Consider the following 55,972-nt stretch of genomic DNA (forward strand, 5'->3'; position numbering starts at 1 on the left):
CCGAAGATGTTCACCGAGGCCAGCAGCACCGCCAGCGCCCCGAGCAGGCTCGAGGCCCCGATCACCGCCGGCCCGGCCGCGATCAGGGCGCCGACCACGATCACCGAGGAGATCGCGTTGGTCACGCTCATCAAGGGCGAGTGCAGCGCCGGCGTCACCCGCCACACCACGTAGTAGCCGACGAAGCAGGCCAAGACGAACACCGTCAGCCCGGTCAGGAAGAAGCCGTGCTCCCCCGCCGGCACCGTCGCCGCCTGGGCCTGCGCCTGCGCCGCCAGCGCCTGGGCCTGGTCGGCCAGGCCCCGCGCCGCCTCGGCCAGCCCCTGCGCCCCCTCTGCGATCCCGTCCGCCGCCATGCTCCCCTCCCTCACGCCGCCTGCTCGGCCGTGCCGCCGAAGCCCGGATGCACCACCCGGCCCCCCGCGGTCAGCCGCGTCGCCGCCACGATCTCGTCCGATCCGTCGACCTTCAGCGCCCGGCTCTCCTGGTCCACGAGCGGCGTCAGGAAGGCCACCAGGTTGCGGGCGTACAGCGCCGAGGCGTCGGTCGCGATCCGCCCCGGCACGTTCTTGTGCCCGACGATGGTCACGCCGCCGTCCTCCACCACCTCGCCCGGCCGGGTCAGGGCGCAGTTGCCGCCCCGCTCGGCCGCGAGATCGACGATCACCGAGCCCGGCTTCATCGACCGCACCATCGCCGCGTCCATCAGCACCGGCGCCTTGCGCCCCGGGATCAGCGCGGTGCAGATCACGATGTCCTGCTTTCTCACCGTCTCGGCGATCAGCGCCGCCTGCTTGGCCCGGTATTCCGCCGACATCTCCTTGGCGTAGCCGCCCGCCGTCTCCGCCGCGCGGAACTCCTCGTCCTCGACCGCGACGAAGCTGGCGCCGAGCGACTGCACCTGCTCCTTGGCCGCCGGCCGCACATCGGTCGCCGACACCACCGCCCCCAGCCGCCGCGCCGTCGCGATCGCCTGCAGCCCCGCCACCCCGGCACCCATCACCAAGACCCGCGCCGGCGGCACCGTGCCCGCCGCCGTCATCATCATCGGAAACGCCCGGCCGAACACCGCCGCCGCCTCCAGCACCGCCCGGTACCCCGCCAGGTTGGCCTGGCTCGACAGCACGTCCATCGCCTGCGCCCGGGTGATCCGCGGCACCAGCTCCAGCGCGAAGGCCTCGACCCCGGCCTCGGCATAGGCCCGGATCCCCGCCGCGTCGTCATAGGGATCGAGCAGCCCGATCACGGCCGCGCCCTGCGGGATCAGCGCCAGCTCGTCGACCTCGCCCTCGCCCGCGCGCAACGGCCGCCGCACCTTCAGCACCACATCGGCGCCGGCCAGCGCCGCCGCCGCATCCGCGACCACCTCCGCCCCCGCCGCCCGGTACGCCTCGTCCGGCACCGCGCTGCCGAGGCCGGCCCCGGCCTCCACCACCACCGTCGCCCCCAACCCCACCAGCTTCTTCACGCTGTCCGCCGTCGCCGCCACCCGGCGCTCCCCCTCCCGCCGCTCCCGCAACACCCCTATCCGCATGGACAACAACTCCCCCACGCGGCCCGCGAGGCGGCGCCGCATCGCGTTAAAGACGCCGCGACGGCCTCAGGCCGCCGCGGTTCGATCCGTCAGGTCGAGATCAGGCGTGAATGACGGCAGGCGCCGGATCCTGCAGTGCCGGCGAGGACTGCTGCAGGAAATGCCGGATCAGATCGCGGGCGCTGATCACACCGACGAGCGTGTGATCCTCCATCACCGGCAGGTGCCGGATGTGGTTCTCGTCCATCAGCCGCAGCACCGTCTCGATGCCGTCGCGCGGCTCGCAGCTGATCACGGTGCGGCCGATGAAGGCGGAGACCGGCATGGTCAGCGCCGCCGCGCCATGGCTGGCCAACGCCCGGGCGACGTCGCGCTCGGAGAACACCCCGACCACGACATTGCCTTCGGTGCGGCACACTTCCTTGACGAGAAGCGCACCGACATTCTCCCGCGTCATCAGCGCGACGGCGGTGGCCACCGTCTCGCCGACGCGGATCATGACGATGCGCGTGTCCTTCTGGCGGAGAATGTCTTCGGCTCTCATGGCTGGGTTCCTCCTCTGGGAAAGCGGCTCTTTCCGGCCGTTCGGAAATGGCGGTCAGGCCGGCACCAGCACCGGCGCGCGTTTCGCTTCGGCGGCGGTCGGGCGGCTGTAGAGACCAGCGATCTCGGCGCGCTGCTGCACCAGGGCCAGGACGGTGTCGACCGTCGGGGTCGGCACCCCGACCATGCGGCCGAGCTCCTGGATCACGGTGACCAGCGGGTCGATCTCCATCGGCCGGCCGCGCTCCAGGTCCTGCAGCATCGAGGTGCGGTGGGCGCCGACGGCGCCGGCGCCGTCCAGACGCCGCTCGATGTCGACCCGGAAATGGACGCCGAGCCGACCGCCGATCGCCTGGGCCTCGGCCATCATTCGCCGGGCGACGTCGCGGGTGGAGGGGTCGCCGGTGATGACGTCGAGCGTCGCATGGGTCAGCGCGCTGATCGGGTTGAGGCAGAGATTGCCCCACAGCTTAAGCCAGATCTCGTCGCGGATGTTGTCGCGGACCGGCGCCTTCAACTCCGCCGCCTCCATCGCCTCGCTCAGGGCGGTGACGCGGGCCGACCGGCTGCCGTCCGGCTCGCCCAACGGGAACTTGTCGCCATAGTGATGCTCGACCACGCCGGGCGCCACCACCTCGGTGGCCGGATAGATGATGCAGCCGATGCCGCGCTCCGGCCCCAGCCGCTTCCACTGCAGCCCGCCGGGATCGACCGTCTCGATGGTACGCCCCTCGAGCTCGCCGCCATGGCGGTGGAAATACCAGTAGGGCAGCCCGTTCACCGCGGTGACCACCGCCGTCTCCCGCCCCAGCAGCGGCTGCATCGCCTCGACCACCCCCGGCACGGAATGAGCCTTGAGGCAGATCACGACATAATCCTGTGGCCCCAGCTCGGCCGGGTTGTCGGTGCAGCGGATGCGGGCGGTGCGGACCTCGTCGTCGATCCGGAGCGTGAGCCCGTTCTGACGCATCGCCTCGAGATGCAGGCCGCGGGCGACGAGGCTGACATCGACCCCCGCCCGGTGAAGCTGAACGCCGAGATAGCCGCCGATGGCCCCGGCGCCGTAGATGCAGAGTTTCATGGCCGCGCCTTCCTCCCTTGAATTGGAGTCAAGGCCGCTAAGCAGCCGACGCGATCATGGTGGTATACAAAATACCTTATGTCAATTGATCCAAGGAAGGAAAGCTGCGCTGGACTCTCGTCCACGGTATACTTGTGACCGGCAGCGCCCGAGGCTATAGCCGAGGGGAACGCCGGCCGCAGGCGACAGATAGGGCCTTCGATGAGCTATCCGCAGATCGACGTGAAACCGCTCGACACCGAAACGAGCTTCCGGATCAAGGCCTACAAGGCGCTGAAGCAGGCGATCACCGAGATGGACATCTACGGCCATCCCGGCGAGATCAAGCTGGAGGAGCGGCAGCTGAGCGAGATGCTGGGCGTCAGCCGCACCCCGATCCGCGAGGCGATGACGCTGCTGGAGCAGGAGGGCTTCGTCCGCTCCGTCCCCCGCCGCGGCATCTTCGTGATCCGCAAGAGCAAGGCCGAGGTCCTGGAGATGATCACGGTCTGGGCGGCGCTGGAGAGCATGGCGGCACGCCTCGCCACCCAGGTCGCGACCGATGCCCAGATCCGCAAGCTGCACGACTATGTCGACGTGTTCCGCGACCGCGACCCGGAGGAGCATGTCAGCGAGTACTCCGAGGCCAACATCGCCTTCCACAAGCAGATCATCCGGATCAGCGGCTCCCAGCTGATCGTCGACATCACCGATAACCTGTTCATCCACATGCGCGGCATCCGCCGGGTGACGATCGGCCAGGACCACCGGGCCCAGCGTTCGGTGGTCGACCACCAGAAGATCGTCGCCGCGCTGGAGGCCCGCGACGCCGATCTGGCGGAGAAGCTGGTGCGCGAGCACACGCTGGGCCTGGCCGAGCATGTGCGCAAGCACGGGGATTTTTTGGACTAGCTCGCTCCCCTGCCCCGAAATATAGACCCGTCATGGCGAGGCGCGCAGCGCCGTGGCCATCCAGGGGGGCCGTCCACATATGGATGGCCACGGCGCTGCGCGCCTCGCCATGACGAAAAAGGCCAGGGCGTCGCCGCTGGTATTACTCCCCTGCCCCGAAGTCGCCGAAATAGGTGCCCTCCATCGGCACCGCGAGGAACTGCCGGTTGATCTCGGCCAGCGTCGCCTCGGGATCGAGGTCGCCGAACAGCTCCGGATGGATCCACTTTGCCATCGCCTCCACCGCGACGACATGCGTGGGCGAATGGAAGAAGTTGAGCCACAGCGCATGGGCGCGCCCGGCCGTGATGGCCGGCAGGCTGTCGATGCCGGGCTCGCCGCGGATCGCGGCCAGCTGCTCCCGCACTGCCACCCGCGGCACGCCCGGCCCGATCGAAAAATTCCCCGGGCCGGGAAGCTGCGGGCCGCCGGCGGCGATGTAGACCTCCGGATTCTGCGACAGCACGTATTCGAGCCCGAGCTGCCCGGTCGGGCCGGGTACGACCGGTTTGGCGATGTTCTCGCCGCCCGCGAAGTCGATCAGCGTGCCCGGGCCACTCGCGCCGGACGACCAGCAGCAGTCCCAGCCACCGGCGCGGGCGTGCAGCAGCACCTTCGGCCGGGCGGCGGGATGCGCGACCAGCGTTCCGGCGATCCGGCCCATATGCGCCTGGTAGAAGCGGATGAAGGCCTCGGCCCGCTCCTCCCGTCCGACCGCGCGGCCCAGAGCCCGCAGGCTCGGCACCGTGTTGCGCAGCGGATCGTCGAAGAAATCGATATGGAGCACCGGCACCCCGGCCGCGCCGAGCTGCCGCTCGAGCTCCTCCGCGGGGCCGAACCAGAGCGGCAGGACGACCAGATCCGGGCTCAGGCCGAGGACCCGTTCGATGGAGAAGCTGTCTGCGGTGGTGCCGCCCACCAGAGGCAGCGTGTCGATCTCGGGAAAGCGCGCCCGGTAGGCGGCGGCGGTGCCCGGGTCGAACCGCACCAGGTTCTCGGCCCAGCCCACGACCAGCGACGCCGGCTCCGGGTCCAGCAGGGCCAGCACGGCGATCAGCCCGCCATCGCCCAGGACGACACGCCGGGCCGGTTGCGGCAGCTCGATCTCGTGCCCGGCGACGTCGGTCACGGTGATCGGATCGGCCGCCGCCGGCACCGCGAGCAGCCCGAGGAGGGCGAGCCGGCACGCCGCCATGAAGCGGCGCACGATCACCACCGGAGCTTCAGCCCGGCTGTGATCGTGCGCCGGGTACCGTAGAAGCAGGAATGGTCGGCCCAGCAGGAGGCGACGTATTCGCGGTCGAACAGGTTGGCGACATTGAGCGAGACCTGCGTCCCCTCCAGCTCCGGCCGCAGCATGCCGAGATCGTAGCGAAGGCCGAGGTCGAACAGGGTGACGTCCGGCACCTTCAGCGTGTTCTCGGCATTGCCGTAGGACGAGCCGATGTAGCGCACGCCGGCCCCGAGCGCCAGGCCGTCCAGAACCCCTTCGGTGAAGCTGTAATCGGCCCAGAGCGAGGCCAGCCGGTCGGGCACGCCGAAGGGCCGCTTGTCCTTGAAATCCGTGCTCTCAGTGTTGACGATGTCGAGGATGGTGGCGGAGCCGAGCAGGCTCAGGTTGTCGGTCACCTTGGCATGGGCCTCGAGCTCGACGCCGCGCGACCGGATCTCGCCGGTCTGGATGCTGGCGAAGGGGTGCGTCGGGTCGGGGTCGGCGGTCTTGACGTTGGTCTGGGTGATGTCGAACAGGGCGACGGTGAAGAAGCCGGTGAACCAGTCCGGCTGGACCTTGACGCCGACCTCGTATTGCTCGGCCGTGCTCGCCTTGAAGGGCTGGCCGAAGAAGTCGGTGCCGCTCACCGGCTCGAAGGAGGTCGAATAGCTGACATAGGGGGCGATCCCGTTGTCGAACTCGTAGACCAGGCCCGCCCGCCAGGTGACGGCGCTGTCCGCCTGATGGCTCGAGGTCGACGCCCCGGTCGAGATCGTGCGGCTGTCGGTCTCGGTTTCGGCCCAGTCCCCCCGCACGCCCAAAAGCAGCGATAGGCCGCCCCACTTCATCTGCTCCTGCGCGTAGAAGCCGATCTGGTCGAGCGTCTGCCGCGTGTCGCTGTCGAGGTCGGGCATCACGATGTCCTGGCGGTGGTCCGGGTGCAGGACGTCCAGCGACGGCGCGCTGCCATAGCCGAGCAGGGCGCTCGCGTCGTTGCGGCGGTAGTCGATGCCGAACAGCGCCGTGTGCTCGACATCGCCGGTCGAGAACCGCAGCAGCGCCTGGTTGTCGAGCGCGATGCCGTCGAAGGATTCCTCGGAAGCGACCGTGCCCCGCGCCAGCGAGGTCGGGCCGTCATAGCCGTTCTCGAACACGGACCGGTAGTCGTAGTCCGCATGCATGGTGCGGAAGTTCTGGCGCAGCGTCAGCACGTCGCCGGCCTTGTGCTCCAGCTCGTAGCCGACCGAGTACTGCGTCCGCTCCGACCGGTCGAAGCCGGTGTCGCCCTCGAAGAAGCTGGTCGGGAACCGGCCCCAGGAGGCGCGCTTCACCGTGCCTTCATAGGGCAGGTAATTGAAGGCGCCGGCGGCCGGGTCGTACTGGTAGCTGCCGAGGACCGTCAGGCTGGTGTCCTCGTTCGGCGTCCAGGTGATCGCCGGCGCCACCGAGATCCGCTGGTCCTGGGTGTCGGCGACCGGGGTGCCGGAATCGCGGCCGAGCGCGGTGAGGCGGTAGAGCAGCGAGCCGTCCTCGGCCAGCGGGCCGCCGAAATCGAGCCCGGCCTGGAGGCGATCGTAGCTGCCATATTCCAGATCGATCTCGTGCAGCGGCTCCTCGGTCGGCCGCTTGCTCCAGAGATTGACGACGCCGCCCGGGTTCACGCTGCCGTAGAGGATGGAGGACGGGCCGCGCAGGATCTCGACGCGCTCCAGCATGTAGGGATCGATCGAGGGCGCGATGTAGTAGACGCCGCGCGGCAGCCTGAGGCCGTCCATCAGCCCGACGAAGTTGGCATCGGCGCCGCCGGGCGAGCCGAAGCCGCGGATGTTCGGATAGTCGTAGCGGCCCGGGCGGGTTTCCGGCGCCACGCCGGCGGAGTAGCGCAGCGCCTGCGAGACGGACTGGACCTTCTGGTCGTCCATCTGCTGGCGCGTGACGACCGAGACGGATTGCGGCGTCTCGATCAGCGGCGTGCCGGTCTTGGTCGCGGTGCGGGACTCCTCCGCAACATAGCCGTCGGTCGGGCCGAAGAAGCCGCCGCCCTGCACGATGATCGGGTCCAGCACCAGGCCGCCGCCAGCCGCTGCGTCGGCCGCGGGCGCCGGCGCGGGACGCTGGATCGAGACGGTGTTGGCGGCGGTCAGGCGCCAGGTGGCGCCGGTCCCGGCCAGCAGCCGGGACAGCGCCTCGGTGGCCGGCATGCCGCCGCGCACGCCCGGTGAGGTCAGGCCTTGCAGATCCGCCGAGGCGTAGGCGAGCTGCATCCCCGACTGATCGGCGAACTGCCGCAGCGCCGCCGCCAGCGGCTGGCGGGGGATGTCAAAGCTCCGCGCCGCGGCGGACGGGATGGCCTGCGCCCAGGCCGGCTGCGCCGCGGTCAGGACCGGCAGCAAGCCCCCGGCCAGCGCCGTCGCGGCCAGCAGGGACCGCAGCACCCGATGCGACCGACTGCGCGACAGCATCCGTCGTCCCTGGAATTCAGACATTCTCCCCCGCCCCACCTGCAATTCAGAACCATATGCATCCAGCGCTGACTGAGAGCCCCGGATAGGCCTATCTCGGCCTGTCACTGGAGAGACGCGCGAGGCGGTCTCTTGCCTATAGGGAATGGTCGGATTTTTTAGCCGATGACAATCACCACGCCGGGCACGCGCCGCAGCGGCAGCCCCTGGGTCTCGGCCAGGGCCGACAGCGCGGCATGGGCCTCGCGGATGGAGAACACGCCGCCGACGGGCTCCCCGGAGCGGCTGCGGTCGGCCAGGACGATCCGCTCCGGCACATAGCGGCCGAGTTCGGCCACCGCCTCGGCGAAGGGCTTGCGGTCGAAAGCGATCCGGCCCGTCCGCCAGGCCAGGGCTGTCGCGGGATCGGCCGGGACCGGGCGCCCCGGCGCCTCCCCTTCGCGATACCGGACCTGCTGCCTGGTGCCGAGATCGACGGCCCGGGCGGGGAGCAGCGGCAACGGCCCGTCGGGGGCGGACGGCCCGAAGACCCTGGCCCGGCCTTGATCCACCGTGACGGTGACGTCGCCCGCCAGGGCTCGCACGGCGAGGACGGCCTGGCCCGTCTGCGTATTGCCCCCAAGCGCCGCCACGCGGAACGGTGCCGATGCATCCGGCCGCACCTCGAACAAGGCCTCGCCTTGCAGCAGGGTGACAAGGCGCAGCCCCGGACGGAAGCCGAGCGCAATGGCGCTGTCGGTGTTCAGCAGGGCGGAGGACCCGTCTGGCAGCGCGACCCTGGCCTGCTCGCCGATGCCGGTCCGGTGGTCGGCCTGCCAGAACAGGACCAGGCGCGGCGCGACGGCGATCCCCACCGCGCCGGCGGCCACCGCCGCGCCGCCGGCGAGGACGGCCCGGCGGCCGATGGTCCGGCGCCGCCCGGGTCGGGATACCGCCATTGGTGACGTCTCGGGGGCCAGCGCATCCAGCCCCTGCCAGAAGGCACGCTCGCGCGCGAAGGCACGGTCATGCTCCGGCGACGCCGCCCGCCACGCCCTGAACGCGGCCAGATCCTGCTCGGTCGCCGTGCCGGAGGCGAGCCGGACCACCCAGTCGCGCGCCTCCTTGGCGATGCGGCCGTCGGTCTCCTTGGCGTTGTCGTCGGCTTCCATCGGCTCGGCGCGGCTGCGGAACGGGGCTCCCTGCCCCTTCTACTCTCTAGACGTCCCGAGGAGCGATTTGTCTAACCGCGCGCCGCATCAATCCCCGTCGGCCAAGCTGTCGCGCAGGTCCGACAACCGTTCGAGCACGCGGCGGATATGATAATAGACCGTCGTCTCCGACACACCCAGTTCGCGCGCGATCTCGCGATGCGTCTTGCCCTCGAAGCGGTTCATCAGGAAGACCCGCCGGCTCTGCTCCGGCATCTCCGCCAGGGCCCGCTCCAGGGCCGCCACCGCCTCCCGGCCCATAGCGATCCGCTCCGGCGACAGCGCGTCGGCACTGTCCCACAGCAGGTCGTGGACCTCCTGGTCGATCGCGGCCCGCCGCCGCTCCTTGCGCAGATGGTCGGTCGCGGCGTTGCGGACCGTGCGGCGGACATAGGCCTGCGGGTTCTCGACCGCCCCGTCGGCGCCGAGCTCGGCCAGCTTGACCCAGACGTCCTGCAAGATGTCGGCCGTGCGCGCCCGGCAGCGGACCTGCCCTCGCAGGCCGGCCTCCATCCGGGGCGCCTCGGCCCCGAAGACCTCCAGGATCCGAGTGAAAGACAGCTTCGTCACGACACCCCGCAGCGGCACGCATCGATGCCCGCACCGACCCCTGCTGCCATAGCGAAATTGGGCCCATGGCGACACGGCGAAGCGGCAAAGACGGCACGGCCAGCACGCTTTATTCGCGAATGTGTCGAGAATGCAACACATTCTCATTTACGTCTTCTCAGTCCTTGCGGCCGACGGCACCGCACCCGCTGGCTCAGCCTCCTACCCCGGGGAATGCTTTACCGGCAGGTAAAATTTTTATCACCCAGATGTCGATTTCCGATCGGCCCGTTCGTCTTCAGCATGAGAGCCGGCGTTCCGGAGCGGGATAGGCCCCTCCGCGAAGGCGAGCCGGCACAGTGGTGAAGAGGCCTCTGATGTCGCAGCCACGGACGGACAGTGCCTATAAATGGGTGATCATCGGTGTCGGCGCGCTCATGACCTGCGTCGGCATCGGCGCGATGTTCTCGCTGGCGATCTTCCTGCAGCCGATCTCGGCCGATACGGGCTGGAGCCGCGCCGGCATCTCCAGCGCCATGACCCTCAACTTCCTGGTCATGGGTGCGGCCGGCTTCGGCTGGGGCGCGCTCAGCGACCGTCTCGGCGCCCGGATCGTCGTGCTGTGCGGCGCAGCACTGCTGGGCCTGGCCCTGGTCCTGGCGAGCCAGACGACCACCCTCGCGTCGTTCCAGCTGATCTACGGCACGCTCGTCGGGCTGGCGGCCGGGGCCTTCTTCGCGCCGATGGTGGCCGCTGCGACCGCCTGGTTCGACACCAATCGCGGCCTGGCGGTCTCGCTGGTGTCGGCCGGCATCGGCGTGGCGCCGATGACCGTCTCTCCCTTCGCCGCCTGGCTGGTGGCGGCCTATGACTGGCGGACGGCGATGGCGGTCATCGGCGTCGCCGCCTGGGTCCTGCTGCTTCCGGCCGGGCTGCTGGTGCGCCGGCCGCCGGCCATGGCCGGGGATGGGGTCGCCGCGGCGCCGTCCGGCGAGATCGGCGACATGTCGGCGGGCAGGGCCTTCCGCACGCCGCAATTCGCGGTCCTGGCGGCGACCTTCTTCCTATGTTGCGCCGCCCATTCCGGGCCGATCTTCCACATGGTCAGCTATGCCATCACCTGCGGCATCGCCCCGCTGGCTGCCGTCACCATCTACAGCGTCGAAGGGCTGGCCGGGCTGGGCGGGCGCCTGCTGCTGGGCGTGCTCGCCGACCGCCTCGGCGTCAAGCGCGTGCTGGTGGCGGGGCTGCTGGTCCAGGCGGTCGTCATCGGTGCCTATCTCTTCGTCGCCAATCTCGGCGAGTTCTACCTGCTGGCCGTGATCTTCGGCACCGCCTATGGCGGGGTGATGCCGCTCTACGCCGTGCTGGCGCGCGAGTATTTCGGCCAGGCCGCGATGGGCGCGGTGTTCGGCGCTGCGACCATGGCCTCCAGCATCGGCATGGCACTGGGCCCATGGGCCGGCGGCTGGGTGTTCGACACCTTCAGCGTCTACAACTGGATGTTCATCGGATCGTTCGGCATCGGACTGGCGGCGGTCGCCATCGCCCTCGCCTTCCCGCCCCTGCCGTCGCGGCGCCCGCAGCTGCAGCCGGCCTAGTCCGTCACCCCGGCCCGCGCCAGCACCCGGCGGGCGCGGGCCACGACCGGGGCGTCGATCATGCGGCCGTCGACCTTGGCCGTCCCCTGCCCCGGCTGCAGCGCGGCGACCACGCGGCGGGCGTGCTCGACCGCCGCGGCGTCCGGGGTGAAGGCCTGGTTCAGCACCGGTACCTGGGCCGGATGGATGCAGCTGGCGCCCTCGAAGCCCTGGTGCGCTGCCTCCTCCGCCGCGCGGCGCAGGGCGTCTAGGTCGTCGATCCCGGCGAGCGAGCCCATCAGGCCGAAGGCCGCAAGCCCGGCGGCCCGCGCGGCCATCAGGATCTGCAGCTTGGCCAGGCGCATCACCTCGGAGGCAGGATCTGCCCCGATCTCGGCCGACAGGTCCTCGCCGCCGCAGACCAGCGCCAAGTTGCGCGGCGTGGCAGCGGCGATCTCGGCGCGGCGGTCGAGACCGCGCAGGCTCTCGATCATCGGCACCAGCCGGGTCCAGCCTTCCGGCCGCCCGGCTTCCCGCTCGACCTCCCCGGCCCGCTCGGCGATCAGCCGCGGCCATTGCGGGTCCTCGGTCTTCGGCACGAACAGGGCGTCGGCCCCCGCCCACACCGCGGCCTCGACATCGGCGGCGGCGTGGGCCAGACGGCTGTTGATGCGGACGAAGACGCGCGCCCCGGCGGCGCCGACCTGCGGCACGGCAGCGGCCAGGGCCGCGCGGGCGGCGAACTTGGCGGATTCGGCGACGCCGTCCTCGAGGTCGAGGATCACGGCATCGGCGCCGCGCCCGGCCGCGCCGGCGACGAAGCGCTCGCGATCGGCCGGGACGTAGAGCAGCGAGTGCAGACGGCGGAAGCGGTCGTCCATCATACCAGTGCCCCCGCGGCGCGCAGGCTTTCGATCTCCTCGGCCGAGAAGCCGGCGCGGCGCAGCACGTCCTCGCCATCCGCGCCCGGCTCCGGCGCCAGGCGGCGGATCGCGCCCGGCGTGGCCGAGAGGCGCGGCAGCACATTGTGCACCGGCAGGCTGCCGAGATCCGGGTCGGGGACCGACACCACGACCTCGCGCTCGATCACGTGCTCGTCCGCCATGAAATCGGCGATGTCGTGCACCGGGCCGACGGTGATGCCCTCGGCCCGGAAGATCGACAGCGCCGTATCGCGGTCGCGGGCGCCGATCCATTCGCCGATGATGGCGTCCAGCACCGCCCGGTTGCGCACCCGGTCGGCATTGGTGGCGAAGCGCGGGTCCTGCGCCAGGGCGTCGCCGCCGACCAGTTGCAGGATGCGCTTCGCCATGCGGTCGGTGGAGCCGGACATCGCGATCCAGCGGCCGTCGCGGGTCTTGTAGACGTTGCGCGGCGCGCTGTTGCCCGAGGCGCTGCCGGTCCGCTCCTTGACCTGGCCGGTGACGGCGTAGCTGCCGGCCTCCGGCCCCAGCACAGAATACATCGCCTCCAGCAGCGACAGGTCGATCACCTGGCCGCGGGCCATGCCGCGGTCGCGCGCCCTGAGGGCCGCCAGCACCGCCTTGGCGCCGTGCAGCCCGGCGATCATATCGGCCAGCGCCAGCGGCGGCAGCACCGGCTCGCGGTCGGCGAAGCCGTTGCGCGAGGCGAAGCCCGACATCGCCTCGACCAGCGTGCCGAAGCCGGGCAGCCGGCTGGCCGGCCCGGTCTGGCCAAAGCCGGAGATGCGCACCAGGATCAGGTCCGGCGCCATGGCCAGGAGGCGGTCGGGCGCCAGCCCCATCTCCTCCAGCACCCCCGGCCGGAAGTTCTCGATCATCACATCGGCAGTTGGGATCAGCCGCTGCAGCGCCGCCATGCCCTCCGGCTTGCGCAGGTCGAGCACGACCGACAGCTTGTTGCGCGACAGCTCCTTCCAGTAGAGGCTGTGGCCCTTCACCTGCCAGTCGCGCAGCGGGTCGCCGCCCGGCGGCTCGACCTTGATCACCTCGGCGCCGAAATCCGCCAGCTCCAGCCCCAGCGCGTTGCCGGCGACGACGCGCGACAGGTCGAGCACGCGGATGCCGGAGAGCGGGCCTTCGCGCTCCGGCTCGATCTTGGCCGGACGCGCCTCAGCCATTCTCCACCTCGCGGATCTCGATCACGCCGGCCTGCATGCGCCCGGCCGAGGGCATGCGCAGCCCGACCATCCCATACCGGAACGTATGGTCGCGGGCCTCGAGCAGCACCTGGCCGTCGACCGACAGGGTCAGGCGGTCGCCCACGGCTTCCAGCGCCAGGCTGTAGGTCCGGCCGAGCTCACGCTTGAACGGGGCGCGGGCCAGCACGGTCTCGCCGAAGTCGCGACGGATGATCGCCACCTCCTCAGCCGAGATGAATCCCCCGCCGTAGCAGCGCTCATTGCCCTGACCGCGGGCGCAGACCAGATGCCCGTCGCCGGCCAACGGCGTCACCTCCGCCGTCACGGTCAGGTCGCGGGCGTAGAGATGCCCGGTCCACAGGTCAGCGTCGGTCGCAGTCAGGGCGTGGATGCGGCCATCCTCGACCCGCCAGACGCCGCGGTTCCAGGTGCAGCGGGTGATGCCGCCCCACTCATTGGCCTCGATCCGCGGATCCAGCCGGGCGGTGCCGGGGCCGGAGACCGTGAACTCGTCGATGAAGATCCGGCCGAGGAACTTCAGCCGGCCGAAATACTCGACCTTGATGCCGATCTCGTCGATCGCCTCGCCGCCCGTCTCCGGCACGGTGAAGCGCAGATCCCGCCATTCGCCGGCCGGCGGCTGCGTCCAGGCGCCGACCTCGTCGATCGTGCCGCTCATCGCCCGGCGGACATAGGGCACGAGGCGGAGATGGCCGTCACCGTCCCAGGGGTCAAGCCAGAGGCGCAGCGACGCCTCCTGCCCGGTCGCCACCAGGGGCGAGAACATCGGCCGGTAGCGCTCGTCGTCGAAATCGCTCCGGCGGTAGAAGGGCTTCCAGAAGATCCGGCCGCCGTCGCCCCGCTCCAGCCGGTCGAGCAGGGCGCAGAGCGCGCCGCGGCCCGTGGCCTTCCGCTCGTCCGACCAGGACAGGGCGATGCGGTTGTCGCCCTCGGTGCGGAAGCCGTGGGTCGATCCCGGCAGGTCGAAGTCGAAGCGCAGGCCACGCCGCTCCATGTCCGCGATCCACTCCGCCGGCGGCTTCTCGCCCGCCAGGCGGTGGGCCAGCACCGCCAGCTCGCGGCAGAAGCTGGGGATGTCGACGATGTTGAGCGACCCGACGATGCCGGAGGCGACGATGTTGTCGTTGATCGGTGTGCGGTAATGCGCGGCGACCCCGGCGATGCCGGCCAGCGTGCCGACGATCGCCCCGGCATTGCCGGCGTTGCAGTCGGTGTCCCAGCCGCCCATGGTCGCGATCTCGACCGTGCGCGACAGGTCGCCCTGGCCGTACAGCAGCGCCAGGATCAAGAGGCCGGCATTCGGGATGATGTGGCAGACGCCGGGATAGCGGTCATAGCCGAACTCGCTCTCCAGCATTTTCCGGCAGGCGCGCCAGTCCTTCGGCTTCACCCGGTGCATAGCCTGCACCGCATGGGCGATGCGGGCGTATTCGCTGCCGGCCGGGATGGTGGCGAGGCCCGCCTCCACCACCTCCTCGATCGTCTCCGCCACGAAGGCCTTGGCGATGCAGGCGGCGACGAAGCGGGCGCCGTAGAGGCCGTTGCCGTCATGCGAGACGCTGGCGGCGCGGGCGGCCAGGTCAGCGGCGCGGGCCGGGTCGCCCGGGCACACCCAGCCCCAGGAATCGACGAAGATCTGGCCGCCGATCTGCTCCGCGATCACCGCGCCGTTGCGGGCGATCGAGCCGGACTCCGGCGCCGGGATGCCGGACTGGAGATTGGCGAAGGCGGTGTGCTCGGTCGAGATGCCGTAGCCGCCCCACCAGAACATGCCATGCTGCTCCGCCGCATAGTTCAGCCAGGTGCGGCCGACATCCTGGGGCGACGGGTCCAGCCCGAAATCACGCAGCGCCCGGATGAAGTAGACCGGCCCGTTGGTGTCGTCGTCGGCGGCGAAGTTCTTGAAGTCGCGCAGATAGCCGGTGATCTCGCCATAGGTCTTCTCGATCCGGTCCCAGGTCCAGATCGTCGGCTCGACCGGGGCGCCGAGGCGCACGCCAATGGCCTTGCCGAGGAAGCCGGCATAGATGCGGTCGAGGGTGTCGGTGGGCAGGGGCATTCCGGGGCCTTGGTCTTCGGGCGGGTCAGTGGACGGCCGCGGCACGGGCCGGTTCGGCGGAATCGGAAATCAGCGCCCGGCGCCGGGCGTCGCGGAGGCGGGCGAGGCCGAGATCCCCGGCCAGGATGCCGGCCACGGCCTCGTGGAAACGGTCGGCCTCGGCCGTCAGGTCGAAGCGGTTGGCACGGTCCAGCAGGTCGCGCTCGGCCGGGTCGATCACGGCCTCGCCGTGCATCGCACCCAGGATGGCGCCGGCCATGCAGCCGATGGAGTCGGTGTCGCGGCCGGAATTGATGCCGTCCAGCACCGAGGCCCGGAAATCGCCGTCGTTGATCAGGCAGAAGCCCAGCGCCAGCGGCAGTTCTTCGATCGATCGCAGCCGCGACGGGGTGTAGTCGTGCGTTGGCAGCCCGGACCTCTCGGGATGGCGGTGCACGTCGTCGCCCATGCTGGAGTAGCGGCCGATGATCTCCTGGAACTCCGCCGTCACCCGGGCGTGGTCGGCGCGGTGGGGCCTCAGGCGCCGCGCCGCCTCGGCGATGTCGGCGATCGCCGCGCGGGTGCCGTCCTTGGCGAGCGATACGGCGGTGTCGACCACCGCCTCGATCGTGGTGCCGGGCACCATGGCGGCGGCGACGCAGGCGGCCATCACCCCGGCCGCCTCCAGCCCGTAGCTGTGCTGGTGCCCGGCGGCGAAATCGATCGCCTCGTCATAGGCCGCCTTGGGGTCGCAGGCGTTCACCGCCCCGACCGGGGCGATGTACATGGCGGCGCCGCAATTGACCATGTTGCCGATGCCACCCTCGCGCGGATCGCAGCTGGTCAGCTGATGGCGCTGGAAGATCCACTTCTCCGGGTAGAACAGCCGCTCGATCAGCATGGTCTCGCGCTGCATCTCCGGGATCCAGCGCGGCGTCCAGGCGATCTGGCGGACCATGGCGCCGGCCATGTCCCAGGCGTCGAGATGGCGGCCGGATTCGCGGTAGACCGCCATCAGGCACAGCGTCATCAGCGTGTCGTCGGTGACGATGCCGTGGCCGCGGATCCGGCCGCCGCGCGCCTCCTCCGGCCCCGCCATGCGGTGCCAGTCGACGTCCAGCGAGGTGACCCGGCCGTAGCGCTGCCGGATCTCGGCGGCGGACAGCTTCTCGATCGTGGCGCCGATGGCGTCGCCGAACGCGACGCCATGCAGCATTCCCCGGATCCGGCCCCTGAGCGAGAGACCCGCGTCAGTTGGTTCCATTCAGCTTGGTCCTCGCATATTCGGTGATCTCGGCGCCGCCCTTGGCGTTCCACTCGGCGACGTAGTCGTCCCATTTGTCGATCGGCAGCTCGCCGGAGATGAACTTCCAGACATAGCTGCGGTACACGTTTTCCGCCGCGTCCAGCCGGGCCGTGTATTCGCTGGGGAAAACGAAGGCGTCGTCCGGCGAATAGTATTTCTGCGCGATCGCGATCGACTTCTCGGCCTGCTCCGACAGCAGCGGCACCGGCGGCTTCCACGCCTCGGGATTGGCGATGATGAAGCGCGGATACCAGGTCGCCATCTTCTCGGTGATCTTGATGGTGCCGCCGTCCTTGACCCATTGCTCGCCCTCGAAGCCCATGCGGTCGATGCTCTGGCCCTCGGGGCTGGCCATGAAGTCCATCAGGGCGACCACGTCCTCCTTGTGCTCGGACAGGGTGGACATGGCGAAGCCGCGGCTCTCGCGGCTGACGTCGACGGCGCGCAGCCCCTGCCCGCCCGGGCCCTTCGGCGGCTCCAGCGGCACCAGGGTCGCGCCCGGATGCACCTGGCGCATCTTGCCCTGGTAGATGTCCATGTTGACGCCGACCACGCCGAGGATCACCCCGACACGGCCGGAGTAGAACTTGTCCTCACGCGTGTCCCATTTGGTGGTGATGAAGTCGGGGTCCAGCAGCCCCTCCGCGAACAGCTTGCGGTAGAAGGCGACCTTGTCGCGCTCCTGCGGCGAGACGCGGGAGTGGATCCACTGCCCGGAGGCATCCTTCAGCCATGTGGCGCTGACGCCGAAGGCCTGGTTGAAGATCTCGTCGAGCTCGTCGGTGGCGCCGGCCGGCGGGATGGTGGCCACCGTGATGCCCCAGCTGTCCTTCTTGCCGTTGCCGTCGAGATCGGAGTCCTTGATCTTGCGGAACAGGGTCTCCCAGTCCTCCAGCGTCTGCGGCGCCGGCAGGCCGGTCTTCTCCAGCCAGTCCTGGCGCATCACGCCGGTCTTGGCGCGCACCGGGAACGGGTAGATCAGATAGGGATAGTTCTCGAGCCGCGGCTTGTTGTGCGCCCACAGCGCCTGCTTCAGATGCGGCGCCTTGTCCAGCCAGGGCCGCCAGTCCTCCAAGAGGCCCTGCTCGACGATCTTCTGGTCGCCGCCTTGGAAATAGATCAGGTCGGGGATGTCGCCCGACAGCAGCATCAGCGACAGCTTGTCGGCATAGCCGCCGGGCGGCACGTCGACCAGGTCGATCTTCACCGGATGGCCCTTGGCGGCCATGCCGGCCTCGATCGCCGCCACCAGCTTGACGTCGTCCGGGTTCGACTTGGTGAAGTCCTTGCTGACGATGCGGATCGTCACCGGGTCGGCGGCCTGCGCCGAAGGCCCGGCGGTCAGCGCCGCCGCGAACACCAGGGCCAGCGCGGGTCCCAGAAGCATCTTGCCCATTGCGTCTCCTCCTCGACTTTCTGGTTGGGGGTCACGGCGGCGGCTCATCCTTTCACGGCTCCGCTCATGGTCCCCTTGGTGAAGAACTTCAGGATCAGCGGATAGATCGCCAGCACCGGGATCAGGGTCAGGATGATCATCCCGGCCTTCAGCGCGCGCAGGTCGATCTGGCTGCCGCCGGTGTACTGGTTCATGGCGTCGAGCCCGACCATCAGCGACTTGTCGCCTTCGACCACGAACTGGCGCAGCACCACCTGCAGCGGCCACATCGCCGGGTCGTTCAGGTAGATCATCGCCCGGAAGTATTCGTTCCAGTGCAGCACCGTGTAGAACAGGGTGATGGTGGCGATCGCCGGCAGCGCCAGCGGCGCCACCACGTACCAGAGGGTCTGCAGCGGCGAGGCGCCTTCCATCTCGGCCGCTTCCAGCAGCTCCTTCGGGATCTCCTCGAAGAAGCGGATCAGCACGATCAGGTACCAGGCGAAGACGCCGCGGTAGAGGATCACCGACCAGTAGGAGTTGAGCAGGCCGAGCTGCTTCATCACTAGATAGTCCGGCACCACACCGGGCTCGAACACCACGGTGACCAGGATGAACACCAGGATCGCCCGGCGCCCGGGCAGGCCTTCGCGCGACAGGGCCCAGGCCATCAGCGTGGTGGCGACGACGTTGATGACCGTGCCGGCGACGGTGATCAGCAGGCTGTTGCCCAGCCCCTTCAGCACCTGCGGATGGGTCAGCAGCACCTGCCAGACGTCGAGCGAGAAGCCGTGCGGCAGCACGGCCAGGCCGCTCATCCCCGGCACCTCGGCGCTGTCGGACAGCGACACGGCCAAGAGGTTCAGGATCGGCTGGACCGTGACCACCACCATCAGCAGCAGGGCCGAGCAGATGATGGCGTATTCGATGCGCTCGAACGGCGTGCGGCGAATGCGGGACGCGGCCATCACCACACCCCCTTGCCGGTCAGGCGCTTGGAGACGAAGTGGGCGGCCAGGATCATGCCCATGCCGATCACCGCCTTGAACACGCCGGCGGCGGTGGCATAGGCGTATTCGCCGCCGACCAGGCCCATGCGGTAGACATAGGTGTCGAGGATATCGATCCGATCGCGGATCGCATCGTTGGAGAAGTTGAACACCTGGTCGAAGCCGGCGCTCATGAAGGCGCCGAGATTGAGGATGAACACCGTCGCCATGGTCGGCACTAAGGCCGGCAGGGTGACGTGCCAGATCTTGCGCCAGCGGCCGGCGCCGTCGATCGTCGCGGCGTCGTAGAGCTGCGGGTCGATCGCCATCACCGCGGCGAGGAACAGCAGTGAATCCCAACCGGCGCTGCGCCACATCTCGGAGAAGACCAGGACCCAGAGGATCGAACCCTCCGAGGTCATGAACGGCACCGGCGCGAAGCCGAACAGGCCGAGGACGTCGTTGACCGTGCCGTCGGTCGGCGACAGCACGGCGATGAACACGCCGGCGATGACGATCCAGGACAGGAAGTGCGGCAGGTAGATCACCGACTGCACGAAGCGGCGGTAGCGCCGGCCCCGCACCTCGTTGACCAGGAGCGCCACGATCACCGGCACCGGGAACAGGAACACCAGCTTCATGGCGCTGATCAGCACCGTGTTCCACAGCACCTGGTAGAACACCGGGCTGTCGAACAGCGCCCGGAAATGCTTCAGCCCGACCCAGACGCTGGGGCCGATGATGCGGTAGTCCTGGAACGCCAGCTTGGCCTGCCAGATCGGCAGGTAGTGGAACACCACGAAGTACAGCAGGCCCGGCAGCAGCATCAGATAATAGCCGCGCCAGCGCCAGACGCGCCGCAGACTGGACTCGCGGGCGGCCTTGGGAACGTTCCCAGAAATGGCCGGCGTGAGGGCCGGAGAGCTCTGATCGAGGCCGGTCATGTCAGGCGCTCTTCTTCCGGACGCTGCGCAAGGTCCGCGGCGGGGCGGCGACCGAGGCGCGCTCGACGATCCGGCACGGCAGCACGGTGTGGATGATGTCGCCGGCGCCCTCGATCTCGGCCTGCAGCAGCCGCATCGCCTCCACGCCCATGTCGTAGCGCGGCTTGTCGACCGTGGTCAGGCCGGGGTCGGTGAAGCCGCCGGCCTCGACCCCGTCCATGCCGATGATCGAGACGTCGCGCGGGCATGACAGGCCGGCGGCGCGGGCCGCCAGGATGGCGCCGACCGCCATCAGGTCGTTGGCGGCGAAGACCGCGGTCATCCGCCGGCCCTCCCGTTCGATCAGCCGGCGCATCGCCGCCTGGCCGGAGTCCGCGGTGTAGTCGCCCTCGTCCATCGGCAGGGAGGCGAGATCGAAGCCGTGGCGCTGCCAGTGCGCCTGCGCCTCGGTGACGAAGCGGGTGCGGGCGACGCGGCGGTCGCGGCCGTTGATCAGGCCGATATGGCGATGCCCGGCGGCGATCAGATAGTCGAGCGCCAGGCGCACGCCCTGGGCCACGTCGCTGCGCACGCTGGAGAATTCGGGGAAGCGCTCGCCGGAGGAGCCGATCACCACCACCGGCGCCTCGGTCTGGCGCAAGAGGCCGCGGTCGTCGGTCGCCGGGTTGAGAATGAGGCCGTCGACCCGGGCCTGGCGCAGCGCCTGGAGATGCCGGCGCTCCCGCTCCGCGTCCCAGTCGGAGCTGAAGATCAGCACCGACCGCCTCGAAGCCTCCGCCTGGTCCTGGGCGCCGCGGGCGAGGTCGGCCCAGAACGGGTTGGAGATGTCGGGGATGACGAGGCCCAGCATGCGGCTGCGGCCGGTGCGCAGGCCGAAGGCCAGGTGGTTGCGCTCATAGCCCGACTGGCGGACCGCCTCCTCCACCCGCTTGCGGGTTTCGGCATGCACCGCGCCGACGCCGGACAGGACGCGCGCCACGGTCGTCTTCGACACGCCGGACAGGCGGGCGACGTCGATGATCGTGGGCTGGCGCTTGCCGTTCAAAGGCATCTCCCCCAGTGCAGCCGCTGCCCTCTCTCGGACAGATTGTGGGAACGTTACCAATTCCCCCCTCCGCCCGTCAAGCAAGCATCTCTGGCGACGATTATGCGTGGTCGTTCCGGTCCTGGAAAGACTCTTTTCCCACCCTCTCCACCTCTCGAAAGGAGTCAGCCGACGGGACGGAACCGAACCGGGCGCCCCCTATTGATGCAGGCGAGGCCGCGACGCGGCGGGTTCCCGCCGCGGCAGCCTTAACGAGATTCCGAACCTCGGCGGGCGCAGCCGCCTCGGCCCGCTCCGCCGAAAACAGGAAGAAATCCTTTGATCCGAGGCAAAGCGATTTCTTTTGCCAGACAATATTCCCGCCGGGTGGTCCAGACCAATTCCAGGATCCGCGCCGAAGGAAAGATCATTTCAATTTACAAGACATTGACATTTGTTGGCGCGAATCACGATGCAAGGGCGAACGAAAGCGGCATAATGGCCCCTAATACTAAAGAATGAGGTGGAGGATGAGCGACGACCGAGAGGAACGGATTCGGCGGCGCGCCCATGAGATCTGGGAGGCGCTGGGCCGGCCCGAGGGCGGGCAGCAGGAGCATTGGGCTCAGGCCGAGGCGGAGATCCTCGCCGACGAAAGCGAGGGCACCGACAGCGTGCCGGAAGGCGCCGAGGAGCTGAACCCAGATGTCGCAGCACCGAAGCGCCGCTAAGCCCCGGCGGCAGCCGCCGGCTCCGGCCGGATACAGGCCCCCGCCGGCCGGCCCGCGCCGCTGGGCCATGGCGGAGTCCGCCCGGGCACGGCATGCCATGCCGTTCGGCGCCGAGCTGCGCCCGGATGGCAGCACGCGGTTCCGCCTGTGGGCCCCCGACGTCGAGGCCGTGACCCTGCTGCTCGGGCAGCACGGCGCCCCCGTGCCGCTGGCTCCCTTGCCCTTGGAACGCCTGGATGACGGCTGGTTCGGCCGCACGGTGGCGGGGGTGCCGGCGGGCACGCCCTACCGCTACCGGCTGCCCGACGGCGCCGAGGTGCCGGACCCGGCCTCGCGCGCCCAGCAGGGCGGCCCCTTCGGCCCGTCCCTGGTCTGCGATCCGCACGCCTATGACTGGCAGGCGCAGGGCTGGCGCGGAAGGCCCTGGCACGAGGCGGTGATCTATGAGCTGCATTGCGGCGCGATCGGCCGGCCCGGCGGCTTCGCGGCGGTGGAGCAGCGGCTCGACCATCTCGCCGGCCTCGGCGTCACCGCGGTCGAGCTGATGCCGGTCGCCGATTTCGCCGGGTCGCGCGGCTGGGGCTATGACGGTGTGCTGCCCTTCGCCCCGGCCTCGATCTACGGCACACCGGACGAGCTGAAGCGCCTGGTCGACGCGGCGCATCGGCGTGGGCTGATGGTGTTCCTTGACGTCGTCTACAACCATTTCGGGCCGGCCGGGAACTTCCTGCCGCTCTACGCCAGATCCTTCTTCGACCCGGCGCGGCCCACGCCCTGGGGCCCGGCGATCGATTTCCGCCGGCCGGAGGTGCGCGCCTTCTTCCGCCACAACGCCCTCTACTGGCTCGAGGAGTTCCGCTTCGATGGGCTGCGCCTCGATGCCGTGCATGCCATCGCCGACGGCAGCCGCCCCGACATCCTGACCGAGATCGCCGGGGCGGTGCACGCCGCCTTCCCCGACCGGCACATCCATCTGGTGCTGGAGAACGACCGTAACGAGGCGCGACGGCTGGCCGGCACGCCCTGCGCCTCGGCCTGCTACGACGCGCAGTGGAACGACGACCTCCACCACGCCGCCCATGCCGCGCTGACCGGCGAGGCCGACGGCTACTACGCCGACTATGCCGATGCCCCGGTGGCGCGGCTGGGCCGGGCGCTGGCCGAGGGCTTCGCCTATCAGGGCGACTGGTCGGGACGGCGCCGGGCGCCGCGTGGCGAGCCGAGCGCGCATCTGCCGCCCACTGCCTTCGTCGCCTTCCTGCAGAACCACGACCAGATCGGCAACCGCCCCCTCGGCGACCGGCTGACCACCCTGGCCGAGCCGGCGGCAATCGAGGCGATGACCGCGGTGCTGCTGCTGGCGCCGCAGATCCCGCTGCTGTTCATGGGAGAGGAATGGGGCAGCCATCAGCCCTTTCCCTTCTTCTGCGACTTCGAGGGTGAGCTGGCGGATGCGGTGCGCCACGGCCGGCGCGAGGAGTTCGAGCAGTTCGCCGGCTTCGCCGACGCGGCCGAGACCCTGCCCGACGCGCTCGACCCCGCCACCTTCGAGGCCGCGGTGCTGCAGCCGGAGGAGAGCGATCCGCTGGCGGCGCGCCGGCTCGATCTGGTGCGCCGGCTGCTCGATATCCGGCAGCGGTCGGTGATGCCGCTGCTGGCGGCGCGCGGGATCGGCCCGGGCATCGATCGCAGCCGCGACCGGATGCTGGATGTCGCCTGGATGCTGAACAGCGGCGGCTGGCTGCGCATCATCGCCCATCTCGCTCCTGGCAAGGCGCCAGCCTGGGAGGCGCCGTCCGGCGAGATCCTGTTCGAGAGCGCGCCCGGCCTTGCCGCCGCCCTGGCCCGAGGGGCCGAGGGCTGGGGCGTGGTCGTGGCGCTGGAGCCGGCGGCATGACGGCGGTGGCCGACCCACCACGCGCCACCGCGCGACTGCAGATCCATTCCGGCTTCACGCTGGACGACGCCCGTGCCGCCCTGCCCTATCTCGCCCGGCTCGGCATCAGCCATGTCTACGCCTCGCCGCTGCTGGCCGCCCGCCCCGGCTCGCCGCATGGCTACGACGTGATCGACCCGACCCGGATCGACCCGGAGCGCGGCGGCGAGGCCGGCTTCGAGCGCTTCACCGAAGCGCTGCGGGCGCACGGCCTGGGGCTGATCCTCGACATCGTCCCGAACCACATGGCGGCCACCCCGGACAATCCCTGGTGGCGCGACGTGCTGGAGCACGGCCGGGCCAGCCCGCACGCCGTCGCCTTCGACATCGACTGGGACGCGCCGGCCCATCCCGGCCGGGTGCTGCTGCCGATCCTCGGGCGCCCCTATCGCGAGGCGCTGTACGCCGGCGACATCGGCCTGCGTTTCGACGAGGAGACCGGCCGTTTCTTCGTGGTGGTGCCCGGGCACACCCTGCCCATGGCCCCCGGCACCGTGGCGATCGGCGCCGCGATCGAGCACAGCGTGCCGGAAGAGATGCACAATATGCTGGAGCAGCAGCATTACCGCCTGGCCCATTGGCGCGTGGCGGCGGCCGAGATCAACTATCGCCGCTTCTTCGATATCGACGATCTGGTGGCGTTGCGGGTCGAGGACCCGGCGGTGTTCGACGCCACCCACGGCCGCATCCTCGGCGCCGTCGCCGCTGGCCAGGTCCGGGGCCTGCGGATCGACCATGTCGACGGGCTGGCCGACCCGGCCGGCTACCTGGCCCGGCTGCGCCGGGCAGTCGACACCGTCCGCCCCGCCGGCACCCCGTTTTATATCGTGGTCGAGAAGATCCTGGCCGAAGGCGAGGAGCTGCCGGCCGGCTGGCCGGTCGACGGCACCACCGGCTACGAGATCGCCAACATCGTCCATGCGCTGCAGCTCGACCCCGCCGCCGCCGAGCCGATCCGCGCCGCCTATGCCGGCTTCACCGGCGACCGCGGCACCATGGCCGACACCGTCCGGCACTGCCGCCGCGCGGTGATCGAGGGCAGCTTGGCCGCCCCCTTCGCGGCGCTGGTCGATGCTGTCGACCGGCTGGCCCGCTCCGGCTGGGTCGACGGGAGCCAGGCCCGCACCGCGATCCGCCTGACCCCAGCCGCGATCCGCGAGGCGCTGGCCGCGGTGATCGAGCGCCTTCCCGCCTATCGCGGCTATGTCGGCTGCAGTGGCGACGGCACGGCCTTCGGCCTCGACGCCGCGATCGGCGCCGCCCGCGCCGCCCTGCCGGCGACGTGCGGGACGGCGCTGACTCTGGTGGCCGAGCTCATGACCGGCCGCGTCCCGGGCGAGGAGGCCGCCGGGATCCTCTGCCGATTCCAGCAGCTGACCGGCGCGGTCGCGGCCAAGGCGGTGGAGGACACCGCCTTCTACCGCCACGTCCCGCTCGTCTCCCTCAACGAGGTCGGCGGCCGGCCGGAGCGCTTCGGGATCGAACCGGCGGAGTTCCACGCGATCTTCGCCCGCCGCCGGCGCGACTGGCCGGATGCCCTGTCGGCGCTGTCGACCCACGACCACAAGCGCGGCGCCGATGTCCGCGCCCGCCTCGCGGCGCTGAGCGAGCTGCCGGCGGACTGGCAGGCATGCCTCGCCGCCTGGTCCGCCCTGCTGGCGCCGCATCGCGGCGGCAGCGACGACCGGCCGGTGCCGAGCCGCCGGCACGAGTACCTGTTCTACCAGACCGTGATCGGCACCTGGCCGGCCGGCGGCCCGCATGCCGGCTATGCCGACCGGATCGCGGCCTACATGCGGAAGGCGGCGCGCGAGGGCAAGGACGAGACCAGCTGGATCGATCCGAACCAGGCCTATGAGGCCGGGCTGGAGCGTTTCGTCCGCGCGGCGCTGGCCCCCGGCAATCCCTTCACGGCCGCGGTCACGCCCTTCGCCGGGCGCGTTGCCCGCATCGGCGCGGTCAACGGCCTGACCCAGCTGGCGATGCAGATGACCCTGCCCGGCGTGCCCGACCTGTATCAGGGCACCGAGGGATGGGACCTGTCGCTGGTCGACCCGGACAACCGCCGCCCCGTCGACTGGGCCCAGCTGGCGGAGCAGCTCGACCGTGTGGCCGGGGCCGATCCGGAAGAGCTCGCCGCCGCCTGGCCGGACGGGCGGATCAAGCATTGGCTGACGGCGCGGCTGCTGCGCCTGCGGCGCGAGGACCCGGCCCTGTTCGCCCGCGGCGACTATGCCCCGGTCGAGGCATCGGGCCCGGCGGCGGCGCATGTCGTGGCCTGGCGCCGGTCGCTGGACAGGCGGCACCTGGTCGTCGCCGTGCCGCGGCTGGTCGCCGGCCGGCTGAACGGGGCGCTGGGCCTGGCAGGCTTCGACGGCACGGTGCTGGAGCTGCCGGACGGAACGGATGGTGGGGGTGAAGAGCGGAGGGGTGTGGGCAGCCGGGTCGATCTCGGCCCCGTCTTCGGCCGGCTGCCGGTCTTGCTGCAACGTGTTGGAGGTCGCGATGGTCAATAGAGTCCTGCGCCTGATCTCGAACCCCAGCGCCGCGCGTCGCGGGCCCGGCCTGCCCCTGTCTCGCACCCCGGGCCCCGACGAGCCGCAGCGGGAGGATTTCGAGAGGCTGGGCTTGTCGGTCTCCGCGACCGGTGCCGACCGGGTCGAGCTGACCGGCTGCTTCGCCGAGCGGGTCGACATCCGCGCCGTCGCCCGCCCGCCCGGGGATGAGGAGGAGCCGGCCCCGGTGGTCTGGGACGTGCTGGGCCATTGGCGCAAGCGGCGGCGCCTGTGCCTGTGCCCGACCGATGTCGACGAATGGCTCGGCCTGCGCAGCATCGACGCCTTCGCCCTGTTGCGCGGCCTGCGGAACGATGCGCTGGCCGAAGCGTTGGGACCGTCGGCGGCCACCGACGTGTTCGAATGGCGCGGCCATAGGGTGCTGAACCCGTTCCGCGACCGCTTCGGCAACGAGACCAGCCCGGCGAGCGAATACGGGGCGGACTACCGGCTGTGGCGGGCACGCTGGCGGGACGCGCTTTGATACCGGGAAGGCCATGAAAATTCATCGCCATCCCGTGCGCGCTGCGGTGCGGAGTACCGCGGCGCAGACACGGGATCTCGGTGTCGGCATCGAGGCGATCCCGGTCTGCGGCGCACCACGGAGCGCAGCAAGGCGCCCGGGATGACGGGGTAGAAGCAAGGGCGCAGAGATATGAGAACGGTCGGGGCCCCCGCGGGCGGACCGGGGCCAGAGGGGAAGCGGATGGTCAGACGGGCGCAGCCCGCGGTGCGGGTGCTGGAAGGGCAGCCCTTCCCGCTCGGCGCCACCTGGGATGGGCTGGGCGCGAACTTCGCCCTGTTCTCGGCCAATGCGACCAAGGTCGAGCTGTGCCTGTTCGACGAGGAGGGCAAGCGCGAGACCGCTCGGGTCGAGCTGCCGGAATACACCGACGAGGTCTGGCACGGCTACCTGCCCGATGCCCGCCCCGGCACCATCTACGGCTACCGCGTGCACGGGCCTTACGACCCCGCCGCGGGCCATCGCTTCAACCCGAACAAGCTGCTGCTCGACCCCTACGCCAAGCGACTGGTCGGCCAGCTGGCCTGGGACGACGCGCTGTTCGGCTACACCATCGGCGCGCCGGAGGAGGACCTGTCCTTCGACCCCCGCGACAGCGCCCCCTTCATGCCGAAATGCCGGGTGGTCGACCCCGCCTTCACCTGGGGCCGCTCGCGCCCGCCGGCGGTCGGCTGGGACCGCAGCGTGATCTACGAGCTGCATGTCCGCGGCTACACCATGCGCCACCCGGCGGTGCGGCGGCGGCACCGCGGCACCTTCGCCGGCCTCGGCCACCCCGAGGTGGTCGGCCATCTCAAGAATCTCGGCGTCACCACGGTCGAGCTGATGCCGGTGCACGCCTTCATCCCCGACCGGCACCTGCTGGACCGCGGCCTGAGCAATTTCTGGGGCTACAACACGATCGGCTTCTTCGCGCCGCACCCGCTCTACTCCGCCACCGGCCAAACCGCGGAGTTCAAGGAGATGGTGGCGCGGCTGCATGACGCCGGGCTCGAGGTCGTGCTCGACGTCGTCTACAACCACACGGCCGAGGGCAATGAGCGCGGCCCCACCCTCTCCTTCAAGGGCATCGACAACGCCTCCTATTACCGGCTGATGCCGGGGGACGGCCGCCACTACATCAACGACACCGGCACCGGCAACACGCTGAACCTCAGCCACCAGCGGGTGCTGCAGATGGTGACCGACAGCCTGCGCTACTGGGTCATCGAGATGGGCGTCGACGGCTTCCGCTTCGACCTCGCCACCATTCTCGGCCGCGAGGCGCACGGCTTCGACGAGGGCGGCGGCTTCCTCGACACCTGCCGCCAGGACCCGGTTCTGGCCGGGGTGAAGCTGATCGCCGAGCCCTGGGACCTCGGCCCCGGCGGCTATCAGGTCGGCGGCTTCCCGCCGGGATGGGCGGAGTGGAACGACCGCTTCCGCAACACCGTGCGCGGCTTCTGGAAGGGCGACGAGGGCCGGGTCGCCGACCTCGCCTCGCGCCTCGCCGCCTCCGGCGACCAGTTCAACCGCCGCGGCCGCAAGCCCTGGGCCAGCGTCAACTTCGTGACCGCCCATGACGGCTTCACCCTGCACGACCTCGTCTCCTACAACGACCGGCACAACGGGGCGAATGGCGAGGACAACCGCGACGGCCACGCCGACAACCTGTCCTGGAACCACGGCGTGGAGGGCCCGACCGACGACCCCGCGATCCGTGCCCTGCGCGAGCGGCAGAAGCGCAACCTGATGGCCACCCTCCTCCTGGCCCAGGGCACGCCGATGATCCTGGGCGGCGATGAGTTCGGCCGCACCCAGAAGGGCAACAACAACGCCTATTGCCAGGACAACGAGATCGGCTGGGTGGATTGGGAGGCGATCGGCGAGGACGGCCGCCGCCTGACCCAGTTCGTGCGCCGGCTGATCGCGCTGCGCCAGCGCTACCCGGTGCTGCGCCGCAGCCGCTTCCTGACCGGCGTCTACAACGAGGAGTTGGACGTCAAGGACGTGGCCTGGCTCAAGCCCGACGGGCGGGAGATGGAGAACGGCGACTGGGCCAACCCGCAGAACCGGTGCCTCGGCATGCTGATCGACGGCCGCGCCCAGCCGACCGGCATCCGCCGCCGCGGCTCCGACGCGACGCTGCTGCTGCTATTGAACGCCCACCACGAGCCGGTGCCGTTCCTCTTGCCGGAGGTGCCGGACGGCGCCTTCTGGACCGCCCTCGTCGACACCGCCGAGCCGGAGGCACAGCCCCGCGGGCATCTGCCGGCGGGGGAACCGTTCGCGCTGCAGGGCCGGGCGATGGTGCTGTTGTCGGCGCAGACGGGGGCGTGAGGATAATCGCCTACAGGGCAAGACCATTTTTGCTGTGGAGTGTCTCCGCCCCCTCAACGCCGTGACAGTTGCTCTAGCGCCTAGCGACATGGCAAAATCACAGTTTTCATATGGTGAAATTACGAAGAAATCACTCTTGCGGTTGCCCGCCGAATACAATTATACCGAGCGCCATTGTCCGTGTGATAGGAGCTATCGTGCGAATGCATACATTAGCACGCGGAAGTGGCAGACTTATCTAACTGACAAAAACTGAATATCTCTAAATCGCTTGGGTAAGCAGAGAATTCTTATGCACGCCGACATCCAGAACGTCTTCACACCGGCAGCTGCGATTGAAGATGCGACGCGTTTTGCTGGACGCCAGGAACAACTAGATGGCGTCAGCATGGCACTTCAATCCGAAGGTACTCAAATTGTAATTTACGGCAACAGAGGGGTTGGCAAGTCCTCTCTCGCACGACAGCTTGCCGCTTTGGCTCGCGGCGATATGTCAGTATTCGATCGTTTAACGATGAAACCCCACCAAGTACCAGATTATCTAGTAATTAGCTTAGAGTGTGATGATTCTGTAAACGATATTCGTGCATTAATTTTAAGATTGCTTACGGAGGATACGGCACTTGCTCCCTGGATTCCTTTTCCGAGTGGAGAAGAAGTCCATCGCAGGAGAGGTGGGAGGAGGTTTGAATGTAAAGATATTTAATATAGGCAGCAAAGCTTCCGGGACATCGACTCTCGCCCGGGATGAGCTAGAGCTTGATTTGTTCGCAGCGTTTTCGAATGCCGTCACCCATATCATAGATAGCGGGGTCGCACGAAATGGAGTATTGTTTATTATAGACGAAGTTGACAGGATCAAGAATCGGTCAGAACTGGCATCTTTTATTCGATCGCGTGGAGCAGATACCCGGGTCAAATTTGCCCTAGTCGGTGTTGGGTCCACTCCACAGGAATTAATTTTGAATCATGAATCCATTGTACGGCAGATATCTGATGGGTGTGTCGAGATGCCACCCATGAGCAGAGACGAGTTGCTCGAGATATTTGCCAACGCGCATCGGGTCCTGGAAAAGGACGGTATCAAATTCTCTAATGAAGCACAAGAGTGGGTAATAGGTGTTGCCAGAGGCCATCCATACTATGTCCATTTGCTTGGAAAACATTCCCTAATCAAAGCTGTCACCCAGAAAGCATCAATTGTAAGCATTGAAATGGCCCAGCAAGCTCTTACCGAGATCGCAATCAAGGGAACTGCTAGAATTCAAGAAACCACATACAAAAAGGCAATTGGTCATTCCTATATCAGAGAACTGATTGTAAAAACATTCGCCTCGTTCGAAGACGAAGAGATAAATACGACCGCCGCTTATTCCAAGATATCATCAGCCAGACCAATGGATGTCAGCGCCATATCGGTTTACGTTGGCCAACTCGTCAGTGAGAAATATGGATCTGTGTTTGAGAAGACGAGAGAAAGACATTACAGATTCAAAGATAGCTTGTTTAAGGCTTATGCGTCGGCCAGACCGTTCATTTATAAACCCGCTCAACTGGAGTCCGACGACAATTTATGAAGACACACTAACAAGGCAAATGTGTCGTCCTGTATCGTTCGTCGTTTTCCCACAATGGCGCCGCGCCGGAACGGCGCGGGCCTGGGACTTCGCTGCACCGCCAGGCTGCCTCGGCCGGACTCTCGAATGTAGTCGATCGCTCCGCCCGTGCTAAGTCTCCGAGACTCGTGTCCCTGACGAAGGACCGCCCCGTGCCCTCTCTCCTCCCCGCCGAGCTCGCCTGGTACGTCACCGGTCGCTTCTACCAGGCCGAGCAGGACGGCCCGGTGGCGGATTACGGCTACTTCCTGCACCTGCCCTTCCTCGATGTCCCACTGTTCGACGGCAAGCGCGGCGAGACGACCGCGCATTTCACCTTCGCCGCCCGGCCGTTCCAGGCGCGGGGCGTCGACAACGGCGCGCTGAAGCTGGGGGTCGATCCGGTCGGCGAGTTCTCGCTGTACCTGCAGCGCCGGCCGGCCGGGACCTTCGACGACCCGGCCTCCTTCGCTGAGGGCGAATGCATCGCCACCTTCCGCCGCGCCAGCCTGGTGGTCGGCACCACGGTCACCGCCCCCGACGGCACGGCGTCGGCATCGCTGGTCGGCACCAACGTGTTCTCCACCCGCCTGGTCGAGAGCCGGCCCTTCGACTTCGCTGGCGGCCGCCACGACATCGCGGAGCATCTCGGCCGCGGCGTTACCCAGTTCGGCACCGCCGCGGGCGCGCCGGTCCAGCCGACGCCGCAGGGCTTCACGCTGGTGCTGCCCTTCACCGGCTCCGCCATCGCGCTGGGCCGCTAGGCCCGGCCCACCGCCGCCGCCCTATGAGGGACCCGTCCGCGGGCGGAAGGTCTCCACCGCCTCCTGATCGCCCACCCTGGCCCTGACATAGCAATCGGCCCAGGCGGCGACGTCCGGATAGCCCGACAGCGCCACCGTCGCGGCGCAGGCCGCATCGAGGTCGAGCTCCGTGCGCCGGAGATGCACGCCGCGGTCGAGCAGGGCCCAATGCGCGCCCGGCCGGCCATAGGGCATGCCGATGCTTCCGGGGTTGACCACCAGGCGGCCGTTCACCAAGCGCAGGAACGGCATATGCGTGTGGCCGCACACCACCGTGTCGACATCGGCGTCCAGCCCGTCGAAGACATCGCCCCATCGGGCGAAGCCGGACTCGACCAGGACCATCTCGTCGTCGCGGCGCGGCGTGGCGTGGCAGAAGAGCACGCGGCCGAGGCCGGCGACCGGCAGGGAGAGCGAGAGCGGCAGCCCCGCCAGCCAGTCGAGGTGGCGGTCGCTCAGCTGCCGGGCGGCCCAGGCGTCGATCGATCCGGGGTCCGCCGCCGGCTTGCCGCGCCTGTCTTCGACCAGCTCGCGGTCGGCGTTGCCGCGGATCCAGGCGGCGCGGTCGCCGAGGGCGAGCAGCCGGTCGAGCACCTCGCAGGGATGCGGCCCCGCCGCCGCGTCGCCGAGGATGACGATGCGATCGGCGGCCTTCACCTCGGGCTCGTCCAGAACCGCCTCGAGGGCCGGCAGGACGCCGTGAATATCGGCGAGGACAGCGATCCGTTCTGGCATCTTTCCACCTGGGGACTCGATATCGATCGGCTCGGGCTGGACGGCGCCATGTCACCACCGGAACAAGACACCTGTTCGCGCATCATACAGCGCTTCCGTCCCGGCGCCCGCCTGCGGGTCGCCCGGCCCCTGGCCGGCGGCATCTCGGCGCAGGTGGTGGCGCTGGAGATCGGGCATCCGGACGGGCGGGCCGAGACCGTGGTGCTGCGCCGGCACGGCGCCGCGGATCTGGCGCGGGACCCGAAGGTGGCGGCGCACGAGTTCCGGCTGCTGCAGCTGCTGCAGGCGGCCGGCGTGCCCGCCCCGGCGCCGCTGCACCTGGACGCGAGCGGCACGATCCTGCCCACGCCCTTCCTGCTGCAGGGCTTCGTCGGGGGCGACACGGCGGATGTCCCGGCCGACCTCGACGACCACATGCGCCAGCTCGCCGAAGCCCTGGCCGCGATCCACCGCGTGCGGGCGGCGGAGGTATCGTTCCTGCCTCGGCAGCAAGACCTCGCGGCAGCGCCGATCGCGGAACATCGGCCCGAGCCGGACGAGACCATGGCGGAATCCCGCCTGCGCGCCGCCCTGGCCGCCGCCTGGCCCCCGCCCCGCCGCAACCCGCCCACTCTGCTGCACGGCGATATCTGGCCCGGCAACCTGCTGTGGTATGGCGGGCGGTTGCAGGCGGTGGTCGACTGGGAAGACGCGGCCGTCGGCGACCCGCTGGCCGACCTGGCCAATGCCCGGCTGGAGCTGTTCATCGCCCTCGGCGAGACCGCTATGGCCACTCTCACCCGTCATTATCTCGCTGTTTCCGGCATCGATACGGCTGCCCTCCCGCTCTGGGATCTGTGGGCGGCGCTGCGCCCGATCGCCGACCTGCCTGGCTGGGGCTTGGCGCCGGAGGAAGAGCACCGCCTGCGGGAACGGCACCGCGCCTTCACCGACCGGGCGCTGGCGGCGGTGGGCGGATAGCGGGCACCGGCCATCGGCCCTGAGACGAGCTGTCGGGGCGTCTGCTCCTCGTCCGCGACTGCGCAGATGGCTTAGATCATCCGCGCTATCATCGGCGCATAGTTCAGCACTGCCAGAGCCACGCTAAGGGCCGATGTCGTCACCATGAACACGGAATATCGGCGAACGAATTTTCTCGAGAGCTTGTAGGCGGCCGCCACGTCGTCCGCTTCCATGTACAAGCTGCACGACAGCATCAGCAAGCCGACCGTGCTCAGAAATTCCGCCACCGAACTCGCCGGTTCTTCATAAAGGAAGTAAAGCCAACCCGGGAGAACCGACAATCCCTTCGCTGTCCCCAACACCAAGTGTGATATCGCAAATATCACCGCTGCCGGCAGTGCAACTCTATTAAAAAAAGAGAATTTTCTCATCACGCAGACGCCCTATAAAACCTGACGCAGATCCACTCTCGTCAAACAACTTGCAGAAAACCGAGACAATCACACGGCGCGACGTGGGCTTCCATGATCGCGCGTCAGCCAGGGGCTCTTCGTGGAAACTACCATCTTGGGGACCTTGTAGGCCACTCGGTTGGCGTTCCCTCTGCGAACCACGGGCGGCGATGAGTGTTAGGTACGAAGTCGGATCAATCCAATTGACTCACCCCTTGCCCGGTGATGGGATCCTCGGCAGAACAAGACCGCATTTGCATGAGCGATTTCCCGTGAGCGATTGCCGTGCCGGCGCGCTGAGCCGGCGCCGGCGCGATCGCGAGGAGGCTACGGATGAGAATACCCCTTCGCTTCACGCGATTCTGGTTTGGCGGAATTGTCGCCCTCGTCATGATAACATTTTTCACAAATTATAAAAATTTCAATCTTGATGAATGGCTTCCGTTCACCAAAACAGCATCAGGATCGCTTATCTTCCATCTCGCATCTTTGATTTTTGTCTTCTTATTTTTGTATTTTTTTATGAGGCATGCTCAAGAATTAGGAGAAATACCGAGAAAATCGAAAATTTTATTTAGATCGACATTTTATTTATTAAGCATCATCTTTGCACTGACCTTGTCGCTGCTCCTGATCGTGCTGGTCGCGGGCTGATAGCGGTTCAAGCCGCAACATGACTGGCGAGCCCTCGAAGCCACCGACGCAAGGCCGAATGCAGGAAATCCCGATTCGAAGCTTCGCCGTTTCCGTCGTCGTCATCCGGCACGGCGAAGCCGGCGCCGAGGTGCTGCTGCTCCGCCGCACCCGCTCCCTGGCTGGGGAATGGTGCCAGATCGCGGGCGCGATCGAGCCCGGAGAGACCGCATGGCAGGCGGCGCTGCGCGAGACAAGGGAGGAGACCGGGCTGGCACTGCAGCGGCTGTATTCCGCCGATATCTGCGAGCAGTTCTACGAGGCGGATCGCGATGCCATCAGCCTGCTGCCGGTCTTCGTCGGCTTCGCGCCCCCGGACGCGGCCGTGCGGCTGAACCCGGAGCACAGCGAATTCCGCTGGGTCGGCTTCGACGAGGCGATCGAGATGGTGCCCTTCGCCGGCCAGCGCCATGTTCTTCGGCACGTCCAGAGAGAGTTCATCGACCGCGAGCCGAGCCGCTGGCTGCTGATCCATCCACGGAGCTAGCCGGGAGGCGGGCGGCCGGAACCGGGTTTCAAGGCTCCAGCGTCATGGCGGCCGGCAGTCGCTCCGCGAGGTAATCGCTCACGGCGCGGACCGAGGGGAGATCGCCTCGCTTGTGCGGGCTCAGCAGGGAGAGGGTCGCGCGTCCCGCCGTCCACGCCGGCAGGATGCGGAGCAGCGAGCCGGCCTCGAGCTGGGGTCGGCAGAGGCCGAGCGGCAGGCTGGCGACGCCCAGCCCTGCCAGCGCGGCGCCGAGGACCGTCGACGGCTCGTCGGAGACCATCCGCGGGACCGGCCGCACCTCGGCGACGGCGCCCTTTGGGCCATACAGCACCCACCCGGAATCGCTCGCGCCCCAGCGGCTGTGCAGGGCATGGTGCCCGGACAGATTCTCGGGGCTCTCCGGGGCTCCGTGATGCCGCAGATAGTCGGGCGACGCGACCAGCACGGCGGTCGCCGTGCCCAGGCGCCGCTGGAACAGATCCAAGTCATCGAGCGGGCGGTAATGCGCCCGCACCGCCAGGTCGAAGCCCTCCTGGACGAGGTCGACATACCGGTTGGTTGCGTGCAGCACGACCTGGACGGCCGGATATCGCTCGGCCAGCCCGGGCAGGATCCCGGTCAGGCCCGATTGGCAGGTGGTCGCCGCGGCGGTCAGCTTCACCACGCCCATCGGCGCGGCGCGCCGGCGCTCGACGGCGAAGGCGGCGGCTTCGGCTTCCGCGATCATCGCCCGGGCATGGGCATGAACCTCGCGCCCCAGATCCGTCACGCCGAACCGTCTCGACGTCCGGGCGATCAGCCGGGCCCCCAGCCGCCGCTCCAGCTCCGCCACCCGCTTGCTGACGGTGGATTTCGGCAGGCCGAGGCTGCGGGCCGCCGCCGTGAAGCCGCCCCGGTCGACCACCTCGGCAAAGACGAAGAGCTCGGTCAGGTTTTGCATCGTTCATTCCTGTGAACGATGGGTTAGCATCTCAGGATCTTCACCGGCAACGTTCGCCGTGACATCTCTGGGAGACAGGAGGCGGAGATGTCCGAGGCCGCAACCCATCCCGAAGCCGTGGTCGAGCGCTACCAGGCACGCTGGCAGGCCGGCGACCTGCCCGGCTGGGCGAGCCTGTTCACCGAGGATGCCGATTTCGTCACCTGGCGCGGCCTGTGGTGGAAGGGGCGCCGCGAGATCCTGGCCGGGCATCAGGCGGTCGATGCCTTCGTGCGCGGCCAGTTCGCCGCCTACCGGATCGAGCCGCTCCGGATCCGCAGCCTGGGCCCGGCGGTCGCGGTGGCGCATGCCGGCTGGCGCTGGCCCGGCTTCCGGGAGGATGCGCAGGCGCCGGCCGAGGACCGCGCCGGCCTCGTCACCATGGTGCTCAGCTTCGAAGACGGGTGGCTGATCTCGGCCTCGCACAACACGCGTACGGCCTGATGAGAAGCGGAGCGAAGTCCCAGCAGCGCGCGGACGGCTGAGCACGGCCTCTCCTGTCGTCTTCGCCTTTCAACCCGCATCCGCAGCCTTCCACACTCCCCCTCCCCTTGCGGGAGGGGTCTGCGCGCGTCCGCGCGCACGGCTCGCCGGCATCACACCCGTGCCCAGGCGCAGAACTGGGTCGGGCCCACCACCTGGCAGTGCGCGGCCACCGCGGCCTCGCCGAACAGGGTCGGCCCCAGCAGGCCCGCCCGGTGGAAATGCTCGATCAGCCGGCCGGCGGCGTCGCGATGCGGGGCGACCGAGGCGAAGGCCTTGGTGATCCAGTCCCAGATCTGCGCCAGCAGCGGGTTGGGCGGCCAGGTCGGGCATTCGCCATAGGTCGCGACCTCATGGAAGGCGACGGCCCCGCCCGGCCGGGCATGCGCCGCCGCGGCCCGGATCATCGCCGCCGGATCGGCCTGGTGCATCAGCACGTAGCGGCCGATCACCAGGTCGAAGGGCGCCCGGTGGTCGAAGGCCTCCGCCTCGGCCTGGTGGAAGATGACGTTGCCGTGGCCGCAGGATCGGGCCCGGTTGCGCGCCGCTGCGACGGCCGCGGCGCTGCGGTCGATGCCGACCACGGCGCCGATGGGCCCCACCAGCTCCGCCGCCAGCAGCGAGACGTCGCCAGTGCCGCAGCCGAGGTCGAGCACGCGCATGCCGGGCGCGAGGCCGGCCTCCAGCAGGAGGCGGCGGGTGATCGGCTTCAGGATCGCCGCCTGGAAGCTCAGGCGGCGCAGCTCGGCCTCGGAATGGCCGAGGATATAGGGAACGTCGGGCATCTCTGTCCGCTCTCGCAGGGGTCGCGGCCGGCCCCGGCCCATCGGGCCGATCCGGGCCGCTCTGGTCCTCAGAGTGGCAGGGACGTCCGGAAACGATGGTTACCCGGGTCACATCGAGCGGTCAGGCGACGGCCCGCTGCCGCAGCAGCCCCTTCTTCGGGGCGAACAGGAAGGCCAGGCCGAACAGCAGGGCCTGGACCAGGACGATCGACGGGCCGGTGGCGCCGTCGAGCCAGAAGCTGGCGAGGGTGCCGATGATGCTCGACAGCACCGCGGAGCCGACCGCCGCCGCCATCACCCGGCCGAAGCGGTCGGCCAGCAGCAGGCCGACGCAGCCCGGCGTCACCAGCATCGCCATCACCAGCACCACGCCCACCGCCTGCAGCGCGGCGACGATGGTGGCGGCGACCAGCAGCAGCAGGATCAGCTCCAGCCGCCACGGCGAGATGCCGATCGCCCGGGCCTGGCCGGGATCGAAGCAGAACAGGATCAGATCCTTGCGCAGCAGCAGCACGGCCAGGAGCGTGACCGAGCCGACCGCGAGCGTCTGCACCTTGTCCGCCGGCTCGATGCCCAAGAGGTTGCCGAACAGCACATGCATGAAGTGGATGTCGCTCGGCGTCTCCACCAGCAGCACCAGGCCGAAGGCCAGGAATCCCGTGAAGGCGATGCCGAGCACGGCGTCGCTCTTGACCCGGCAGCGCGCCTCGATCGCCCCGGCCGAGAGCACACAGGCCATGCCGCTGGCGACGGCGCCGAGCGACATCGGCAGCCCGGCGACATAGGCCAGGATGATGCCCGGCAGCACCGCGTGCGAGACCGCGTCGCCGACCAGCGCCCAGCCCTTCAGCACCACGAAGCAGGACAGCGCGGCGCAGACCGTGCCGACGAAGGCGGCGATCAGCATCGCCTCGACCATGAAGCCGTGGCGCAGCGGCTCGGCCGCGGCATCGAGCAGGGACAGCAGCGCGCTCACGGCCCCGCCTCCTCCGCCCCCGCCCGCCGCAGGAGGCCGTGCTTGGGCGCCAGGGCCAGGGCCAGGAGGAACAGGCCGGTCTGGAACAGCACGATCAGCCCGCCGGTCGACCCGTCGAGGAAGAAGCTGACATAGGCGCCGGCCATCGCCGTCACCGTGCCCATCGCGGCGGCGAGGCCGAGCATGCGCGGGAAGCGGTCGGTCAGCAGATAGGCGGTGGCGCCGGGAGTGATTAGCATCGCCACGACCAGCAGCGCGCCCACCGCCTGCAGCGCCGACACCGCGGTCAGCGACAGCAGGCCGAGCAGCAGCAGGTGCAGCCGGCCGGTCGGCAGCCCGACGGCGCGGGCGTGCTGGGCGTCGAAGCAGTACAGCAGCAGGTCCTTCCACTTGACCGCGACCACCAGCAGGCAGCCGGCGCCGACGGCGAAGAGCTGCCACAGATCCGCATCGGCGATGCCCAGCAGGTTGCCGAACAGGATCGTGGTCAGCCTGAGGTTGCTGGGGAACAGCGAGATCAGAAGCAGGCCGAGGGCGAAGAAGGCGGTGAAGACGACACCGATCACGGCATCGCCGCGCAGCCGGGTGGTGCGCTCGATCGCGCCGATCCCGACCACCGCGAGCATGCCGGCGATGACGGCGCCCAGGATGAAGGGCGCGCCCGCCAGATAGGCCAGCGCGACGCCCGGCACCACCGCGTGGGACAGCGCGTCGCCCAGCAGCGACCAGCCCTTCAGCGTGACGAAGCAGGACAGCACGGCGCAGACCGCCCCGACCGCGCCGCCGCCCAGGATCGCCTTGACCATGAACTGATAGGCGAAGGGCTCGGCCAGCAGGTCGAGCAGCCCGCTCATCCCGCCACCCGCAGCTCGCCCCCGGCCAAGCCGGCCAGGCCGAAGGGCAGCTGGTGCAGCGCGCCGCCGAAGGTGCGGGCCAGGGTGTCGGCGGCGAACACCGTCTCGACCGGGCCGAAGGCGACGAGGCTGCGGTTGATCAGAGCCGCCTGGTCGCAGAATTCCGGCACGCTGGCGAGATTGTGGGTCGAGACCAGGATCAGATGGCCGGCGCCGCGCAGCCCGGCCAGGATCTCGGTGATGGCGCGCTCGGTCTTGATGTCGACGCCGGTGAAGGGCTCGTCCAGCAGGATGATCCGCGCCTCCTGCGCCAGCGCCCGGGCCAGGAACACCCGCTTGCGCTGGCCGCCGGACAGCTCGCCGATCTGGCGGCGGGCGAAGTCCTGCATCCCGACCCGCTCCAGGCTGTGGGCCACCGCCTGCCGGTCGGCGGCCGACGGGATGCGCAGGAAACCCATGCGCCCCTGCCGGCCCATCATCACCACGTCATGCACCGAGACCGGGAAGCTCCAGTCCACCTCCTCGGTCTGCGGCACATAGGCGACGATATTGGCTTTCTGCGCCCAGGCGACCGGCCGGCCGCAGATCGCGACCGAGCCCGCGACCGGGGTGACGAAGCCCATGATCGCCTTGAACAGGGTCGACTTGCCGCTGCCGTTCATGCCGATCAGCGCGCAGATGCTGGGCCGGTCGAGGGTCAGCGAGACGTCGCTGAGGGCGACGTTGCCGGCGCGGTAGCGGACGGTGACGCCGGAGACCGCGATGGAGGGAGCTTCATTGGCCGACATTGAAGCCCTCCTGGATCAGCTTGGCGTTGTAGCGGAGCATCGAGAGGTAGGTCGGCGCCGGCCCGTCCTCGGCGGTCAGGCTGTCGACATAGAGCGTGCCGCCGAAGCGGGTGCCGGTCTCCTGCGCCACCTGCTGCATCGCCTTGTCGTTGACCGTGCTCTCGCAGAACACCACCGGCACGTGGTCGCGACGCACCGTGTCGATCACCTTGCGGATCTGCTGCGGCGTGCCCTCCTCGTCGGCGTTGACGGCCCAGAGATAGCCTTCCTTCAGCCCGTAGTCGCGGGCGAGGTAGGAGAAGGCGCCCTCGCAGCTCACCAGCATCCGCTGATCGGCCGGGATCTTCGCCAGCGCCTCGCGGATCGGGGCGTCCAGCGCCTTCAGCTCGGCGGTGTAGGCGGCGGCGTTGCGGTCGTAAGTGGCGGCGTTGGCGGGGTCGAGCGCGACCAGGGCCTTGCGGATGTTCTCGACATAGATCACCGCATTGGCCGGCGACATCCAGCTGTGCGGGTTCGGCTTATCGGTGTAGGGCCCCTCGGTGATCGAGATCGGCTGGATGCCGTCGGTCACCACCACGCTCGGCACGTCCTGCACACCCTTGAAGAACTTCTCGAACCAGCGCTCGAGGCCGAGGCCGTTCCACAGCACCAGGTCGGCGTCCTGCGCCTTGACGATGTCGAGCGGCGTCGGGCCGTAGTCGTGGATCTCCGCCCCCGGCTTGGTGATCGACTCGACGATCGCCGCGTCGCCGGCCACGGCCTGGGCCATGTCCTGCAGGATGGTGAAGGTGGTGACGATCCGCTTCGGCCGTGCCCCTTCCGCCCAGGCGCTCCCGGCCGACAGCACGCCCGCCAGCGCCAGCACCGCCGCCAGCGCGCCCAGAACCTTCGACCTCGCCATGAGCCTCTCCATTCGCATCGGCACCCGATGCGAATCCCTCGCATCGATTCAAATGTAGCTCAAGCTAAATTTTGAGATGCGAGCTTAAGAAAAACTCATGAGCTTCGTCTTGATGCCCTGCCTGGCCTCACCCACCGGCAACCAGTCCAGCCCCCAGCAGCAGCCGCACCAGCGCAGCCTGGCGGTGCGTGCCCGTCTTCTCGAACACGCGCTGCAGATGGATGCGGACGGTGGAGACGGAGACCGACAGCTCCTCGGCGATCGGCCGCAGCCCGGCGCCGCGCAGGCTCAGCAGCGCCACCCGCGCCTCCGCCGTCGTCAGGCCATAGAGGCGCTGCAGCGTCGCGGGCGACGGCTCCGGCCCGGCGTCGGGGTCGAGGATCAGCAGCATCGCCGGTGCCGGGGCGCGGTCCGCCGGCCGCAGGGCGGAGCCGAGCGGCGCCGCCTGCACCGCATAGGGCCGCGCGCCAGAGGGGCGGCTGACGGCGAGGCAGCCCCCTGCTCCGCCGGCGGCCGGCGATATCAGCCGCTGCAGCGCGGCATCCTCGGCCGACAACGCCGCCCGCAACACCCTGCCCGCGCCGATGGCGAGCCCGTCCCGGGCGGCGACGATCTCCGCGGCCGCCCGGTTCAGGAACAGCACCCGCCCGCCGGGCGCCACCAGCGCCATGCCATGGGCCAGCCGGTCCAGCGCCGCCAGGGCGTCGTCCCGTTCCAGGGCCGGTTCGTCGAGCAAAGCCAACATGTCGGTTCCTCCGGATCTCTGCCGCGGTCGCAGCTCACGGGGATCCTGACCGGCACCGGCTTACGGATGGCTTACGCGCCCTGCACAGGGCCGCATTCAAATGCGCCGGATCGGACGACGCTCAAAGGCGCCCGCCGACCTCGTCGATATGCAGCAGCATGTCGGCCGGGTCCTCGAACACCCGGTAGGCGCCGGCGCGCTCCAGCTCGTCCTGGCCGTAGCCGCCGGAGAGGAAGCCGACGCCCAGCGCCCGCGCCCGCTGCGCCGCCAGCATGTCCCAGACGCTGTCGCCGACGACCGTGGCGCGCTCGATCGGCACGCCCAGCTTCTCGGCCGCGGCCAGGAACAGGTCGGGGTCGGGCTTGGCGTATCTCACCATGTCGCGGGTGACGACCGGCACCTTGTTGAAGTCGACGCCCAGATTCTCGATCACCGGCCGGGCCGTCTCCATCCGGCCGCTGGTGGCGATCGCCCAGGGGATGCCGGCCTCGGTCAGCCAGGCCAGCAGCTCGCGCGCCCCGGGCAGCGGCACGCTCTGCTCCGAGTGGCGGTTGTAGGCTTCGGCGTGGCGGCGGCGCAGCCGCTCCACCCGCTCGGCGCTGATGTCGAGGCCGGTCTCGCGCAGCAGCATGTTGGTGAACAGGCCGCCGCTCATGCCGATCTTGCGGTGGATGCGCCAGACCGACAGCTCGATGCCCTCGGCCTCCAGCGCCTCGCGCCAAGCCATGACGTGGTGATAGACGCTGTCGACCAGCGTGCCGTCGAGGTCGAACAGGAAGGAAGTCTGCTGGCGCATTGGCGGTCTCCGCACGTCTGGGGACAGGGCCCGATCACAGATTTAGCCGATCCGGCCCGGAGGGGAACCCCGGCTCAGCGCGCGGGCGCCGGATCGGGATGATGCGGCACGAACAGCCGGCCGCGCTCGGTCCACAGCACGATCAGCAGTGCGCAGAGGCCGAGGCCGAAATAGCCGAGACCGAGCGGCAGCACCGTGCCGTCGAAGGCCTGGCCCACCACGGCGCCGAGGATGGCGCTGGCGATCGTGGTGTAGCAGCCGAACACGGATGAGGCGGTGCCGGCGATGTCGCCCAGCGGCTCCATCGCCATGGCGTTGAAGTTCGGCACGGTCAGGCTGAACAGGAACATGTTGGCGGCCAGCACCGCGCCGTAGAGGAAGAGAGGCGGCTTGCCGTCGAAGGCGAGCGCGATCGCCACCTGCAGCGCGCCGACGGCGACGAAGCCGCAGATCCCGGTGTGCGACAGGCGCCGCATGCCGAGCCGGCGGACCAGCCGGGAGTTGAGGAAGGACGCGAAGCCCATCACCGCCGCGATCAGCCCGAAGGCCACCGGGAACAGCGGACCGAGGCCGTAGACCTCGGTCTCGAAGATCGCCTGGGAGGAGCCGAGATAGCTCATCAGCGCGCCGAACATCAGCCCCATGGCGGTGGCGTAGCCGATCGAGACCCGGGTGGTGACGCAGCGCCGCATCGCGCCGAGGATGTTCGGCAGCGAGAAGCGCTTCCGGTACTCCGGATGCAGCGTCTCCGGCATGCGCAGGTTGAACCAGACGATCTGTACCAGGGCGAGACCCAGCATGCTGACGAAGATCGCGGGCCAGCCGCCCAGCAGCAGGAAGACCTGACCGATCGCCGGGGCGAAGATCGGCACGATGATGAAGACCATCATGGTCAGCGACATCACCCGCGCCATCTCGCGGCCGGAGAAGCGGTCGCGGACGATGGTGACGGTCAGGACACGCGCCGCGGCGGCGCCCATGCCCTGCACCGCCCGCGCGATCAGCAGCCATTCGAAGCCGTGCGCGGCGATGGCGAGGACGCTGCCGAGGGAATAGAGGGAGAGGCCGATCATCAGCGTCGGCCGCCGTCCGATAACGTCCGACACCGGGCCGTAGACCAGCTGCATCACCCCGAAGCCGGCCATGTAGGCGGTCAGGACATATTGCAGCGCATTGGCGTCGGCGATGCCGAGATCGGCCTGGATGGCGCCGAAGGCCGGCAGCAGGTTGTCGATCGACAGCGAGATCAGCGCCATCATGAAGGCGATCAGGCCGACGAACTCCACGAAGCCCGGCGCCGGCGTGGCGCGGCCCGATATCCTGCTGACGAACGACATGGACTCCGCTCTCGTTTGCACGCGGCACGGCCCGGCGCACACCACCGCCTGGACGATGGTGCCGGTCGAGCGCTGCCCGCCCTCGCGGGGATGATGGAAACGATGTCAGCTTCGGCCAGGACCGCAATCCGGGCAAGGGCTTGTCGCGCAACGCTGCTGCGCGCCCGCAGGGCGGGTCTTCACATTTGATCTGAGCTGCGGCTCAAACCTCGCCTGCCAGAGCGAACGCCAGCGACAGCGCCCCGACCAGGACGAGGCTGGCGGCCCAGACCGCGTCGAGGTTGAACCAGCTCCGCGACACGGCCTTCAGGCCCAGGTACCGGTAGACCAGCCAGGCGAAGGCGCCGCCGGCCGCGACCATGGCGGCCGAATGGACGGCGGCGACCAGGACACCCATGCCGAGATCGCCGCCGATCAGCGCCCCCGCCGCCTGATGAGTCCGGTCGAGCTCGTCGGGCCGGCAGAGGCCGAGATAGATCGGCACCAGCATCAGCCCGGCGCCATGCGCCGTCGCCACCGCGAAGGACCAGAGTCCTAGCCGGGTCGGCCGAATCCGCGCCAGCGCCCGCGGGTGGCGCCGGTTCACGAACCGGAAGACGCCGAAGCCGATCACCAGCAGGCTGGCGCCGATCCGGATCGGCTGCTGCCATTCGACCAGCGCCACCAGCAGGGCGAAGGGCAGGATCATCACGGCCATCGCCAGCAGATGACCGACCGTCAGCGGCCCGAGCGCCGCCAGCAGGGCGCGCGGGCTGCGTTCGATCAGCCCGGCCGAGACCGCGAGCGGCCAGCCCATCCCGGGATTGGCCCCGTGATAGAGGCCGCTCGCCACCACCGCCAGCCACAGGCCGGCCACGGACCAGCCCGCCCCCTGCATCCGTCAGGCCGAGGGGTAGCAGAAGGAATCGGTCGAGCAGTCGCCGCCTTCGAGCCGGGTCTGATGCGCCCGGTAGCCGTCCGGGAACTCGACCCAGTAGTCCCGCGCCAGCTCCAGCCCGCCGTCGGGGCCGACCTGGGTCATGACCTGGGCGCCCGGCACGCCGTCGGGATAGAACTGGTCGTCCCAGCTCGAATAGAGCGAGTTGGTCCAGTACACCCGCTTGCCGTCGCGGCTGATCTCGACCATCTGCGGCCCGCCGGCGAAGGCCTTGCCGTTCGGGTGGCGCGTGCGCCGGGCAATGCCGCCGATCCGGACCGAGCCGGATAGTTTCGGCTTGCGCGGGTCGCTGACATCGTATTGCCGCATCTCGCCCGTGCCCCAGCAGGAGACGTAGAGGAAGCGGTCATCCAGCGACAGGTCGATATCAGTCACCAGCGGCGGCACCGCGGCGAAGCCCTGCAGCAGCGGGGGCAGGCTGTCGCCCTCCGCCGGCTCGGGCGGGATCGTCGCCGTCTTCTCGATATGGAAGCGGCCATCCTCGCGCCACCAGGTCCAGATCGAGCCCTCCAGATTGGTGGTGTCGACCACGACGCCGAGGAAGCCGTATTCGCGCACCGGGTCATGCGCCGGCCGCACCTCCAGCGCCATCTGGTGGTTGGCGCCGAGATCGATGGTCTGAACGTTGCGCCGGGCCCGCAGGTCCCAGAAATGGACCCGGTGGCCGTAGTTGTTCGCCAGCAGGTCCTCCGGGACGAGGCCGTTCTCGAATTGCGGCGGCAGCGCCCATTCGCTGGTCACCATGTAGTCGCGCGGCAGGTTCCACCAGAAGTCGTAATGCAGCTCCTGCGGCCCGCGGTCGATCTCCCAGCGGCCGAGGACCTCGAAGGTCTCGCAATCCATGATGAAGATGCCGGGCGGGCCATCGGTGCCGTCGGGGCCACTGCCGCCCAGCGTGCTGACATAGATGCCGTCCGGACCGCAATGGATGGTGTGGGGCCGGGAATAGCCGGTCTTCCGGAACACCTCCTCCGGCTCGATGATCTTGTGGATCTTCGCCTGGGTCGGATCGGGCTTCGTGTCCACGACATAGAGGCGGGAGGAGCGCATCCCGGGAATGATCAGGTAGCGCCGCTCGAGGAAGGCGTGGCCGGTCAGCGGCGACAGGGCCGAGGAGCAGGCGTTCCAGCCGAAATGGTGGAACTCATCGCCTTTGTTCGGCATCGCCACGGTGTGAACCACCCGGCTGTAGGTGGGGGAGTCGGGCTTCACGTCGATGACCGCCAGTGCGTCGGGCTGCGACGCGTCCGGGCTCAGCAGCACGGTATAGGCGAAGCTCTCGGGCGGGGCTTCCATCGCCAGCTTCGGCGAGGCGTGGAAGGTCGGATCGGGCCTCATGGCCATGGGCGGTCTCCCTGTCTCTTGGAGAGGCGCGCGGCGTCCTCTCGTCATGTGGGTTCGACACCCTGTCCGCTCCAGCCGAGACTATCACGGACGTGGCGGCTCGATCCCCGGGATCGCGCCGATCTCCTCGGCCAGGAAATCGACCAGGAGGCGCACCCGGGCGATGCCCGCGCGCTCCGGCACGATCAGCAGGCTCAGGGGCACGGAGGGCGGTTCATAGTCCGGCAAGATAGCCTCGAGCCGGCTATCCGCCAGGAGGTCGTCGACCAGCCAGCGATGCGTGGGCGCGATGCCGCGCCCGGCGATCAGGGCCTCGCGCGCGGCGAGCCCGTGGTCGATGCGAAGCCGGCCTCCGAAGGGTACCACATGGCGCTCGCCGCCCGGTCCCAGCAGGACGAGCGTGTCGCTGCCGGCCACGTTCGACATGCGGACGCCCTCATGTCCGGCCAGTTCCTCCGGGACGGTCGGCCGGCCCCGCGCCGCCAGATAGGCCGGGGCCGCCACCAGCAGCCGCCGGGACCGGCCGAGCGCCCGCAGCTTCATCGAGCTGTCGGTGAGCGGCCCCAGGCGCAGCGCGATGTCCACGCCCTCCCGCACCAGGTCGACGCGCTCGTCGGTCAGGCTGAGGTCGACCCCGATATCGGGATAGCGGTCCTGGAAGGCGAAGATCAGCCGGCTGACATGCAGCACCCCGAAGGCCGCCGTGCAGGAGATCCGGATGGTGCCGGCCGGCGCGCCGCGCGCGCCCCGCGCCTCGTCGCCGGCCTGCTCCACCAGGCGCAGGATCTGGACGCAGTCGGCGTAGTAGCGGCTGCCTTCGTCGGTCATCGTGACCCGCCGGGTGGTCCGGCTGAGCAGCGGCACGCCAACCGCTTCCTCCAGCTCCCGCAGATGCCGCGTGACCGTCGACTGGCCGACCCCGAGCTCGCGCGCCACCGCCGACAGGCCGCCGCGCTCGGCGACGCGGACGAAGGTGCGCATGCGCTCCAGCGTGACGTCCGGCTTATCCATGATTCGGCACAATCATATCCATTATCGACATGTAGTGGATGGCATCGGCAGTGACTACCTGAAGGACGGTTTCCCCGACAATGGATTTGCCGACCATGAAGGTTCTGCTCGTCTTCGCCCATCCCGAGCCGTGCTCGCTCAACGGCGCCCTCCGCGACGTCGCCGTCCGCGAGCTCGAGGCCCAGGGCCATGAGGTGCGGGTCTCGGATCTCTATGCCCAAGGCTGGAAATCCGAGGTCGACCGTGCCGACTTCCCCTCACTGGCGCCGGACGCGCGGTTGATTCCGGTCGCGGCCTCCAAGGCGGCGTTCGAGGCCAAGACGCTGACCGAAGACGTCAAGGCCGAGATCGAGAAGCTCCTATGGGCCGATGTCCTAATCCTCCAATTCCCCCTCTGGTGGTTCGCCATGCCGGCGATCCTCAAGGGCTGGGTCGACCGGGTCTTCGCCTACGGCTTCGCCTATGGCGTCGGCGAGCACAGCGACAAGCGCTGGGGCGACCGCTACGGTGAGGGGACCTTGATGGGCAAGCGCGCGATGCTGATCGTGACCGCCGGCGGTTGGGAGGAGCACTACGCCGTCCGCGGGGTCAATGGGCCGATCGACGACCTGCTGTTCCCGATCAATCACGGCGTCCTCTACTACCCGGGCTACGAGGTGCTGCCGCCCTTCGTGGCCTACAGGGTCGATCGTCTGGACGAGGCCGGGTTCGAGGCGACGGCCGAGCGCCTACGCGAACGGATGCGGACGATCGCGACCACCCCGCCCATCCCCTATCGGCGGCAGAATGGCGGCGACTATCTGATCCCGAGCATGCAGCTCCGCCCCGGCCTGGGCGATCCGGATGCGGCCGGCTTCGCGCTTCACATGAACGGCAAAGTCACAGCCGGCTGAACCCCGCGGCGCGGGTCAGGCCCCATGCGCCTCCCGCGCCGCGTCGCGCACCATGGCCATGAAGATCCGGCCGGCGTCGGTGGGCGGCACCTCGGCCCGCATGGTCAGCCCGACCGGCCCGGTGGAGTCGCTGGATTCGAGCGGCAACTCGGCCAGCACGCCCTCCTCCAGGTCCTGGGCCACGGCGCCGCGCGAGATGATCCAGACCGCATCGGTGCGGCGGACGAAGGAGCGGCCGAAGGTGGCCGAGACGCTCTCGATCCGGTCCGGCAGCGCCTCGATCCCGGCGGCGATCAGCAGGCGGTCGACGGTCGGCCGGATCACCGCCCCCGGCGGCGGCGCGATCACCGGATAACCGCGAATGTCGCGCACCGCCACCACCGGGCGGGAGAGCAGCGGATGACCGGGCCGGACGGCGAAGGCGATGCGCTCGGAATAGAGGTGCTCGAAAGACAGGCCGGTCATCTGCTCCGGCTCCGCCAACCGGCCGAGCACGAGGTCGAGCTCGCCGACCCGCAGCTGCCCGAGCAGCATCTGGTTCGGCCCGTCGACCACTCGCACCACCACGCCGGGGCAGGCGCGGCGGAACCGCTGCAGGGCCTCCGGCATCATCTGCGCCGCGACGGTTGGCAGCACGCCGACCCGCAGCAGTTCCTCCCCCGCCGCACGCGCCCGCACCACGCTCTCGATGCCCTGGCGCAGCGCGGTGACGCTGGTGCCGGCGTGGTGCAGGAAGGTGCGGCCGAAGGGGGTCAGCACCACGCCCTTGCGGCTGCGGTCGAACAGCGGCGCGCCCAGCGCCTCCTCCAGCTCGCGCAAGGTCTTCGACACCGCCGGCTGGCTGATCGCCAGCGCATCGGCCGCGGCCACGACGCTGCGCAGCCGCACCGCTTCGAGGAAGCATTGCAGGTGGCGGAGCTTGATTCGCCGCTCGATCGCCATCGCGCCGTTGTGTTCCACCATAATCGTTCGGTTATGTTTTCTGGCCAATTCGTCATTTTACATAACCTTCCTGGCCGCGCACAGTGCGTCGCGGAAGCGGGACGAACCCGGAAGAGGCGAGCCAGGACAAGGGATGGACGCGGTCAAGGCGAACGGCATCGTGCTGCATGTCAAGGACAGGGGCCCACGCGACGCGCCCGCCCTGGTCCTCATCAATTCCGTCGGCACCGATTTCCGCATCTGGGATGCGGTGGTGCCGCAGTTCCCCGAGTATCGCACCCTGCGCTACGACAAGCGCGGCCACGGCCTGTCCGCCAGCGGGGGCGGCGACAGCATCGAGACCCATGCCGCCGACCTTGCGGCCCTGCTGGACGCCCGTGGCATCGGCCGCGCCACCGTGGTCGGCCTGTCGATCGGCGGCATGATCGCGCTGGGCCTCACCGCCCGGCGGCCGGATCTGGTGGAGCGGCTGGTGCTGTGCGACACCGCCCACCGCATCGGCACGGCCGAGGCCTGGCAGGCGCGGATCGAGGCGGTGACATCGGGCGGCGTGGCGAGCATCGCCGAGGCGACGATGGAGCGCTGGTTCTCCGCCGATTTCCGGGCGCGGGAGCCGGATCTGGTCGCGATCGCCCGCAACATGCTGAGCCGCACGCCGGCTGACGGCTATCTCCGCGCCTGCGCCGCGCTGCGCGACGGCGACCTGACCGCGGTGGCGCGGGCGGTGACAGTGCCGACGCTATGCCTGTGCGGCACCGAGGACCCGGCCACGCCGCCGGCGCTGGTGCAGTCGCTCGCCGCGCTGATCCCGGGCGCGCGCTATCAGGACATCCCGGGCGCCGGGCACATCCCCTGCATTGAGGCGCCGGAGGTGCTGGCCCAGCTGATCCGCGGCTTCATCGAGGAGGGCCGCCATGGCTGACCCGCTGTATGACCAGGGCATGACGGTGCGCCGCAAGGTGCTGGGCGATGCCCATGTCGACCGCGCCCAGGCCCGGACCACCGACTTCGATGCGCCGTTCCAGGAGTTCATCACCCGCGGCGCCTGGGGCGGGGTGTGGAACCGGCCGCAGTTGACCCATCGCGAGCGATCGATGCTGACCATCGCCCTCTTGGCCGCGCTGGGCCATCATGAGGAGCTGGCGATGCATCTGCGCGCCACCGCCAACACCGGCGCCACCGAGGAGGACATCCGCGAGGCGCTGCTGCATGTCGCGGTCTATGCCGGGGTGCCGGCGGCCAATGCCGCCTTTACCATCGCGAAGAAAGTGTTCGCCGAACGGGACGGCGACCGGGAGGAACCGAAATGAGCTTCCAGCCGCGCGACTGGCGGATCCATCCACCCCATCTCTACGAAGGCTACCGTTCGACCGTGCTGCGGGCGCCGTCGCAGCCGCTGGTGCCGCTGTCCGGCGTCCTGTCGGAGCATCAGGGGCCGGCCTTCGCCCCGGTCCCGGCCGGCGAAGCCGACCTGACCCGCAACGGCCGGGTCAACGGCGAGCCGCTGGGCGAGCGCATCATCGTCACCGGCCGGGTGCTGGACGAGGATGCCCGGCCGGTGGCGAACACACTGGTCGAGCTGTGGCAGGCCAACGCCGCCGGCCGCTACATCCACAAGGCCGATCAGCACGACGCGCCGCTGGACCCGAACTTCCTGGGCGCCGGCCGCTGCGTCACCGACGCCGAGGGCCGCTATCGCTTCCTGACCATCAAGCCGGGTGCCTATCCCTGGCGCAACCACCCGAATGCCTGGCGGCCGCAGCACATCCACTTCTCGCTGTTCGGCCCGGCCTTCGCCACAAGGCTGGTGACGCAGATGTATTTCCCCGGCGACCCGCTGCACACGCTGGACCCGATGTTCAACAGCATCCCCGACCCGGCCGCCCGCGAGCGGCTGATCGCGCGTTTCAGCCTGGACATCACCGAGCCGGAACACGCCCTCGGCTACGAATTCGACATTGTGCTGCGCGGGCGGCTGGCGACGCCGGTGGAGGCTTGATCGTGGCGAAACTGCCCCAGACCGGATCGCAGACCGTCGGCCCCTTCTTCGCCTACGGCCTGACGCCGCGGCAATACGGTTACGACTTCCCACAGATCGCCGACGGCACCATCGCCGGCCACGCCGTGCCGGGCGAGCGCATCCGCATCACCGGCCAAGTTCTGGACGGCGCCGGCCAGCCGATCGAGGACGCGCTGGTCGAGATCTGGCAGCCGGATTCCAGGGGCGTGTTCCCGGGGCCGCAGCGCGCCGCCAATGACGGCTTCACCGGCTTCGGCCGCTGCGGCACCGGCACGGATCCGGAGCGGCGCTTCGTCTTCGACACGATCAAGCCCGGCGCGCCGGGCCCGGGCCAGGCGCCGCATCTCAGCGTCATCGTCTTCATGCGCGGCATGCTGGTGCACTGCTACACCCGGATCTACTTCCCGGACGAACCGGCCAACGCCGAGGATCCGGTTCTGAACGCTGTACCGGAGGCGCGCCGCGGCACGCTGCTCGCCCAGGCCGACGGGCCTGGCCGCTACCGCTTCGACATCCGCATGCAGGGCGACGGCGAGACCGTCTTCTTCGAGATCTGACCGATGGCGAAATTCCAGACCCTCGCCGAGGCCGTCGCCGATAACCTGGGCGACGGCGACACCGCGGCCTTCGAGGGCTTCACCCATCTGATCCCGCACGCCGCGGCGCATGAGGCGATCCGCCAGGGCCGGCGCGGCCTGACCCTGATCCGGATGACGCCCGACCTGATCTACGATCAGATGATCGGCATGGGCTGCGCCCGCAGGCTCGTGTTCTCCTATGCCGGCAATCCTGGCGTCGGCCTGCTGCGCCGGCTGCGCGACGCGGTCGAGCAGGGCTGGCCGAACCCGATCGAGATCGAGGAGCATTCCCACGCCGCCATGGCCAACGCCTATGAGGCCGGGGCGGCCGACCTGCCCTGCGCCGTGTTCCGCGGCTATCGCGGCGCCGACCTCGCCAAGGTCAATCCGAACATCAAATCCGTCACCTGCCCCTTCACCGGCGAGGTGCTGGCGGCAGTGCCGGCGATCCGCCCGGACGTAACCTTCATCCACGCCCAGAAGGCGAACCGCCGCGGCGACGTGCTGATCGAGGGCATCGTCGGCGTGCAGAAGGAGGCGGTGCTGGCCGCCAAGCGCTCGGTGGTGACGGTGGAGGAGATCGTCGAGGATTTCGCCGGCGTCCACCCCAACGCCTGCGTGCTGCCGCACTGGACCGTGACCGCGGTCGTCCAGGTCCCGGGCGGTGCCCATCCCTCCTACGCCCATGGCTACTATCCGCGCGACAACGCCTTCTACCTGGCCTGGGACAGGATCGCCGCCGACCGCGAGGCTTTCCTCGCCTGGATGAAGACCCATGTGATCGAAAGCGGCCCCGAGGTCTTCGCCGGCCGGGTCGCGCCGCTGAGCGGGAGGGCCTGACCATGGCCGAGTTCACCCCCGACGAGATGATGACGATTGCGGCCGCCCGGGCGCTGCGCAACGAGGATGTCTGCTTCGTCGGCATCGGCGCGCCGTCCGCCGCCTGCAATGTGGCGCGGCTGACCCACGCGCCGGACATCACCCTGATCTACGAATCCGGCACCATCGGCACCGCGCCGGACGTGCTGCCGCTGTCGATCGGCGACGGCGAGCTGTGCGACACGGCGGTCACCACCGTCTCGGTGCCGGAGATGTTCCGCTACTGGCTGCAGGGCGGCCGGATCACGGTCGGCTTCCTCGGCGCCGCCCAGCTCGACCGTTTCGGCAACATCAACACCACCGTGATCGGCGACTACCACAAGCCCACGGTCCGCCTGCCGGGCGGCGGCGGCGCGCCGGAGATCGCGACCTCCTGCGGCGAGATCTTCATCACCATGAAGCAGAATAAGCGCGGCATGGTCGAGGCCATCGACTTTTTCACCTCGCTCGGCCACGGCACGGGCGGCGACGACCGCGCCAGCTACGGCGTCACCACCAAGGGGCCGACCCTCCTGGTCACCGATCTCGCGGTCTGGCGGCCGGACCCGGTGACCAGGGAGTTCACCGTGGTCTCGCTGCATCCGGGCGTGACCCGCGAGCAGGTGCAGGAGACCTGCGGCTGGACCGTCCGCTTCGCCGACACTCTCGAGGAGACGCCGCCGCCCTCGGCGCTCGAGCTGAAGACGCTGCGCGACCTGAAGGAGCGTACCCGCATCGCCCATGGAGAGGCCGCATGAGCCGCGACGCCTATATCTGCGCCTATCTGCGCACGCCGATCGGCCGCTATGCCGGCGTGCTCTCCGCCGTCCGCGCCGACGACCTGGCCGCGATCCCGCTGAAAGCGCTGGTCGAGCGCCACCCGAAGGTCGACTGGGAGGCGGTCGACGACGTCGTCCTCGGCTGCGCCAACCAGGCCGGTGAGGACAACCGCAATCTCGCCCGCATGGCCCTGCTTCTGGCCGGGCTGCCGGCCTCGGTCCCGGGGTCGACCATCAACCGCCTCTGCGGCTCCGGCCTCGATGCCGTAACCATCGCCGCCCGCGCCATCAAGGCCGGCGAGGCCGAGCTGATGCTGGCCGGCGGCGCCGAGAGCATGTCGCGCGCTCCGTTTGTCATGCCGAAGGCCGAAACGGCCTTCGCTCGCGCGGCCGCGGTCTACGACACCACCATCGGCTGGCGCTTCGTCAACCCGCGGATGGAGGAGCTGTACGGCACCGATTCCATGCCGGAAACCGGCGAGAACGTGGCCGAGCAGTTCCGCGTCAGCCGCGCCGACCAGGACGCCTTCGCCCTGCGCAGCCAGGAGAAGGCGTTGGCGGCCCAGGCCAGTGGCCGGCTGGCACACGAGATCGTGCCGGTCACCATCCCACAGAGGAAGGCCGAGCCGGTGGTGGTCGACCGCGACGAGCATCCGCGCCAGACCTCGCTGGAGAAGCTGGCGGTGCTGCCGACCCCGTTTCGCAAGGGCGGCACCGTGACCGCCGGCAACGCCTCCGGCGTCAATGACGGCGCCGCGGCGCTGATCATTGCATCGGAGGCCGCAGCGACGCGATACGGGCTGACCCCGATCGCCCGTGTGCTGGGTGGCACCGTGGCCGGCGTCCAGCCGCGGATCATGGGCTTCGGTCCCTCCCCCGCCAGCCGCAGGCTGATGGCGCGGCTCGACCTGACGATCGAGGATTTCGACGTGGTCGAGCTGAACGAGGCCTTCGCCAGCCAAGCCCTGGCCGTGACCCGCGACCTCGGCCTGCCGGACGACGCGCCCCAGGTGAACCCGAATGGCGGCGCCATCGCCCTCGGCCACCCCCTCGGCATGTCCGGCGCCCGCATCGCAGGCACCGCGGCGCTGGAGCTGAGCCTGACCGGCGGTAAGCGGGCGCTGGTCACCATGTGCATCGGCGTCGGCCAGGGCATCGCGCTGGCGCTGGAGGCGGTCTAACCTCCTGTCATGACCGTCTCGCCCCTCGACTCCGCCCTCTACGCCCCGCTCCTCTCCGACGCGGAAACCGCCGCCCTGTTCACCGACAAGGCGGCGCTGCGGGTGATGCTGCGGGTCGAGGCGGCGCTGGCCGAGGCCGAGGCGCGCTGCGGCGTGATTCCGCCGGCGGCTGCCAGCGCCATCGCGGCGGCGGCCGGCGCGCTGGTCCCCGACCCGGCGGCCCTGGCCGCGCGCACGGCGGAGGATGGCGTGCCGGTGCCGGCCCTGGTGGCGGCGCTGCGCCAGGCCGTGGCCGCCTCGGCGGGCGACGAAGCGGCCCAGGCGGTGCATTGGGGCGCCACCAGCCAGGACATCCTCGACACCAGCCTGGTGCTGCGGCTGCGCAAGGTGATCGCGATCCTGGAGGGCCGGCTGGCGGCCCTGATCCAGGCCCTCACTGCGCTGGCCGACGCCCATCGCGGTACGGTGATGCCCGGCCGCACCCGGTCGCAGCAGGCGACGCCGATCTCCTTCGGCCTCAAGGCCGCCGGCTGGCTGGCGCCGCTGTTGCGCGACCGCGACCGGCTGCGGGAGCTGAAGCCCCGACTGTTGCTGCTCTCCTTCGGCGGCGCTAGCGGCACGCTGGGCGCGCTGGGCGAGGACGGTCCCAAGGTCGAGGCCGCGTTGGCCGAGATCCTGGACCTCGCCGTGCCGCCGATGCCCTGGCACAGCCAGCGCGACGGCATGGCCGAATTCGCCGGCTGGCTGGCGCTGGTCACCGGCACGCTCGGCAAGATGGGACGCGACCTGGTCCTCCTGACCCAGACCGAGGTGGCGGAGGTGCGGCCGGGCGCCGGCGGCGGCTCCTCCACCATGCCGCAGAAATCAAACCCGGTGGGGCCGGAGACGCTGGTTGCCCTCGCCCGCTTCAATGCCGGCCTCGTCGGGCAGATGCAGCAGGCGATGCTGCAAGACCATGAGCGCGACGGCGCCGCCTGGCCGGTCGAATGGCTGGCCCTGCCGCAGATGGTGGTCGCCGCCGGCGCGGCCCTGAACCACGCCCTGGCCGTCGCCGGCAGCCTGCAGGTCGACGCGGCCCGGATGGCGGCGCAGATGGAGGCGTCGCACGGCCAGCTGCTGGCGGAGGCGGCGAGCTTCGCCCTCGCCGCCCACATGCCGCGGCCCGAGGCACAACGCCTGGTGAAGGAGGCTGCGGCCAATGCCACCGCCACCGGCCGGCATCTGTTCGACCTGCTGGCCGAAGCCTCTACCGCGGCGATCGACTGGCCCGCCCTGCGCGACCCCGCTCGCCACCTGGGCGCGGCCGACGTCTTCATCGACCGGGTGCTGGCGGCGGCGAAGAAGGGCTGAGGACAGCGTTGCGCCCGTCCGGACCGGCCCCGGGCCTCAGCCTTCGTCGACCGGGACCAGGGCGGCGACGTCGTCCCGGCCCTCGCTGCGCAGCCCCTCGGCCACGCCCCGGCGGTCGGCCGCGGGGCGGTTCTGGCTCATCTTCCACTTGCCCTCCAGCCGGGCGATCGGCAGGGCGAAGCCGACGATGCCCTTGAGCTGGGCGCGGATGAACTCCTCCGGCGCATCGTCGACTGCCCAGGGCTGGCTCCGGCCGCCCTCGTGCCGCCTGGTCAGCCGCGTCACCAGGTCAAGCAGCCGGTCGGCGTCGTCGAACAGCTCCAGCGGTCCGCGGGCGTGTATCGCGATATAGTTCCAGGTCGGCACCACCTTGCCGGTCTGGCGCTTGGTCTCGTACCAGGACGGGGTGATGTAGGCTTCTGGCCCCTGGAAGATCGCCAGCGCCTCCACGCCGGGCACGCCGCCGGCGGCATGGGGGTTGGCCTTGGTGAGATGGCCGTACAGCGTGCCGTTCGACCCGGCCTCCGGGTCCAGCAGCATCGGCACGTGGCTGGCGACGAGGCCGTCGGCGCCGAGGCTGACCAGCGTGGCCAGGCTGGCCTGGCGCATGGCGGCGTGCAGGATCTCGATCCGGTCTTCCCGGAAGGCGGGCGGGACATACATGGCATTGGCCTGGACAGCAGGGCGGATGCCGGACAGATGGCCCATGAATCGGACTGGCCGCCAGGGCCAATCCGTCAAGCACCGGCAGTCCAATTCCGAT

General features: G+C 69.6%; 55 protein-coding genes. 23 read left to right on the top strand and 32 right to left on the bottom strand.

Annotated features, from left to right (window positions below):
* The 4 genes from KXR53_RS13025 to KXR53_RS13040 form a co-directional block, all read right to left on the bottom strand.
* The coding region (locus KXR53_RS13025; protein ID WP_437375598.1) for an NAD(P) transhydrogenase subunit alpha at window positions 1-356 on the bottom strand (356 nt) is incomplete at its 3' end.
* 11 nt (window positions 357-367) lie between these two features.
* Complete coding sequence (locus KXR53_RS13030) at window positions 368-1,534, bottom strand: Re/Si-specific NAD(P)(+) transhydrogenase subunit alpha (RefSeq protein ID WP_437375599.1); 1,167 nt, start codon at window positions 1,532-1,534, stop codon at window positions 368-370.
* Window positions 1,535-1,634: 100 nt separating this feature from the next.
* Complete coding sequence (locus KXR53_RS13035; RefSeq protein ID WP_437375600.1) at window positions 1,635-2,078, bottom strand: CBS domain-containing protein; 444 nt, start codon at window positions 2,076-2,078, stop codon at window positions 1,635-1,637.
* A 54-nt stretch (window positions 2,079-2,132) separates the two neighbouring features.
* The gene (locus KXR53_RS13040; RefSeq protein ID WP_437375601.1) at window positions 2,133-3,158 is read right to left on the bottom strand and encodes a 2-dehydropantoate 2-reductase; all 1,026 of its coding nucleotides are present in this window, start codon (window positions 3,156-3,158) and stop codon (window positions 2,133-2,135) included.
* Between the two features lie 201 nt (window positions 3,159-3,359).
* Between KXR53_RS13040 and KXR53_RS13045 the strand changes: the two genes are divergently transcribed.
* Window positions 3,360-4,049, top strand: coding sequence for a GntR family transcriptional regulator (locus tag KXR53_RS13045; protein WP_437375602.1), 690 nt, complete (start codon window positions 3,360-3,362; stop codon window positions 4,047-4,049).
* Between the two features lie 142 nt (window positions 4,050-4,191).
* Here the strand turns inward: KXR53_RS13045 and KXR53_RS13050 are convergent, their stop codons facing one another.
* From KXR53_RS13050 to KXR53_RS13065, 4 genes are all read right to left on the bottom strand, one after another.
* A complete protein-coding gene (locus KXR53_RS13050; protein WP_437375603.1) occupies window positions 4,192-5,304 on the bottom strand; it encodes an ABC transporter substrate-binding protein in 1,113 nt (370 codons plus the stop codon).
* Window positions 5,298-7,763 (bottom strand): TonB-dependent siderophore receptor, encoded by a 2,466-nt coding sequence (locus tag KXR53_RS13055; RefSeq protein ID WP_437375604.1) that lies wholly within the window; start codon window positions 7,761-7,763, stop codon window positions 5,298-5,300. The genes KXR53_RS13050 and KXR53_RS13055 overlap by 7 nt, the downstream gene beginning before the upstream one ends.
* Before the next feature lie 158 nt (window positions 7,764-7,921).
* Window positions 7,922-8,914, bottom strand: a complete 993-nt coding sequence (locus tag KXR53_RS13060; protein ID WP_437375605.1) for a FecR family protein — start codon at window positions 8,912-8,914, stop codon at window positions 7,922-7,924.
* Between the two features lie 87 nt (window positions 8,915-9,001).
* Complete coding sequence (locus tag KXR53_RS13065; RefSeq protein WP_437375606.1) at window positions 9,002-9,523, bottom strand: RNA polymerase sigma factor; 522 nt, start codon at window positions 9,521-9,523, stop codon at window positions 9,002-9,004.
* A gap of 356 nt (window positions 9,524-9,879) precedes the next feature.
* On the opposite strand from KXR53_RS13065, the gene KXR53_RS13070 reads away from it, so the two are divergent.
* Window positions 9,880-11,103: an MFS transporter gene (locus KXR53_RS13070; protein ID WP_437375607.1), complete on the top strand. Its 1,224-nt coding sequence runs from the start codon at window positions 9,880-9,882 to the stop codon at window positions 11,101-11,103.
* Here the strand turns inward: KXR53_RS13070 and KXR53_RS13075 are convergent.
* The 8 genes from KXR53_RS13075 to KXR53_RS13110 are packed head-to-tail and all read right to left on the bottom strand — an operon-like array spanning window position 11,100 to window position 20,922.
* Window positions 11,100-11,966: an HpcH/HpaI aldolase/citrate lyase family protein gene (locus tag KXR53_RS13075; RefSeq protein ID WP_437375608.1), complete on the bottom strand. Its 867-nt coding sequence runs from the start codon at window positions 11,964-11,966 to the stop codon at window positions 11,100-11,102. The genes KXR53_RS13070 and KXR53_RS13075 overlap by 4 nt on opposite strands.
* A complete protein-coding gene (locus tag KXR53_RS13080; RefSeq protein WP_437375609.1) occupies window positions 11,963-13,183 on the bottom strand; it encodes a CaiB/BaiF CoA transferase family protein in 1,221 nt (406 codons plus the stop codon). Before KXR53_RS13080 ends, KXR53_RS13075 begins: the two co-directional genes overlap by 4 nt.
* Window positions 13,176-15,284 carry an ADP-ribosylglycohydrolase family protein gene (locus KXR53_RS13085; protein ID WP_437375610.1) on the bottom strand — a complete coding sequence of 703 codons (2,109 nt, stop codon included), beginning with the start codon at window positions 15,282-15,284 and terminating at the stop codon, window positions 13,176-13,178. The genes KXR53_RS13080 and KXR53_RS13085 overlap by 8 nt, the downstream gene beginning before the upstream one ends.
* A gap of 25 nt (window positions 15,285-15,309) precedes the next feature.
* On the bottom strand, window positions 15,310-16,479 hold the full coding sequence (locus KXR53_RS13090) for an ADP-ribosylglycohydrolase family protein (RefSeq protein ID WP_437375611.1): 1,170 nt from the start codon (window positions 16,477-16,479) through the stop codon (window positions 15,310-15,312).
* A gap of 34 nt (window positions 16,480-16,513) precedes the next feature.
* Window positions 16,514-17,965 carry an extracellular solute-binding protein gene (locus KXR53_RS13095; protein ID WP_437375612.1) on the bottom strand — a complete coding sequence of 484 codons (1,452 nt, stop codon included), beginning with the start codon at window positions 17,963-17,965 and terminating at the stop codon, window positions 16,514-16,516.
* Between the two features lie 44 nt (window positions 17,966-18,009).
* Window positions 18,010-18,912, bottom strand: coding sequence for a carbohydrate ABC transporter permease (locus KXR53_RS13100; RefSeq protein ID WP_437375613.1), 903 nt, complete (start codon window positions 18,910-18,912; stop codon window positions 18,010-18,012).
* Window positions 18,912-19,877 (bottom strand): ABC transporter permease, encoded by a 966-nt coding sequence (locus KXR53_RS13105; RefSeq protein WP_437375614.1) that lies wholly within the window; start codon window positions 19,875-19,877, stop codon window positions 18,912-18,914. Before KXR53_RS13105 ends, KXR53_RS13100 begins: the two co-directional genes overlap by 1 nt.
* 1 nt (window position 19,878) lies before the next feature.
* Window positions 19,879-20,922 carry a LacI family DNA-binding transcriptional regulator gene (locus tag KXR53_RS13110; RefSeq protein WP_437375615.1) on the bottom strand — a complete coding sequence of 348 codons (1,044 nt, stop codon included), beginning with the start codon at window positions 20,920-20,922 and terminating at the stop codon, window positions 19,879-19,881.
* A gap of 509 nt (window positions 20,923-21,431) precedes the next feature.
* Here KXR53_RS13110 and KXR53_RS13115 point away from each other — a divergent pair.
* From KXR53_RS13115 to KXR53_RS13150, 8 genes are all read left to right on the top strand, one after another.
* Window positions 21,432-21,632 carry a DUF2934 domain-containing protein gene (locus KXR53_RS13115; RefSeq protein ID WP_437375616.1) on the top strand — a complete coding sequence of 67 codons (201 nt, stop codon included), beginning with the start codon at window positions 21,432-21,434 and terminating at the stop codon, window positions 21,630-21,632.
* A gap of 97 nt (window positions 21,633-21,729) precedes the next feature.
* Window positions 21,730-23,529: a malto-oligosyltrehalose trehalohydrolase gene (gene treZ / locus KXR53_RS13120; RefSeq protein WP_437375617.1), complete on the top strand. Its 1,800-nt coding sequence runs from the start codon at window positions 21,730-21,732 to the stop codon at window positions 23,527-23,529.
* A complete protein-coding gene (gene treY / locus KXR53_RS13125; RefSeq protein WP_437375618.1) occupies window positions 23,526-26,084 on the top strand; it encodes a malto-oligosyltrehalose synthase in 2,559 nt (852 codons plus the stop codon). The genes treZ and treY overlap by 4 nt, the downstream gene beginning before the upstream one ends.
* Window positions 26,074-26,607: a hypothetical protein gene (locus tag KXR53_RS13130; RefSeq protein ID WP_437375619.1), complete on the top strand. Its 534-nt coding sequence runs from the start codon at window positions 26,074-26,076 to the stop codon at window positions 26,605-26,607. Before treY ends, KXR53_RS13130 begins: the two co-directional genes overlap by 11 nt.
* Before the next feature lie 222 nt (window positions 26,608-26,829).
* Window positions 26,830-28,965, top strand: coding sequence for a glycogen debranching protein GlgX (glgX, locus tag KXR53_RS13135; protein WP_437375620.1), 2,136 nt, complete (start codon window positions 26,830-26,832; stop codon window positions 28,963-28,965).
* Between the two features lie 292 nt (window positions 28,966-29,257).
* Window positions 29,258-29,671 (top strand): ATP-binding protein, encoded by a 414-nt coding sequence (locus KXR53_RS13140; RefSeq protein ID WP_437375621.1) that lies wholly within the window; start codon window positions 29,258-29,260, stop codon window positions 29,669-29,671.
* A complete protein-coding gene (locus KXR53_RS13145) occupies window positions 29,613-30,542 on the top strand; it encodes a hypothetical protein (RefSeq protein ID WP_437375622.1) in 930 nt (309 codons plus the stop codon). Before KXR53_RS13140 ends, KXR53_RS13145 begins: the two co-directional genes overlap by 59 nt.
* Before the next feature lie 191 nt (window positions 30,543-30,733).
* The gene (locus tag KXR53_RS13150) at window positions 30,734-31,324 is read left to right on the top strand and encodes a hypothetical protein (RefSeq protein ID WP_437375623.1); all 591 of its coding nucleotides are present in this window, start codon (window positions 30,734-30,736) and stop codon (window positions 31,322-31,324) included.
* A 21-nt stretch (window positions 31,325-31,345) separates the two neighbouring features.
* Here the strand turns inward: KXR53_RS13150 and KXR53_RS13155 are convergent, their stop codons facing one another.
* Entirely contained in the window at window positions 31,346-32,098 is a 753-nt protein-coding gene (locus KXR53_RS13155; protein WP_437375624.1) for a metallophosphoesterase family protein, read from the bottom strand.
* Window positions 32,099-32,146: 48 nt separating this feature from the next.
* On the opposite strand from KXR53_RS13155, the gene KXR53_RS13160 reads away from it, so the two are divergent.
* Window positions 32,147-33,058, top strand: coding sequence for a phosphotransferase family protein (locus tag KXR53_RS13160; RefSeq protein WP_437375625.1), 912 nt, complete (start codon window positions 32,147-32,149; stop codon window positions 33,056-33,058).
* Between the two features lie 71 nt (window positions 33,059-33,129).
* Here the strand turns inward: KXR53_RS13160 and KXR53_RS13165 are convergent, their stop codons facing one another.
* A complete protein-coding gene (locus KXR53_RS13165; RefSeq protein ID WP_437375626.1) occupies window positions 33,130-33,327 on the bottom strand; it encodes a hypothetical protein in 198 nt (65 codons plus the stop codon).
* A gap of 498 nt (window positions 33,328-33,825) precedes the next feature.
* Between KXR53_RS13165 and KXR53_RS13170 the strand changes: the two genes are divergently transcribed.
* The gene (locus tag KXR53_RS13170; RefSeq protein ID WP_437375627.1) at window positions 33,826-34,146 is read left to right on the top strand and encodes a hypothetical protein; all 321 of its coding nucleotides are present in this window, start codon (window positions 33,826-33,828) and stop codon (window positions 34,144-34,146) included.
* 58 nt (window positions 34,147-34,204) lie between these two features.
* The gene (locus KXR53_RS13175; RefSeq protein WP_437375628.1) at window positions 34,205-34,672 is read left to right on the top strand and encodes an NUDIX hydrolase; all 468 of its coding nucleotides are present in this window, start codon (window positions 34,205-34,207) and stop codon (window positions 34,670-34,672) included.
* Between the two features lie 28 nt (window positions 34,673-34,700).
* On the opposite strand, the gene KXR53_RS13180 is transcribed toward KXR53_RS13175, so the two are convergent.
* Window positions 34,701-35,612: a LysR substrate-binding domain-containing protein gene (locus KXR53_RS13180; protein WP_437375629.1), complete on the bottom strand. Its 912-nt coding sequence runs from the start codon at window positions 35,610-35,612 to the stop codon at window positions 34,701-34,703.
* Window positions 35,613-35,699: 87 nt separating this feature from the next.
* Between KXR53_RS13180 and KXR53_RS13185 the strand changes: the two genes are divergently transcribed.
* Window positions 35,700-36,095, top strand: coding sequence for an SgcJ/EcaC family oxidoreductase (locus tag KXR53_RS13185; protein WP_437375630.1), 396 nt, complete (start codon window positions 35,700-35,702; stop codon window positions 36,093-36,095).
* 152 nt (window positions 36,096-36,247) lie between these two features.
* Here the strand turns inward: KXR53_RS13185 and KXR53_RS13190 are convergent, their stop codons facing one another.
* The 11 genes from KXR53_RS13190 to KXR53_RS13240 form a co-directional block, all read right to left on the bottom strand.
* On the bottom strand, window positions 36,248-36,919 hold the full coding sequence (locus tag KXR53_RS13190) for a methyltransferase domain-containing protein (protein WP_437375631.1): 672 nt from the start codon (window positions 36,917-36,919) through the stop codon (window positions 36,248-36,250).
* Between the two features lie 121 nt (window positions 36,920-37,040).
* Window positions 37,041-37,895 (bottom strand): metal ABC transporter permease, encoded by an 855-nt coding sequence (locus KXR53_RS13195; RefSeq protein WP_437375632.1) that lies wholly within the window; start codon window positions 37,893-37,895, stop codon window positions 37,041-37,043.
* Window positions 37,892-38,749, bottom strand: a complete 858-nt coding sequence (locus KXR53_RS13200; RefSeq protein WP_437375633.1) for a metal ABC transporter permease — start codon at window positions 38,747-38,749, stop codon at window positions 37,892-37,894. The genes KXR53_RS13195 and KXR53_RS13200 overlap by 4 nt, the downstream gene beginning before the upstream one ends.
* Complete coding sequence (locus KXR53_RS13205; protein WP_437375634.1) at window positions 38,746-39,537, bottom strand: metal ABC transporter ATP-binding protein; 792 nt, start codon at window positions 39,535-39,537, stop codon at window positions 38,746-38,748. The genes KXR53_RS13200 and KXR53_RS13205 overlap by 4 nt, the downstream gene beginning before the upstream one ends.
* Window positions 39,524-40,438, bottom strand: coding sequence for a metal ABC transporter substrate-binding protein (locus KXR53_RS13210; RefSeq protein ID WP_437375635.1), 915 nt, complete (start codon window positions 40,436-40,438; stop codon window positions 39,524-39,526). The genes KXR53_RS13205 and KXR53_RS13210 overlap by 14 nt, the downstream gene beginning before the upstream one ends.
* 127 nt (window positions 40,439-40,565) lie before the next feature.
* Window positions 40,566-41,183, bottom strand: coding sequence for a helix-turn-helix transcriptional regulator (locus KXR53_RS13215; protein WP_437375636.1), 618 nt, complete (start codon window positions 41,181-41,183; stop codon window positions 40,566-40,568).
* 121 nt (window positions 41,184-41,304) lie between these two features.
* Window positions 41,305-41,979 (bottom strand): HAD family hydrolase, encoded by a 675-nt coding sequence (locus KXR53_RS13220; protein ID WP_437375637.1) that lies wholly within the window; start codon window positions 41,977-41,979, stop codon window positions 41,305-41,307.
* A 74-nt stretch (window positions 41,980-42,053) separates the two neighbouring features.
* Window positions 42,054-43,316 carry a multidrug effflux MFS transporter gene (locus tag KXR53_RS13225; RefSeq protein ID WP_437375638.1) on the bottom strand — a complete coding sequence of 421 codons (1,263 nt, stop codon included), beginning with the start codon at window positions 43,314-43,316 and terminating at the stop codon, window positions 42,054-42,056.
* Between the two features lie 202 nt (window positions 43,317-43,518).
* The gene (locus KXR53_RS13230) at window positions 43,519-44,172 is read right to left on the bottom strand and encodes a hypothetical protein (RefSeq protein WP_437375639.1); all 654 of its coding nucleotides are present in this window, start codon (window positions 44,170-44,172) and stop codon (window positions 43,519-43,521) included.
* 24 nt (window positions 44,173-44,196) lie between these two features.
* Entirely contained in the window at window positions 44,197-45,597 is a 1,401-nt protein-coding gene (locus tag KXR53_RS13235; protein ID WP_437375640.1) for a selenium-binding protein SBP56-related protein, read from the bottom strand.
* An 84-nt stretch (window positions 45,598-45,681) separates the two neighbouring features.
* Window positions 45,682-46,608 (bottom strand): LysR family transcriptional regulator, encoded by a 927-nt coding sequence (locus tag KXR53_RS13240; RefSeq protein ID WP_437375641.1) that lies wholly within the window; start codon window positions 46,606-46,608, stop codon window positions 45,682-45,684.
* A 95-nt stretch (window positions 46,609-46,703) separates the two neighbouring features.
* Here KXR53_RS13240 and KXR53_RS13245 point away from each other — a divergent pair, with 95 nt between their 5' ends.
* A complete protein-coding gene (locus KXR53_RS13245) occupies window positions 46,704-47,501 on the top strand; it encodes an NAD(P)H-dependent oxidoreductase (protein ID WP_437375642.1) in 798 nt (265 codons plus the stop codon).
* A 15-nt stretch (window positions 47,502-47,516) separates the two neighbouring features.
* On the opposite strand, the gene pcaQ is transcribed toward KXR53_RS13245, so the two are convergent.
* The gene (gene pcaQ / locus KXR53_RS13250) at window positions 47,517-48,464 is read right to left on the bottom strand and encodes a pca operon transcription factor PcaQ (protein WP_437375643.1); all 948 of its coding nucleotides are present in this window, start codon (window positions 48,462-48,464) and stop codon (window positions 47,517-47,519) included.
* A gap of 112 nt (window positions 48,465-48,576) precedes the next feature.
* Here pcaQ and pcaD point away from each other — a divergent pair, with 112 nt between their 5' ends.
* From pcaD to KXR53_RS13290, 8 genes are read left to right on the top strand one after another with little or no spacing between them, the layout of a single operon-like run.
* On the top strand, window positions 48,577-49,365 hold the full coding sequence (pcaD, locus tag KXR53_RS13255; RefSeq protein ID WP_437375644.1) for a 3-oxoadipate enol-lactonase: 789 nt from the start codon (window positions 48,577-48,579) through the stop codon (window positions 49,363-49,365).
* Complete coding sequence (gene pcaC, locus KXR53_RS13260) at window positions 49,358-49,753, top strand: 4-carboxymuconolactone decarboxylase (protein WP_437375645.1); 396 nt, start codon at window positions 49,358-49,360, stop codon at window positions 49,751-49,753. Before pcaD ends, pcaC begins: the two co-directional genes overlap by 8 nt.
* A complete protein-coding gene (pcaH, locus tag KXR53_RS13265; RefSeq protein WP_437375646.1) occupies window positions 49,750-50,442 on the top strand; it encodes a protocatechuate 3,4-dioxygenase subunit beta in 693 nt (230 codons plus the stop codon). The genes pcaC and pcaH overlap by 4 nt, the downstream gene beginning before the upstream one ends.
* A gap of 2 nt (window positions 50,443-50,444) precedes the next feature.
* Window positions 50,445-51,020, top strand: coding sequence for a protocatechuate 3,4-dioxygenase subunit alpha (pcaG, locus tag KXR53_RS13270; protein WP_437375647.1), 576 nt, complete (start codon window positions 50,445-50,447; stop codon window positions 51,018-51,020).
* A gap of 3 nt (window positions 51,021-51,023) precedes the next feature.
* Window positions 51,024-51,881: a CoA transferase subunit A gene (locus KXR53_RS13275; RefSeq protein WP_437375648.1), complete on the top strand. Its 858-nt coding sequence runs from the start codon at window positions 51,024-51,026 to the stop codon at window positions 51,879-51,881.
* Window positions 51,882-51,883: 2 nt separating this feature from the next.
* A complete protein-coding gene (locus KXR53_RS13280) occupies window positions 51,884-52,657 on the top strand; it encodes a CoA-transferase subunit beta (RefSeq protein ID WP_437375649.1) in 774 nt (257 codons plus the stop codon).
* The gene (pcaF, locus tag KXR53_RS13285) at window positions 52,654-53,859 is read left to right on the top strand and encodes a 3-oxoadipyl-CoA thiolase (RefSeq protein ID WP_437375650.1); all 1,206 of its coding nucleotides are present in this window, start codon (window positions 52,654-52,656) and stop codon (window positions 53,857-53,859) included. Before KXR53_RS13280 ends, pcaF begins: the two co-directional genes overlap by 4 nt.
* Window positions 53,860-53,868: 9 nt before the next feature.
* Entirely contained in the window at window positions 53,869-55,209 is a 1,341-nt protein-coding gene (locus KXR53_RS13290) for a 3-carboxy-cis,cis-muconate cycloisomerase (RefSeq protein WP_437375651.1), read from the top strand.
* A gap of 36 nt (window positions 55,210-55,245) precedes the next feature.
* On the opposite strand, the gene KXR53_RS13295 is transcribed toward KXR53_RS13290, so the two are convergent.
* Window positions 55,246-55,917, bottom strand: a complete 672-nt coding sequence (locus tag KXR53_RS13295; RefSeq protein ID WP_437375652.1) for an FMN-binding negative transcriptional regulator — start codon at window positions 55,915-55,917, stop codon at window positions 55,246-55,248.
* Window positions 55,918-55,972: the final 55 nt, after the last annotated feature.

Source organism: Inquilinus limosus, from assembly GCF_051487185.1.
Lineage (GTDB): Bacteria > Pseudomonadota > Alphaproteobacteria > DSM-16000 > Inquilinaceae > Inquilinus > Inquilinus limosus_F.

Coding starts and splice junctions, on each gene's coding strand:
- KXR53_RS13045 (WP_437375602.1), top strand. CDS start 3,360: ATGAGCTATCCGCAGATCGACGTGAAACCGCTCGACACCGAAACGAGC.
- KXR53_RS13215 (WP_437375636.1), bottom strand. CDS start 41,183: ATGTTGGCTTTGCTCGACGAACCGGCCCTGGAACGGGACGACGCCCTG.
- KXR53_RS13090 (WP_437375611.1), bottom strand. CDS start 16,479: ATGCTGCATGGCGTCGCGTTCGGCGACGCCATCGGCGCCACGATCGAG.
- KXR53_RS13095 (WP_437375612.1), bottom strand. CDS start 17,965: ATGGGCAAGATGCTTCTGGGACCCGCGCTGGCCCTGGTGTTCGCGGCG.
- KXR53_RS13205 (WP_437375634.1), bottom strand. CDS start 39,537: ATGTCGGCCAATGAAGCTCCCTCCATCGCGGTCTCCGGCGTCACCGTC.
- pcaD (WP_437375644.1), top strand. CDS start 48,577: ATGGACGCGGTCAAGGCGAACGGCATCGTGCTGCATGTCAAGGACAGG.
- KXR53_RS13225 (WP_437375638.1), bottom strand. CDS start 43,316: ATGTCGTTCGTCAGCAGGATATCGGGCCGCGCCACGCCGGCGCCGGGC.
- KXR53_RS13235 (WP_437375640.1), bottom strand. CDS start 45,597: ATGGCCATGAGGCCCGATCCGACCTTCCACGCCTCGCCGAAGCTGGCG.
- pcaQ (WP_437375643.1), bottom strand. CDS start 48,464: ATGGTGGAACACAACGGCGCGATGGCGATCGAGCGGCGAATCAAGCTC.
- KXR53_RS13105 (WP_437375614.1), bottom strand. CDS start 19,877: ATGACCGGCCTCGATCAGAGCTCTCCGGCCCTCACGCCGGCCATTTCT.
- KXR53_RS13040 (WP_437375601.1), bottom strand. CDS start 3,158: ATGAAACTCTGCATCTACGGCGCCGGGGCCATCGGCGGCTATCTCGGC.
- pcaH (WP_437375646.1), top strand. CDS start 49,750: ATGAGCTTCCAGCCGCGCGACTGGCGGATCCATCCACCCCATCTCTAC.
- treY (WP_437375618.1), top strand. CDS start 23,526: ATGACGGCGGTGGCCGACCCACCACGCGCCACCGCGCGACTGCAGATC.
- KXR53_RS13080 (WP_437375609.1), bottom strand. CDS start 13,183: ATGGCTGAGGCGCGTCCGGCCAAGATCGAGCCGGAGCGCGAAGGCCCG.
- KXR53_RS13185 (WP_437375630.1), top strand. CDS start 35,700: ATGTCCGAGGCCGCAACCCATCCCGAAGCCGTGGTCGAGCGCTACCAG.
- KXR53_RS13085 (WP_437375610.1), bottom strand. CDS start 15,284: ATGCCCCTGCCCACCGACACCCTCGACCGCATCTATGCCGGCTTCCTC.
- KXR53_RS13140 (WP_437375621.1), top strand. CDS start 29,258: ATGCACGCCGACATCCAGAACGTCTTCACACCGGCAGCTGCGATTGAA.
- KXR53_RS13130 (WP_437375619.1), top strand. CDS start 26,074: ATGGTCAATAGAGTCCTGCGCCTGATCTCGAACCCCAGCGCCGCGCGT.
- KXR53_RS13055 (WP_437375604.1), bottom strand. CDS start 7,763: ATGCTGTCGCGCAGTCGGTCGCATCGGGTGCTGCGGTCCCTGCTGGCC.
- KXR53_RS13030 (WP_437375599.1), bottom strand. CDS start 1,534: ATGCGGATAGGGGTGTTGCGGGAGCGGCGGGAGGGGGAGCGCCGGGTG.
- KXR53_RS13060 (WP_437375605.1), bottom strand. CDS start 8,914: ATGGAAGCCGACGACAACGCCAAGGAGACCGACGGCCGCATCGCCAAG.
- KXR53_RS13280 (WP_437375649.1), top strand. CDS start 51,884: ATGGCCGAGTTCACCCCCGACGAGATGATGACGATTGCGGCCGCCCGG.
- KXR53_RS13155 (WP_437375624.1), bottom strand. CDS start 32,098: ATGCCAGAACGGATCGCTGTCCTCGCCGATATTCACGGCGTCCTGCCG.
- glgX (WP_437375620.1), top strand. CDS start 26,830: ATGGTCAGACGGGCGCAGCCCGCGGTGCGGGTGCTGGAAGGGCAGCCC.
- KXR53_RS13295 (WP_437375652.1), bottom strand. CDS start 55,917: ATGGGCCATCTGTCCGGCATCCGCCCTGCTGTCCAGGCCAATGCCATG.
- pcaF (WP_437375650.1), top strand. CDS start 52,654: ATGAGCCGCGACGCCTATATCTGCGCCTATCTGCGCACGCCGATCGGC.
- KXR53_RS13160 (WP_437375625.1), top strand. CDS start 32,147: ATGTCACCACCGGAACAAGACACCTGTTCGCGCATCATACAGCGCTTC.
- pcaC (WP_437375645.1), top strand. CDS start 49,358: ATGGCTGACCCGCTGTATGACCAGGGCATGACGGTGCGCCGCAAGGTG.
- KXR53_RS13290 (WP_437375651.1), top strand. CDS start 53,869: ATGACCGTCTCGCCCCTCGACTCCGCCCTCTACGCCCCGCTCCTCTCC.
- KXR53_RS13180 (WP_437375629.1), bottom strand. CDS start 35,612: ATGCAAAACCTGACCGAGCTCTTCGTCTTTGCCGAGGTGGTCGACCGG.
- KXR53_RS13070 (WP_437375607.1), top strand. CDS start 9,880: ATGTCGCAGCCACGGACGGACAGTGCCTATAAATGGGTGATCATCGGT.
- KXR53_RS13200 (WP_437375633.1), bottom strand. CDS start 38,749: ATGAGCGGGCTGCTCGACCTGCTGGCCGAGCCCTTCGCCTATCAGTTC.
- KXR53_RS13190 (WP_437375631.1), bottom strand. CDS start 36,919: ATGCCCGACGTTCCCTATATCCTCGGCCATTCCGAGGCCGAGCTGCGC.
- KXR53_RS13210 (WP_437375635.1), bottom strand. CDS start 40,438: ATGGCGAGGTCGAAGGTTCTGGGCGCGCTGGCGGCGGTGCTGGCGCTG.
- KXR53_RS13275 (WP_437375648.1), top strand. CDS start 51,024: ATGGCGAAATTCCAGACCCTCGCCGAGGCCGTCGCCGATAACCTGGGC.
- KXR53_RS13075 (WP_437375608.1), bottom strand. CDS start 11,966: ATGATGGACGACCGCTTCCGCCGTCTGCACTCGCTGCTCTACGTCCCG.
- KXR53_RS13035 (WP_437375600.1), bottom strand. CDS start 2,078: ATGAGAGCCGAAGACATTCTCCGCCAGAAGGACACGCGCATCGTCATG.
- KXR53_RS13245 (WP_437375642.1), top strand. CDS start 46,704: ATGAAGGTTCTGCTCGTCTTCGCCCATCCCGAGCCGTGCTCGCTCAAC.
- KXR53_RS13100 (WP_437375613.1), bottom strand. CDS start 18,912: ATGGCCGCGTCCCGCATTCGCCGCACGCCGTTCGAGCGCATCGAATAC.
- KXR53_RS13170 (WP_437375627.1), top strand. CDS start 33,826: ATGAGAATACCCCTTCGCTTCACGCGATTCTGGTTTGGCGGAATTGTC.
- KXR53_RS13175 (WP_437375628.1), top strand. CDS start 34,205: ATGCAGGAAATCCCGATTCGAAGCTTCGCCGTTTCCGTCGTCGTCATC.
- treZ (WP_437375617.1), top strand. CDS start 21,730: ATGCCGTTCGGCGCCGAGCTGCGCCCGGATGGCAGCACGCGGTTCCGC.
- KXR53_RS13240 (WP_437375641.1), bottom strand. CDS start 46,608: ATGGATAAGCCGGACGTCACGCTGGAGCGCATGCGCACCTTCGTCCGC.
- KXR53_RS13220 (WP_437375637.1), bottom strand. CDS start 41,979: ATGCGCCAGCAGACTTCCTTCCTGTTCGACCTCGACGGCACGCTGGTC.
- KXR53_RS13115 (WP_437375616.1), top strand. CDS start 21,432: ATGAGCGACGACCGAGAGGAACGGATTCGGCGGCGCGCCCATGAGATC.